Origin of the sequence: Anaerovibrio lipolyticus, assembly GCF_021531495.1 — a bacterium.
Lineage (GTDB): Bacteria > Bacillota > Negativicutes > Selenomonadales > Selenomonadaceae > Anaerovibrio.
Genome location: NZ_JADYTY010000017.1, coordinates 1 through 46291 on the forward strand (window position 1 = coordinate 1; position 46291 = coordinate 46291).

A 46291-nucleotide genomic window follows, 5' to 3' on the forward strand; every position below is an offset into this window, starting at 1 on the left:
GGTATATCGATGTGCCTCGCTTCTTAACGAATTTAAGCCATGAAAAGATGAACATCGTGAAACTTTTCATGTGCTTAAATGAGTTTAGCAGCGTGAGGCACATCAATATAGCGCGAGCGTGCCTGTAAGGGTATATGCCATGCCTCAGTAAAGAGTATATGTATGCCATTATGCAAATAAGTCTTTTACTCTGCAAATCAGAATTTCCTCCATTAAAATATTATAGCGCAAGCACAGCATACTACGCTATTTGACTAAAATAAACAAACATTTTATTCTTGTGTTAAATAGATATTTGGGTTATAATAAGAACATAACATATAAAATGCGTTGTAATAATACAAAAGGAGGGGTAAATTTATGGATGCATTGCTGTTATCGCGATGGCAGTTTGCCATTACCACCGTATATCATTTTCTATTTGTTCCAATTACGCTGGGATTATCCATCTTCGTGGCGTTGCTGGAAACATGTTATGTTCGTACGAAACGGCCTGTTTGGAAGGAAACTAGTCGCAAGCTGGTACGCTTTTTTGGCACTCTTTTCATTATTAATTTCTCTATGGGTGTAGTAACTGGTATTGTGCAGGAATTTCATTTTGGCATGAACTGGTCAGAATATGCTCGCTTCATGGGAGATATTTTTGGCGCTCCGCTGGCTTTGGAAGCACTGACAGCATTTTTTCTGGAATCTACCTTTATTGGTATTTGGATTTTTGGCTGGGATAAGCTGTCCGAAAAAGCCCATTGTATCTGTATTTGGATAGTGGCGTTTGCCAGCAACCTTTCGGCATTTTGGATTCTAGTGGCCAATTCCTTTATGCAGCATCCAGTAGGATATGCTATTAGCAACGGTCGGGCAGAAATGACAGATTTTCTGGCTTTAATTACCAATCCCTATGTTATAGGCGAATATTCACATACTCTGTTTTCGGCTATTGTAACAGCAGGCTTCCTTGTAATAACTGTTTCAGCCTGGAAGATTCTTCATGACGAGGTTTCCCGTCAGGCCTTTACTCAAACCCTGAAAGCTGGTGGCATCTTTATGCTATTAGGTCTGTTTGCAGCTATGGGCAGTGGTCATATGCATGCCCAGTATCTGGCCCAGGCCAATCCTATGAAGTTATCTTCCTTTGAAGCACTCTGGGAAACCGAGGATCCTGCTCCTTTTGCCATTATAGCTGATATCAACGAAGTAGAGCATAAGAACGATATGGAGATAACCATTCCAGCTATGTTTTCCATGATGCTGTACAATGAGCCATCAGGGGCTGTAACTGGTATTAATCAGCTGCAGGAGGAATATGCTGCCCAGTACGGTCCTGGGGAATATCGCCCTGATGTGACAGGCATGTTCTGGAGCTTCCGTATTATGATTGGCTTAGGTGGACTTATGTTGCTCTTAGCATTTGTGGCGGCCTACCTGGGTTGGAAGAAGTGTCCTATGAATTTTCCTATATTTTTGAAGCTTTTGCCGTGGCTGCTGCCACTGCCATTTATCGCTAACAGCGTTGGCTGGTATATTGCAGAAGGTGGACGTCAGCCTTGGATTGTCTTTGGTCTCCAAAAAACTAGCGAGGCTGTTTCGCCAAATCTGACCAGTTCTGATGTGTGGTTGACCATGGTAGGCTTTACCCTTATCTATCTGGTTTTGGCTATAGCAGCCCTTTGGATTGCTGTGGGCTTTATAAAGAAAACCCACATTGCCTTTGACGAAGGGAGGAAAGCATGATGGACCTCACTGTTATTTGGTTTATTCTAATAGTTGTACTCTTTACAGGCTTCTTTATTCTGGAAGGCTTTGATTATGGTGTGGGAGGGCTTATGCCTTTCCTATCTGATGATACCAAGGAACGGGGGGAGATTCTTCGTACTATTACCCCGGTGTGGGATGGTAATGAGGTATGGATGATTACTGCCGGTGGTGCCATGTTTGCTGCTTTTCCTCATGTTTATGCTACCATGTTCTCAGCCTTTTATTTGGCTTTGTTTCTGATGCTGGTGGCACTGATTTTGAGAGGTGTAGCCTTTGATCTGCGAGGTCGTCATGAATCTGTTGGCTGGCAGAAATTTTGGGATAGAGCTATTTGCTTCGGCAGTGTTGTTCCTGCCTTTCTTTGGGGTGTAGCGGTTACGGATTTGATTGCGGGCATACCCATCAATGAAAAAATGATTTATACAGGGGGCTTCTTTGACCTGTTAAGCCCATATTCTATTGTAGGGGGACTGGCTTTCCTGTTCGTTTTCCTCTATCATGGTGCTTCCTTCCTTACCTTGCGTCTAGCTAGAGAAAAGCTGATTGGACGTTGCCAGAGCATGGCTATGAAGGTTGGCGGTTTAGCCACTATTTTCTTTGTGGCTTGCATGGGATTGACTATGCAGTATACAGATTTGTTTACCAAGCCTGTGGCGGCTGTGGCACTTTGTGGTGCAGCTGTATTTTTCCTTGTAGCCCTTGGCAGCATGAAAAAAGGCAATGGCAAGGCTAGCTTTTGCCTGAGTACCTTGGCTATAGCAGCTACTACAGTAGCTTTCTTTGCAGGACTTTTCCCAAGATTGATGGTTTCCAGCCTCAATCCTGCCTATAGTCTGACCATTACCAATGCTTCCTCCAGCCCATATACTCTGTCTATTATGACGGTGGCAGCTGGTATATTTGTACCTATTGTTCTGATTTATCAGGCATGGAGTTATCATATTTTCCGTAAGCGTGTTACTCCTAAGGACGCTGAAGAACATTATTGATACAACGAGATATGAAAAAATGCTTCTTCTTCCAGACAATGGTTCACAACAAAGCCATTCTTGCTGGCTATGCCCTGTGTGAAACGGGGCGGGCCATGCTGATTGCAGCGGCTGCCTTTTGGGCAGCTACAGTAGTGGATGATGTATTTTTGCAGGAAATGGCACCAAGTGAAACGGCACCAGTTTTATTGATGGCAGCACCGGCTTTGCTGGTGCTGTTTCTTGTGCTTATTTTTTTGTATTTACTAGGCTTTCTGCTGAATTATCAGCAACAGGAGCTTTCTTATAGGGCTCGCAGCTTAGTAAGGGAAAAGCTTCATGAAAAAATTTTGTCTTCTATAAGTATAAAGGGGCAGGCAGGGGGCGAATTCATACAGATGAATAATCTCCTGCCTCTGGCTCTGGAGCAGGTAGATGCATTGGATTTATGGTTTACCAAAGTTCTGCCGGTAATTTTTGGGTTGGCTATTCACCTGCCCATTTTACTGATTATTTCGGCTGGGACCGATCCGATGACTGGATTGCTGATGCTGATTACTCTGCCTATTGCCCCTTTTCTTCTTTATCTTATAGGCCGTGTAAGCCGTGATGCCAGCAAAAAAGAATGGCAGAAGCTAACGGAGCTTTCTGCTGGTTTTGCAGAGCTTTTGCACACCTTGCCTACTGTTAAGCTTTTCCGTCAGGAGAGGAGATTGACAGAGACGGTGGCCAGCCTTAGTGAGAATTTTGCTCAGTCTGCCTTGCTGGTGCTGCAAATTACCTTTATTTCAGCTTTTGCCTTGGAGTTGATAACCACTCTCTCCATAGCCATTGTGGCTGTGAGTATAGGTTTGCGGTTGTTATATGGGCAGCTGACATTTTTTACGGCCTTTTTTGTCCTGCTGGTGCTACCGGAATTCTATCAGCCATTGCGACAGGCAGGAACAGCTTTTCATGGAGGTATGACTGCTTATACGGCGGAAACGTCCCTGGCAGAATTTTTGCATTCCAGGGAGGTTAAGGCAGAGGCCAATCTATCAAATGATTTGACTCAGGAGATGGGAGTAATAATAGGCCAGCATATAAGCTTTGGTTACGGAGCAGGATCTCTGCCGATATTGCAGGATAAGAGCTTTGTGGTACCTGCACAGCAAATTACCGTAATCCGGGGAAGCAGCGGCAGCGGCAAAACAACTCTTTTGCGACTTTGTGGAGGATTACTTTCCCCTACGAAAGGTATCTTAAGAAAGTCTAGGGTTCCTTTAAGCTACGTGCCTCAGGAGCCTCATCTATTCAATGGCACGTTGGCAGAAAATATTACCTTGGTATTTGCGGCTGATTCCTATAGTGCAGAGGAGCAGGCCAAAATACGTCAAGCCTTGGAGAAAGTTCAATTGCTTGCTTGGGCAGAGCAGCTGCCTCAGGGCATGATGACTCTTTTGGGAGAAGGAGGACAGAATTTGTCTCAGGGGCAGCGAAAACGTTTGGGCTTGGCCAGAGCCATTTATCAGCAACGGGATTTGGTTTTGATGGATGAGCCTACGGCAGCCCTTGATTCCGCTACCAGAGCTGAAATCATAAAGGTACTGTGGGAGCTGGCTCAAGGGAGAACCCTGCTTTTGGTTAGCCATGATGAGGATTTGCTGGCTCTAGCGGATAATATTATTTTGCTAGAGCCAGTGGAACAAAATTTAGAGGTGCAGATTGAAACTGAAGAGGAGGTGGTTTTATGAGATTGCTCCATTTACTGTCTCTGGTATCTCCTTGGGCATTACTGCTGGCAAGCCTGGTAAGCCTTGGGGCGGCAGCGGCAGGTATTTGCTTGTTGGGCTCCTCTGCTTGGCTGATTGCCTCTGCGGCTTTATTGCCTCCTCTTTCCGCCTTGGCATTAGGTATCACCGGTGTTCGTGCCTGTGGTATTTTTCGCGCCGTATTTCGTTATGGAGAAAGGTATATTTCTCACCGCCTTGCTTTTCATGGCCTAACTAAGATACGTGTAAGTCTTTACAAAAAAGCTGCTCTGCTGCTGCCCCTGCGGGGAGGTGTGGCCAAACAGGGAGAATTGCTGCATGATTTGTTGACTGGAGCTGATGAGCTAAGGGACTTTTTTGTGCGGGGGATGCTGCCGCCGGTGACAGCAGGTATTTTGACGGTTTGTATTACTTATTGGTTAGCTAGGCATACGGATTTATTTTGGCTTCTGCCCTTATTATTTATTTTACGCTTAGAAATTCCTTTCCTTATTTGGCAAAAAAGTCATCCTGATAGCAGACAGCTGGATGGTGCTTATCGCAGTGCCTTAATGGATATGGGAGCTGGGCTGGATGAATTGTATTTGGCAGGCTCAGCTTCGGCCCGTGGTATTCTCAGACAGGCGGCAGAAGAGAAGCTGCAGGGGGATAAAAAAGCTCGCCTCGTTAATGATAAAGGGGATACCTTGCTCAATATATTGGATGCTTTTGTAGTGATATTGCTTATGGCCAGTATGATTCCCGCTGTGGCATTAGGCGATCTTTCAGGTATTGATTTTGCAGTATATTTTTTGGTATTACAGACCCTTTTGCTTGAATTTCGCATGTTACCAGAAGCTATGCGTCAGATACAGTGCAGTAATAGGGCAGCTTGTTCCCTTTGGACTTCCCGGGAACAACAGGCAAATGGGGGGCAACGGGAGCAATTGACAGCTCATAAGCAATCATGTTCGCCAGAGCAAAAACAGGCTTTACTTTGGGTTGAGGATTTGTGCTTTTCCTATGGGCAGGGGCAGAATCTCCTATCTCATATTTCCTTTTCTATACAGCAGGGGCAGCATACAGCCATTGTTGGTGCCAGTGGCTCAGGCAAAACCACGCTGACACAGCTTTTATTAGGCGTTTGGCCACCTGATAAGGGCGGTATTTATTGGCAGGGCAAATCCTATCTGGCTATGGATGTGGAAAATATTCGAAAAAATATCAGTGCCATGCCTCAGGGCAGTGTACTTTTTGCTAAATCCATTCGGGAAAACTTCCGTATTTTATGTCCGGATATTGAGGAATCAGATATGTGGCAGGCCTTGCAGGATGCTCAGCTGGACACCGTTGTTAAATCCATGGCTCAGGGACTTGATACTCCCTTGGGACAGGATGCCTGTGATTTATCCGGGGGACAGCGGAGTTGTTTGCTTACAGCCCTTGCCATAGCAGGCACAGCGCCTTTGATTATATTGGATGAGCCTACCTGTGGATTGGATAAGCAAAGAGCTTTAAAGCTGATGGAATCCCTTTGGCACCGGATGAAAGCAAGGGAGCAAACCTTGGTGGTTATCACTCATGAGGAAGAACTAACTAAGAAATTTTCTCAGGTTATTCATCTTTAATCTTTGGGTGAAATAGTGTAAAATAATATCATTGAATGATGATATAAAGGAGTGCATTACATGTACTATATTTTAAAGATGCTTAGCTGGCTGGCCTGTAGATTCCCTATGAAAGCCTGTTTGAAGCTGGGAAATTTCTTAGGCAAGCTGACCTGGTTGGTGGTGCCAGAAAAGCGAAAAAAAATGGCCCGAGAAAATATTATTCGCTGTTTGCAGGTGGATGAGCAGGAGGCAGAGCGGATTGCCAAAGCCTCGTGGGTGCAGTTTGGCCCTATGATTATGGAGGTTCTGCGTTATCCAGATCTGATAAAGAATGGCAAAATGTATCAGCATGTGTCCATTGAGGGGCTGGAGTATCTGCTGGATGCGGTGCGGGCCGGCAAGGGGGGCATTATTGCCACCAATCACAGCGATAGCTGGGAAATTATGGGAGCGGCCTTGGCTCAATATGGTGTGCCTTTAGTGGGGGTGGCCATGAAGCAGAAGAATAGCCAGGCCAACCGGTTTATTTTGGAATATAGAGAAATGTCCGGTATGCATATTACCTACAAATCTGATGGGCGGGATATGCTGAAGATGATTAAAGATGGCTGGATGATTGGTTTGATTATGGACCAGGATCCTAGCTTGAAATACGGTATTATTCTGGATTTCTTTGGCCGGAAAACCAATTGTGTTACAGGGCCAGCCACTTTGGCAAGGATACAGAATGCCCCTATTTTTCCGGGACAGATTCAGCATCGGCCAGATGGGGGGCACCATATAACCATTTTCCCTCCAATTTATGTGGAAAGAACCAAGGATAAGCAGGAGGATATACGCCGTACCATGCAACAGCTATTGAATATTCTGGAGCAGCAGATACGGAACCATCCAGAGGACTGGTTCTGGCTCCACGACCGCTGGAAATCCGTTAGAAGCATTGGCTTGGATTAACGGCAGACAATTGAATATAAAATCAAGCCTCAAAAATTATGATTTTTGGGGCATTTTTTTGCATTTTACTAAAATCCCTGCTTTGATTATTGCTAAGAAAAATAAGTTGTCTTGGGAGCAGAGGATAGGTTGTGGGAAAATCTGTACATTTTGTCATAAATATGCTAGTATTAATATGTTGAGTTAGGTTTTCGGATGTTTTGATAAGTGAGGGATGGATTTGGCATTTCAGACAACAATTGCTGCGCCGGTAAGCTATACTGGTGTAGGGCTCCATTCCGGCAAGGATGTAACCATGAAGCTGCAGCCGGCAGAGGCTGATACAGGCATTGTCTTTACCAGAGTGGATTTGCCGGGACAGCCACAGGTGGAGGCCAAGGCAGAGAATGTAACCTCCACTCTGCGAGCTACAACTATCGAGGACAATGGCATCAAGATGTTTACCATCGAGCATGTTATGTCAGCTCTCCACGGAGCCGGTATTGACAATGTGGAAATCTGCATTAATGCAGAGGAGCCTCCGGTGGCAGATGGCAGCAGCCGAGAGTTCTTCCAACTGCTGCAAAAGGCAGGTATTCGTCAGCTGGATAGAGAGCGTCAGGAGATTGTTATAGATCAGCTTTATAGAGTAGATGATGGAGACAAATTTGTCTTGGCTCTGCCCTATGATGGCTTTCGGGTAAGTTTTACCTCTATTAATCCTCATCCTTTGATTGGGATACAGTATGGCGATTATGAGATTACTGAGGAAAATTACCTGAAGGAGATTGCTCCTGCCAGAACTATTGCCTATGAAAAAGAGGTAGAGGCTCTCCACAAGATGGGCTTGGGGCTAGGCGGTACCCTGGAAAACGTTATTGTTTATAATGATGAGGGTTGGATGAACCCATTGATTTATCCAGATGAGCTGGTAAGGCACAAAATCCTTGATTTGGTAGGGGATTTGCGCCTGGCAGGCATAGTTAAGGGCCACTTTGTGGCTGTAAAGTCAGGTCATGCACTGAATACAACCATGTCCAAGCTGCTTAAGGCAAAGCTGGGCAAATAATACATAAAATATGAAGAGAAGAGGTTTTTTTATATGGTATTGGAAATTGACGAAATAAAGAAGATTCTGCCCCATCGTGCTCCATTTTTGCTGGTAGATAGAATTATCGAAATTGATCCATTCAAATCTGCTGTAGGCATCAAGAATGTAACCTATAATGAGCCACAGTTCCACGGACATTTCCCTCACAAGGCTATTATGCCAGGTGTTTTGATTTTGGAGGCTATGGCTCAGGTTGGCGGTATTGCCATGCTTTATCCAGAGGAAAACCGTGGTAAGATTGCTCTGTTTGGTGGCATGGACAATATTAAATTCAAAAAGATGGTAGTGCCTGGCGATCAGATGATTATGAAAGCTAATCTTTTGAAGGTACATGGTGATTATGGCAAGCTTCATGCAGAATCCTATGTGGATGATGTGCTGGCAGCACAGGCTGATTTTACCTTTGCCCTGCAGAGACCAGAGTAAATGTTGTTCATAGTAGGCTGATTAATAAAGAAAATTGAAGAAATTCTTAGTATTTCTCGAAAAACAGTCGAATATAAGGAAATATAGCATACAACATATATGGTTTGTGCTGTGATTGTATACATGATAGTAGGTGTACTGACGATAGGTTTTTCGGGGGTACTAAAGGAGTTGTAATAAATGGCGGATAACTTTGATGTTACTGCAAAGATACATAATTTTGCGGTTGTTCATCCAAACGCAAAGATCGGTAAAAATGTGGAAATTGGTCCTTTTACCGTAATTGGCGAAAATGTAGAAATTGATGAAGGTACTATTGTTGGCCCAAGTGTGGTTATTACCGGCTGGACCAAGATAGGCAAGGATTGTCATATTTTCCAGGGAGCTTCCATTGGTGAGGAACCACAGGATTTGAAGTTTGCCGGGGAAAAGAGCTATACTGTTATTGGCAATCGCACCAAGATTCATGAATTCTGTACTATTCACAGAGCTACCGGCGAGGGAGAAGTTACCAAAATCGGTGATGACTGTCTGCTGATGGCTTATGTTCATGTGGCTCATAACTGTATTTTGGGCAACAATGTTATCATGGCCAATGCTGCTATGGTGGCAGGTCATGTGGTGGTAGAGGATAGAGCTATTATTGGCGGCAAGGCTGGTGTGCACCAGTTTGTCCGGGTAGGCAAGCAGTCCATGATCAGCGGTATGTCCCGCAATATTCACGATGTAGTGCCATATACTATTGTAGATGGCTTCCCAGCTAGAGCCTGCGGATTGAACAGTGTGGGTATTGCCAGAGCAGGTATTGCTCCTGCCAACCGTCGTCAGATTAAGCTGGCCTATCGTTTGCTCTATCGTTCCGGACTGAGATTGAAGGATGCTATTTCTGCTATTGAGCAGGAGGTGGAGTCCTGTCCGGAAGTTGAGCATATGCTGCAGTTCCTGCGGAATGCAGATAGAGGTATTTGCCGTCCTGCTGGTCATGTAGGTGATAAGAAGCAGGAGGATAAGTCTTCAGAGGCTGAAGAAGTAGAAGAATCTGAGGATTGATTTAGTTAGACAAAATTCGCTGGAGGCTGATTGTTTTTATGAAAAAAATAGGATTGCTGGCAGGTGTAGGCAGGCTTCCAGTGGAGTGTGCCAAGGCTGCGGCAGCCTTGGGCTATGAGGTTTATGCTGTAGGTCTTATTCCTGGTGTAGATCCAGAGCTGAAGGAATGTACTGCTGACTATACGGAGATTAGTGTAGCCAAGCTGCAGACAATTATTGATTATATGAAGGCCAAGGAGGTAACAGAGATTACCCTGTTGGGCAAGGTTACTAAGGAGCTTTTGTACAGTGGGGATCATGCTGCACCAGATATGCGGATGCTGGCTTTGATGTTTACTTTGCCAGACCGGAAGGACGATACTCTGATGTTGGCCTTTGTCAAGGAGTTGGCCAAGGATGGCTTAGAGGTTTTTGATCAGACTGCTCTTATTCGCAGCCTGATGCCAGCACCGGGAGTCCTTACCAAACGGGAGCCAACGCCACAGGAACAGCAGGACATGGAATTTGGCATGAAAATGGCTAGAGAAATCGGCCGTTTGGATGTGGGCCAGACTGTTGTGGTAAAGCAGCAGGCTGTAATGGCCTTGGAGGCTATTGAGGGTACTGATGCCTGCATTCGTCGTGGCGGAGAGCTGGCTAGAGGCGGTGCGGTAGTAGCCAAAACAGCCAAGCCAAATCAGGATTTGCGGTTTGATGTACCGGCTGTAGGCATGAAAACTATGGAAATCATGGTGGAGGTAGGTGCTTCTGCCCTGGTTATTGAGGCTGGCCGAACTCTGTTGGTGGAAAAGGACAAGGTGATAGCATTGGCTGAGGCTCATGATATTACTATTGTGGCAATGGAATAAGGGACTTGGGACGCGGCGGATGCAGCTTTGTATTCTCGCGTCTTTTGTGTGTTTTTTTGAGGGATTGTATGAAGATTATGTTGTCAGCCGGAGAGGCCTCCGGAGATCTCCACGGAGAAGGATTGGCTAAGGCCATTCATCAGCTAAAGCCAGAGGCAGAGCTTATCGGCTTTGGCGGCCCTAAAATGGCAGAAGCTGGTGTCCGCCTATGTGCAGATATGCGGGAATATAGTATAATGGGAGTATGGGAGGTTATCAAAAATCTATCCAGGATTTTTGATCTGCTGAAAAAGCTAACAAATTTTATGGCGGAGGAAAAGCCTGATTTGTTGGTACTCATTGACTATCCGGATTTCAATTGGCGTTTGGCTGCCAAGGCTCGCAAAATGGGGATACCGGTTTTTTCTTACATTCCCCCCTCTGCCTGGGCTTGGCGCAAAGGCAGAGCCAAAAAATGTGCCGCCTTGGCTAATGAGCTGGCAGCAATCTTTCCCTTTGAATTGCCTGTATATCAGGCGGCAGGGGCAAATATAAGCTTTCAGGGAAATCCCCTAATTGATATGGTAAAATCTACCATGACTGTGTCAGAGGCCAGAGAATATTTTCAGGTGCCTGCTGATGGAGAGCCGGTATTGCTTTTGCCAGGCAGTAGAAAGCAGGAGATTCAGGGCCTGTTTCCTACTATGCTGGAGGCAGCAGAGCTTCTGGCTAAGGAGCGTCCCCAGTTAAGGTTTTATGTGCCGGTGGCCTCCGGTATAGATGAAGGGGTATTGGCTGCTATGGCGGCGGAACACACTGTGGACATTCATTTTACCCATGACAAAAACTACGATTTGATGAATATTGGCAGCTTTGCTATTGCCACCTCTGGTACGGTGGTATTGGAAGCAGCTATTATGGGATTGCCCTGTGTGGCTTTGTACCGCATGGCTCCCCTTAGCTACGCTATTGGCAAAATGCTGGTGAAGATAGATAATTTTACCCTGCCTAATATATTGGCTGGCAGGGCTGTACAGCAGGAGCTGCTGCAGGATCAGGTTACTGGCTCCAAGGTATATGAGGCTGCGCGCCGTTTCTATGCAGAATCTGGCTACAAGGAGCAGGTATTGCAGGGGTTGCAGGAGGCTGTGGCCAAGCTAGGTGCTCCTGGAGCAACAGCCAGAGTAGCTCAGCGCATTGTGGCAGCTGCAGAAAAGTACAGCAGGACGGAGGACATTAGATGAAGAATTACATGCGATTGTTAGCATATATCAAGCCTTATACCAGACGGCTGGCTTTGGCTGTGGTGTGCATCATTATGGCAGCAGGAGCCAATCTGTATTTGCCTTGGATTATTAAGGATATGATTGATGATGTTCTGATGTCCAAGGATATGGTAATGCTGAACTTGATTGCTGCCGGTATTCTGGTAGTAATGTTTACTCGTGGTGTATTTTATTACGGCCAAAGCTATTTGGTTTCCTATGTAGGCCAGCGGGTAATCATAGATGTTCGCAGCGTGTTGTTCCGCAAGTTCCAGCGGATGCCTCTGTCCTATTATGATAAGCAGCAGACTGGTACGGTAATGAGCTATATTACCAACGATGTAGCGGTAATGCAGAGCGCTATTGTGGACAATCTTATTGAGCTGGTAACTGAGGGATCTATTCTCATTGGTTCTCTGGCCATGATGATTTATCTGGATTGGAAGCTTAGCCTGCTGACCTTGATGACTATTCCTCTGGTTGGTTTTGCCATGAAGATATTTGGTCGGAAGCTGAAGCGTTCCAGTACCGTCATTCAGGAGCGGGTGGCGGAGATTACTTCCCTGTTGCAGGAAAGCATTTCTGCTATTCGAGTGGTAAAGTCCTTTGTGCGGGAATCTTACGAGATTAAGCGCTTTGAGGAGCAGAACTGGCGTAATTTCCAGGCTGCTATGAAGAATGTTAAGCTAAGCAGTCTGCTGACTCCAACTGTGGAATTTTTAGCAGCTATTGCCGTTACCTTTATTGTCTGGTTTGGTGGCTATGAGGTTGTAAACGAAGTTATTACTGCCGGTGAGCTGGTAGCTTTTCTAACCTATGCTGTCAACTTGGCCAACCCTGTTAAGCGCTTGTCCAGAGTATATGCAGCTATTCAGAAGGCTATGGCTGCAGCAGAGCGTGTTTTTGATATTATGGATTTGGACGAAAAGATTACCGATGTGCCAGGTGCCAAGCCACTGCCTCCTATTAAGGGCAAGGTGGAGTTCAAGGACATTACTTTCTCCTACAAGGAAGGTCAGCCTGCTCTTCAGCATATATCCTTGAAGGCGGAGCCTGGACAGATGATAGCTTTGGTAGGTCCTAGCGGTAGTGGCAAATCTACTATTGCTAATCTGATTCCTCGCTTCTATGATGTGGATTCCGGTGTAATTACCATTGATGATCATGATATTCGGCAGGTAACAGCAGATTCCCTGCGGGAGCAGATCGGTCTGGTGCCCCAGGAAACCATGTTGTTCAGCACATCGGTAATGGAAAATATCCGTTATGGCCGTTTGGAGGCTACTGATGAAGAGGTTATTGAAGCTGCCAAGGCCGCCAATGCGGAGGAATTTATCAAGGAGCTGCCAGAGGGATACGATACCAAGCTAGGAGAGCGTGGTTTGAATCTTTCTGGTGGTCAGCGTCAGCGTCTGGCTATTGCCAGAGCAATTCTCAAGAATCCAAGAGTTTTGATTTTGGACGAGGCTACCTCTGCACTGGATACTGAAAGTGAAAAGATTGTGCAGGATGCCTTGGATAATCTGATGGTGGGCAGAACCTCCTTTGTAATTGCCCATCGTCTTTCTACTATATTTAATGCAGATCAGATTTTTGTAGTGGAAAATGGACATCTGCGGGAGCATGGTACACATGAGGAGCTGTTAGCGGCAGGTGGCTTGTACAGCAATCTGTACAACATTCAGTTCCGTCAGAACCAAGAAGGATAAGGAGACGCTTTTATGCGACTATTATATAATGTAGCAGCAGTATTGGTGGTTATCTTGATGATACCGGCTTTCTGCCTGCGGGCCATTAGAGAAAAGGGCTTTGTTAATAGAATAAAGCAGCAGCTGGGATTTTTGCCTAAGCATGCCCTTGATAAGGTTGCCCGTAAAAATTGTATATGGGTTCATGCGGCTTCAGTAGGAGAGATTGTGGCGGCCAGCCCCCTTATTAAGGAATTTCGTCGGGAATTTCCCAATACCCCTATTTTGGTATCTGTTTTTACCAATAGCGGTTACGAAATGGCCAATCGGATTATAAAGGATGCAGATAGCATCATTCATTTTCCTTTCGATTTGCCTTGGCTTTCTGCCCATTTGCTTTACAAGGTGCGTCCAAGGGTATTTATGCCTGTGGAAACGGAGCTTTGGCCAAATTTCCTTCAGGCTGCCAAAAAGCTGGACATTCCAGTTATGATGGTAAATGGCCGTATTAGTGAAAAAAGCGTATCCAGATATCGTTATCTGCACAGTATTTGGTATGATATGCTGGATACCATCAAATATTTTGCCATGCAGTCCTCTGTAGATGCAGAGAATATTCTCCGTCTAGGGGCAAGCAAGGATTTGGTTACTGTTACTGGCAATACCAAATTTGACCAGACCTATACCAATGTCAGCCCTGAGGAAAAGCAGCAGCTGATTAAGGAACTGGGGCTGGAGGACAATGATGGTATTTTTTTGGCTGGCTCCACCCATAAGGGGGAGGAGGAGCAGGTATTGGCCGCCTTTGGAGAAATCCGCAAGACTCATCCCAAGGCGCGCCTGGTAATTGCTCCTAGAGCTGTGCTGCGTACAGGCACCATTCAAGATATGTGCCAGCAGCGGGGCTTTACCTCTGCCACTAGAACCCAGCTGCAGGAAAAGCCAGCTCAGGGACATGATGTGGTTCTCCTCAATACCATTGGAGAGCTGGGAAAGGTATATAGCATTGGCGATGTTATTTTCGTAGGAGGAAGCTTAATACCTCATGGCGGTCACAATATTTTGGAGCCGGCAGCTCATGGCAAGGCTATTATTGTGGGCCCCAACATGTTTAATTTCAAGGATACCCATATTCTTTTCTCCAACCGCAAGGCGGTGGTTACGGTAAAGGATCAGGAAGAGCTGGTCAAGGCAGCCTCGGAGCTTTTTGTCAATGTGGCAGAACGGAGACGCATGGAGCAGGAAACCCTGAAAATCTGTGAGGAAAATCGCGGTGCGGCTCGTAGAACAGCGGTGATACTTCACGATTTGCTGAATCGCTGTGAGGCCAAGGACAAGATAAAGGCTATAGATAAGCTGGAGAATTTCCAGACCTATTTTATGCAGCTGATACATTGCAAGGAGCCAAAGGGCTTAGGCCTAAAGGCTATGGTAGCATTTTTGCATGGCTGTGCTTATATTTATGGCTTTTTGCTGAATATTAAGCTAAGCTGTTACAAAAGCGGTTTATTTACCAAGAAAAAGCTGTCTTGTTATGTAATCAGCCTAGGCAATATTACCGTGGGAGGCACCGGCAAAACCCCTACAGCTCAGAGATTGGCGAAAGCTATTCGGGATATGGGCTACAAGGTGGTTATTCTCAATCGAGGCTATCGTGCCAAATGGCAGGGAGAAATAGGTGTTGTCTCTGATGGACATGAGCTGAAGATGGATGCAGCTACGGCTGGGGATGAGGCCTTTATGCTGGCCAAGCATTTGCCTAATGTGCCTGTGCTGATTGGCCCTGAGAGAGCCAAAACCGGCCAGTATGCAGTAGAACATTTTGGGGCTCAGGTGGCTATTCTGGATGATGGCTATCAGCATTGGCAGTTGAAGCGAAATTTGGATGTAGTGCTGATAGATGCAGTAAATGTCTTTGGCAATGGACATATTTTGCCACGAGGCACCCTGCGGGAGCCATTATCCCATCTTAGCAGAGCCGATGTGTGCCTTTTAACCAAGGTGGATCAGGCGGAGCCAGGCTCCATTGCTTATATCCGCAAAAAAATTGATGAATACGGCCAGAACCCTGTGGTTGTGGAAAGTATTCACCAGCCTCAGGCATGTATTGAGCTGGGGGAATGGGTAAAGAATATTGCCAGCGAGGGTTCCCCTATAGATATTATCAAGGGCAAAAAGATTATTGCCTTATCAGCTATCGGCAATCCTGCTTCCTTTGAGCAGACCTTGTGTAACTCTGGAGCAGAGGTAATTGAAAGCTTCCGCTTCCCAGATCATCACGAATACACTTTGGAAGAAATTCAGGATGCTATGGATCAGGCCATTCGTGAGGGGGCTGAAGCCATTGCAACCACTGAGAAGGATGCTGTAAAGCTGCCCCATCTGCCAGAGCGGGAGGGCAATCTGCCTATCTATGTTATTACTGTAGAGGTGGTAATGCAGGATGAGGGCAAGCAGATTGACCAGCTCTTAAAGCAGCGTATAGATGATTTTTTCAGGAGGTCAGAACAGAAATGAATACATTATGTGTAATTCCTGCCAGATATGCTTCCACCAGATTGCCTGGCAAGCCTCTGGCTGATATAGCAGGCAAGCCGATGATAGTCAGAGTATATGAGCAGGCCTCCAAGGCCAAACGATTGTCTGGGGTTATTGCTGCTGTAGATGATGAGAGAGTCTACGAAGCATTGACAGCTCATGGTGGAAAGGCTATGATGACAGCCAAAGACCATCCTACCGGTACTGACAGACTGGCCGAGGTGGCAGCAGCTCACCCGGAGGCAGAGCTGATTATCAATGTACAGGGCGATGAGCCACTAATTGAGCCAGCCTTGATTGATGCACTAGCAGCAGCTTTTGATGATGATCCAGAGCTGCAGATGGCCACTGTGAAATCACCTATGACTGATGTGGAGGAAATGAAGAATCCTAACAATGTAAAGGTGGTTACTGATAAGAAGGGCTATGCTTTATATTTTTCTCGTTCCTTGTTGCCATATCCAAGGGAAAATACTGGTGCTGTAGTGTATAAGCATATTGGTATTTATGCCTACAAGCGGGATTTCCTGTTGAATTATGCCAAGATGGCACCTACCCGGCTGGAGCAGACAGAATCTCTGGAACAGCTGCGGGCCTTGGAAAACGGCTACAAAATCAAGGTAATTGCTACAGATTTTCATTTCGTAGGTGTGGATACTCCTGAGGATTTGGTAGAAGTAAATAGATTGTATCAGGAACGGCTTTAATGCTGAGGAAGGGTGGTATATTATGAATACTGTACAGGTAGGAAATTTTTCAATAGGTAATGGACAGCCTTTGGCTCTTTTGGCAGGCCCATGTGTTTTGGAGGGCTTGGATAGATGTCTGCTGATCGGCAGAACCATCAAGGAGATTACTGGGCGTTTGGGTATTCCTTATGTATTCAAGGCTTCCTTTGACAAGGCCAATCGCTCCTCCTTTAATGGCTTCCGTGGTCCAGGCCTGAAAAAGGGCTTGGAAATGCTGCAGACCATTAAGGATGAACTGCAGGTACCAATTGTCACAGATGTACATACTGAGGAGCAGATTGAGCCTGTAGCCAAGGTGGCAGATATTATTCAGATTCCGGCTTTCCTCTGCCGTCAGACCGACCTTCTTTATGCAGCAGCTCAGAGCGGTGCTGTGGTTAATGTAAAGAAAGGCCAGTTTATGGCCCCTGGAGATATGCGGAATGTGGTAGATAAGCTCCATGAAGGTGGTTGCTCTCAGATTCTTCTCACCGAGAGAGGTGCTTCCTTCGGTTACAATAATCTGGTTGTGGATATGAGAACCTTCCCTATTATGCGTTCCTTTGGCTATCCAGTAGTATTTGATGGCACCCATAGCGTACAGCTGCCAGGTGGTGCAGGAACCTGCTCTGCTGGTAACAGAGAGTTTGTGCCTAATCTGGTACGGGCTGCTGTTGGTGCTGGGGTGGATGCCCTCTTTATGGAGGTTCATGACAATCCAGAGGAGGCTCTTTGTGATGGGCCAAATATGGTTTATCTGGACAAGCTGGAGGATTTGCTAAAGGATGCTCTGGCTATTCACGAAGTTGTTCGCAAGCATTTGCAATAATTACCAATTAGAGGGGACATATATGATTAAGGATTCAGCCATTGAAACTTTGAAGATAGAAGCGGCTTCTGTTACCAAGTTGATTGAGCGTATAGATGACGAATTTGTGGCTGCCGTAAATTGCATTTTGGATTGTCATGCCAGAGTGGTCGTAACCGGCATGGGTAAGTCTGGCCACATAGGCAGAAAGATTGCTGCCAGCTTGGCCAGCACAGGTACCCCGGCTTTCTTTATGCATCCAGCAGAGGCTTTTCATGGGGATTTGGGTATGGTTACTGCGGATGATGTGGTTATTGCTATATCCAATAGCGGTGAAAGCACAGAGGTGGTAAATATTCTGCCTATTATCAAGCGCATTGGTGCTAAGATTATTGCCATGTGCGGCCGCAGGGAGTCTGCTTTGGGGCGCAATGCAGATTATTTTGTGAATATTGCTGTGGAGCGGGAGGCTTGTCCTTTGGGCTTAGCACCAACTGCCAGTACTACTGCCACCTTGGCTATGGGGGATGCCATTACTGTGGCTCTTTTAGAGGCTCGTAACTTTACCAAGCAGGATTTTGCCCTGTTCCATCCAGGTGGCTCCTTGGGCAGAAAGCTGCTGCTGACTGTAGAGAATGTTATGCATAGCGGCGAGGATAACCCAATTATCCACTGTGGTCATACAGCCCAGGAAGCCTTGTTTATGATGACGGACAAGGGGCTGGGAGCTACTTCTGTTGTGGATGAAAATGGCAAATTTATCGGCTTGGTAACTGATGGAGATATTCGTCGTGGCTTGGCCAAGGGCAGTCAGTTCCTGAACGAGGCTGTAGAAAATATGATGACCAAGGCACCTCAGACCATTACCAAGGACAAGCTGGCCGCAGAGGCTCTTTCCGTTATGGAGAAGCACAAGCCTAGACCTATTACGGTGTTGCCGGTTATTGATGAAGCAGGCCAGCCTATTGGTATTGTTCATTTGACTGATTTGTTGAGACAGGGAGTTGTCTAAAATGGAATTTAGAGCAGATGCATTGGAAAGAGCCGCTAGGATTCGCATGGTAGTAATGGATGTAGATGGCACCATGACCGATGGCCGTATCTATATTGGGCCGGAAGGGGAAGCCATTAAGGAATTTTCTGTGAAGGACGGCATGGGTATAACCATGCTCCATAAAGCCGGTGTTAAAACTGCCATTATTACGGGCCGTAAGTCTGAAATCGTAGAGCATCGAGCTGCCGAGCTAAAGATTGACAGCGTATGGCAAGGCATTAAGGATAAGCGGGAAGCCTGGCAAAAAATTAAGGAAGAAACTGGTCTAACCAATAGGGAAATTGCTTATGTGGGGGATGATTTAAATGATTTGTCCCTGCTGATACAGGCAGGCTTGGCTTGCTGTGCTGGCGATGCTCAGCCTGAAGTAAAGAAAATTTCCCATGTGATTTCTGGCCGTGATGGGGGCAATGGCGTTGTCCGGGATATTGCAGAGTTGATTCTTAAGACACAGGGCAAGTGGCAGCAGCTGGTGGATGCCTTTGCAGGTAATAAATCAGTACCTAATTATGCCCAATAAGGCTTTCAGCCCCAATTCAGATGTTTTGTTTAGAATAAGTCTTATGACTAAAAGTCCGAAATGGGATAATTCTAATATATCCTATTGTTGCGGAGGAGTATAATGGTATATAATTTACTTATGCTGATGAGCTGGATTGTATGCAGAATGCCTCATAGCTGGCTAATGGTATTGGGCAAGGGCTTAGGGGTGTTGTACTACAAGTTTATAAAGAAACAGCGAAATTTAGCAATAAAGCAAATGAAGGAATCCCTGCAGATTTCCCAGCAGGAGGCTGAGAAGCTGGTACGGCTTTCCTTTATCAATATGGGGCGGAATTTTATGGAGGTTCTCTATATGCCGGCCCTGAACAAGAAGAATTTTTCCAAATACATAGAGATAGATCATTTGGAGATTATGGAGCAGGCCTTGGCTGAAAAGCGGGGAGTGGTAGTGCTGACTGGCCATGTAGGGAATTGGGAGTGGCTTTCTGCTTCCTTTACCATGAATGATATGCCGGTAACAGCTATTGCCAAGCCTCAGCCTAATATGGATTATACCCACGCCTTAGATGAGCTGCGCTCCAAAATCAATGTGGAGATTTTTTCCCGAGGCACCAGTGAGCTTTTGTCAGCAGCCAAGGCTCTGAAAAAGGGTAAGATACTTGGTTTTTTGGCAGATCAGGATGCAGGACCGGGAGGTGCTTTTATTGAGTTTTTGGGTAAGACAGCCTCTACTCCTATGGGAGCCGCCGTATTTGCCAAGAAATTCAATTCCCCAGTGGTGCCAGCCTTTATTATCCGTCAGCCAGATGGCCATCATCGGGTAGAAATTGGCGAGATACTTCGCTATGAGGATACAGGAGATTCCGACAAGGATTTGTATAATCTTACCTACAAGATGACCAAGATTTTGGAGAAGAAGATACTGGATAATCCAACTCAATGGCTTTGGTTCCAAAAACGTTGGAACACCAAGCCAGAGCAGCAGAAAATCAAGCATCATACTGTAAAGACAGAGGTAGTACAGAATGACCAAAACGCATAAAATTCTCATAGGCATTGTGGTGGCAGCCTTGGCAGCCCTATGCTATTGGACGGTTAATACCGTCCCTCAGCCTGCCGACGATGCCTCGCCTTTGGAGAAGCGGGTTATGACCTACAACGGCAATACCATTACTGAGGAAAAGGATGGTAGAAAGTTGTGGGAGCTGACAGCTGAATCAATGGAGGTGGATATTGACACCCAGGATGCCAGTATTACAAATATGGATGCCAAATTCTACACAGAGGATGGACGCACCCTTCATGTTACAGCCCCCAAGGCAAATTACAAGGCCAAGGACAAATTCCTGACCGTAGAGGGCGGTATTAAGGGTGATAGCACCGATGGTGCCCATCTTAGAGCAGATAGGCTGGAATGGAAGGCCAAGGAAAATCAACTGGCCCTGATTGGCAATGCAGAGCTGCAGAGGGATTCTGATGCAGTAAAGGCCAAGGGGGATAGAATTGAATCCTTGGATGGCTTCAACAAATTCAAGATTATTGGTCATGCCCATTTGGAAAAGGGGAATAAATAATGTTTTATAAAAGAACTTTAGCCAAGGCTTTGGCTATGGCAGCCTTGTCTGGTATAATTGCCACAGGTACTATCTTTGCTGCCGGAGAGCCTACCTCTCTGGATGCAGATAGTGTAGAATACGATATGGCCACCGGTGTGGTAACAGCCACCGGAGATGTATTGATGGTCCAGGGGGATCTAAAGGTAACAGGCCAGCAGGCTCAGTACAACTCCAAAACCAAGGAAGGCAGCGTGGAGGGCAATGTAATTGCTGTCCAGTCTGCCAAGAATATGCGGGTAACAGCTCAGAAGGTTACCAGCGATGCCCAGCAGCATATGGTGGCTACTGGTAATGTATATGGTACAATGGAGGATAAGACCTTTAGCGGGCCTATTGTGGAATATTTCCAGCCACAGGATTATGTGCTGATTCGTCAGGGAGGCACTATTACCTCCAAGGATGGTGTGTTTACGGCTGACGAAATGGAAGGCTATCTCAAGGAGGAACATCTTATTGGCCGAGGGAATGTTCATGTAGTAAGCCAGCCTAATGATATGGAGGCTGTAGGCGATTTGTTGAATTACTACGGATTGGAGCAGGGCAAAGCTGTGCTGACAGGCAATGCCTGGGCGGTACAGTACAATAACACCCTGAAAAGCAATCAGCTGACTATTTTGTTGGCCAAGGATGGACAGGCAAAGGTTACTGAGTAACATTTCAGAGAAAAATATGCTGTTATAGTCTAGGCTCAGTCAAAGGCTATAACAATAATCAGAATTTTGGGGGAATTGCCAGGTGCATATTCAAGTAAAAAATTTAGTAAAGACCTTCAAGCATCGCAACGTGGTGGATGGTGTTTCCTTGCGTGTGGACAAGGGTGAAATTGTGGGGCTTTTAGGAGCCAATGGCGCCGGCAAGACCACTACCTTCTACATGATTGTAGGCTTGGAGAAGCCTACCTCTGGTCAGGTAATGCTGTCTGACATAGATATTGGCAAAATGCCTATGTACAAAAGAGCCCGGCTGGGCATCAGCTATTTGGCACAGGAGGCTTCTATCTTCCGCAATCTTACGGTAGAAGAAAATATTATGTCCATTTTGGAATATGTGGAGGAAATGGATGCAGCGGCCAAGAAAAAGAAGCTGGATGATCTCTTAGAGGAATTCCATGTCAGCCATGTAAGGGAGCGATTAGGCTCAGAACTATCTGGTGGTGAACGTCGGCGGGTGGAGATTGCCCGTTGTCTGGCTTTGGAGCCAAAGTTCATTTTGCTGGATGAGCCTTTTGCCGGTGTAGATCCAATTGCTGTAGCAGATATTCAGGGCATTATCAGCTATCTGCGGGAGCGGGGCATGGGCATATTGATAACAGACCACAATGTTGTAGAAACATTGCGTATTGTAGATAGAGCCTATATAATGAATGCAGGAAAGATTTTGGTTGAGGGTGATGTTGACACAGTGCTCAACGATCCAATGGCCATTAAATATTATATTGGTAACAATACTAAGCTATAGGGGAAGATTAAATGCGGATTCATATTTTGGACAAATATATATTCAAAGAGGTCTTTAAGACCTTTATTTTTGGTATCTGTGCTTTTTCAGCAGTGTTTATTGGTTCAGGTACCTTGTTCCGCATCGCCCAGTACATTACAGAATATGGTGCTTCGGTGCCCTCTGTACTAAAGATTTTTGTGCTGAGCCTGCCAGGGGTTATTATCTGGACTTTTCCTATGTCCATGCTGCTGGCCAGTCTGTTGACCATAGGCCGGCTTTCTGGCAATAGCGAGATAACAGCTATGAAATCCTGCGGTATCAGCTTCTATAGAATCGCTTTTCCTGCCATTGTTTTAGGAGCTTGTGTTAGTATTTTTGCTGTTTTGTTTAATGAATATGTTGTTCCTTGGTCCAATCAAGCCTATAGCAATGTATTGGAGTATGAGATAAAGGGAAATTTGTCCCCGCAGTCCCAGGAGCATATCATCATTAAGGAAATCAAGGAGGGCAAAATCCAGAAGCTGGTTTATGCCCGTCAGTTTGTGGCTGATACCAATACCATGGAAGGGATTGCCATGCAGTCCTTTGAAAACGGTGAGCTGAGGCATGTAGAAAATGCTGAATATGCTGAGTGGAAGGATAATATGTGGACCATGCATAATGGCATGATTTATGATGTTGCCAATGGTCAGAATCAGCATACCATGAAGTTTGATACTCAGGTATTGCCGATAAATGAAAGTCCGAAGCAGATTGTGCAGAGTCAGAAAAAGCCTGAGCAGATGACCATGAAGGAACTGGGAGAACAGATTAGCATTATGAAGTCCCAGTATGTAAATACCAACAAGCTGGAAACAGAGCTGCATCAGCGTGTAACTATACCTATGGCCAGCCTTATTTTTACCTTGGTAGGTGTGCCATTGGGTATGCAGCCAAATCGTAACAGTTCATCTATGGGCTTTGTGATGAGTATTATTATTATCTTTATATACTATAGCCTTATGACGATGGCAGGCGCCATTGCCCAGGGAGGAATTTTTAATCCTATGCTGGCGGTTTGGCTGCCAAATATTATCGGCCTTTTGGCAGGCGGTTATCTTATGCGCCGTATGTCCAAATAGAATGTGTTTTTTTGACAGAGAAGAGAGAAAAGAGGTGGCTCTAAGGTGTATGGCGTGGTATTGATACTGGTTCTAATAATCACAGGAGGAGCCATCGCTTTTATCGGTGATAGAATTGGTTCCAAGGTTGGCAAAAAGAAAATGACCATCCTGGGATTGCGGCCTAAGCATACATCCATATTGGTAACAATTGTGACAGGTATTCTGATTACAACCACTACTCTGGGAGTTATGACTATTATGTCCAAAAATGTGCGGACAGCTCTTTTTGGCATGGAAAAGTTGAATCAGAATATGCAGCAGGCCAGAAATGATTTGGCAGAGGCTTCGGCTCAACTGGCTATGGCTAAGGCGGAGCAGGACAAGATAAAAAGCGAGCTGGGAGCCACCAAACAGGAACTGGTGGGCCTACAACAGCAAAAGGAACAGCTGGAGGAACGCAGCAATGAGCTGCAAAGCCTTAATGGTCATTTGGAAAATGCCAATCAGTTGTTAACAGCCAATAATCAGGAATTGGTAGCTAAAAGCGATAAACTTACCAGAATAAATGATATTCTGGAGGAGGGCAATGAGCGGTTGAGCAAGAATAATTCTGAGCTTTATCAGATTAATAGAGAGCTGACCACTGGCATTAAGATAATGCGGGAGGGCTCTATTGCTTTTCAGGCTGGAGAGGCTCTAGCCAGCGGTGTAATCAAGGGGAAAAGCTCCTTGGATGATATACACACAGATTTAGCTAGACTTTTGGAGATGGCTAGATATACGGTGAGCCGCAAGCTGGGAGGGGATATTGCCGACCGGAACAAGGATGTTTGGATTTATCAGCCGGAATTTGATGAGGCAGCTAAATATATTTCCTCTCACGAGGGAGAATATGTAGTACGGATTGTGGCTGCTGGAAATTTGATTCAGGGAGAGGCGGTAGCCACCAACCTGAAAATATTCCAGAACAAGACTGTTTACACAGATGGTCAGTTAATTACAGATCAAAATATTACCTTTAATCCAGACAGTACAGCAGAGCTGCAAAGCGTACTAACCAATTTCCTTAGCAAGGTAAATCACCAGGCCAAGGATGATGGCATGGTGCCGGATACGCTGAATGGCTCTGTAGGAGTTATAGACTCTCAACAGATATACAATATTATGAATCAGTTGCAGCATAGTAATGGCAAGGCTATTATCTCTGCCTTTGCCGATGGAATCACAGATATTGTAGGTCCTCTCCGTATTAAGCTGAAACTTTTGGGGACAGGAGCACTGCCATGAATAGGAATGAGAAATTAGTCTGCGGTTTGGACCCAGGCCGTGATAAATGCGGTTTGGCGGTGGTGGATAGTCAGGGAAGCTGTCTATACCACGAAATTGTTGCTACGGTCCAGCTAGAGGAGCAGCTGAAACAATTACAGGGCAAATATGGCTTTTCTACTTTGGTTATGGGCAATGGCACCACCAGCAAGGAGGCCGGGGCAAGAGCTGGTCAGAGTCTGCCAGAGGTTAAGCTGCAGGTGGTAGATGAATATAGAACCACCGATGAGGCCAAGGAAGAGTACTGGCGCATCTATCCTCCCAAGGGATGGAGACGGCTGATACCTCATGGTATGCTGATACCACCAAAGCCGGTGGATGATTTGGCAGCCCTGATACTGGCCCGTCGTTATGTAAAGGCAAAGCAGTAGAATGTATATATAGGGGGTTATTTTATGGCAGAGCCACAAAAGCGGCCTGAATGGAATGAATATTTTCTGGATATTGCCAAGGCTGTAGGTCGGCGTTCCACCTGTTTGCGCCGTCGCTATGGAGCTATTATTGTCAAGGACAAGATTATTATAAGCACAGGTTACAATGGCGCCCCTAGAGGGGAGGACAATTGCATTGATACAGGTATGTGTGAGCGGGAAAGACTCCATGTGCCCAAGGGACAGAATTATGAATTATGTGTAGCTGTTCATGCAGAGCAGAATGCTATTATCAATGCAGATCCCAATAAAATGCAAGGAGCAACAGCCTATATTGTAGGCTACAATGCTGATGGCACACTGGCTTCAGGCAAGCCCTGCCTTCTGTGTCGTCGTATGTTGCGGAATGCAATGTTGAAGAAAGTTATTTATCTGGAAACAGATGGCTCAGTAGTGGAAACTACTCCGGAGGAGATTCGGTGATTTTTATTGACAGTTATAGCCAGCTGGGGTAAAATTGGTGTTTGAGAAAGTGGGTGAATGTTCATGCCAAATTATATTTGGGCATTTTTGATAGCACTGTTTGTAGCCCTGATTGCTACTCCTGCAGTAATTGTGCTGGCAGCTAAAACCGGTGCCATGGATGCCCCGGATGCTCGTAAGGTTCATAAGGGGCCTATGCCTCGAATCGGCGGTTTGGCAATCTATTGTGGCTTTATGGCTGCAATTCTGGCCATGTTAAATTTTGCAGAGCTGACTCAGGAGGTAGCCAACGGCGTTATCGGCTTATTGCTGGGAGGTACCTTGATTGTAATTATTGGCTTGATTGATGATTACAAAAATCTGCCAGCTAAGGTAAAGCTGTTGGGACAGATTCTGGCAGCCTGTGTGGTAGTTTATTTTGATGTGCGCATTGATGTAATTACAGATCCTTTTGGAGATTATCTATATCTGGAATATCTGGCTGCGCCAGCAACAGTTTTCTGGATTGTAGGCCTAACCAACACCGTAAACCTTATTGATGGCTTGGATGGTCTGGCTGCTGGTGTGTCCACTATTGCCTCCATTACCATTATGCTGGTGGCTCTCCAGGAGGATGTTATGATTGTGGCCCTGTTTACGGCAGCCTTGGCTGGTGCGGCTCTGGGCTTCCTGCGCTACAATTTTAATCCAGCCAAGATTTTTATGGGTGATACAGGCAGTATGTTCTTAGGCTTTATATTGGCGGGAATTTCTGTTATTGGTGCGGTTAAGTGCACTGCTACCATTGCCCTGATTGTTCCTATTCTAGCCTTGGGCTTGCCTATTATGGATACAACCTTTGCCATTATCCGCCGTTATAGAGGCGGTGTGCCTATCTTCAAGCCAGACAAGGGACATCTTCACCATCGTTTGTTGGATTTGGGCTTTAGTCAGAGACAGGCAGTATTGTTAATGTATGTAATCAGTGCCTTGCTGGGACTGAGTGCGGTAGCTCTCAATGAGGTTTCAGGTGGTATGTCCATTGTGATTGTGGTATGTGTACTGCTAGTGGTATTTTTGGGAGCAAGAAAGCTGGGCATCTTCCGGCTTAAGACGAATTAATTCTGTAGAGAGGGGTTTATGATGGCTAAAAAGATTAAGGTCATGACTGTATTTGGCACCCGTCCTGAGGCAATCAAGATGGCGCCTGTAGTGCTGGAGCTAGCAAAGCATCCTGACAAGATTGTACCGGTAGTAACAGTAACTGCTCAGCATAGAGAGATGCTGGATCAGGTACTGAACCTGTTTGACATCAAGCCAGATCACGATTTGGACATTATGGCAGCAGGTCAGACCTTGTTTGATATTACCAGTCGTGCCATGATGGGCTTGGATAAGGTATTGCAGGAGGAAAAGCCAGATATTGTTCTGGTACATGGTGATACCACCACTACCTTTGCTGGGGCATTGGCCTCCTACTATCATCAGACTTCCGTAGGCCATGTAGAGGCAGGCCTGAGAACCTACAATAAATATTCACCTTTCCCAGAGGAAATGAACCGCAAGCTGACAGGCTCCATTGCAGATTTGCATTTTGCACCGACTGAGACTTCTCAGCACAATCTGCTGTCTGAGGCTGTAGATGGGGAAAAGATTTTTGTTACCGGCAACACTGTTATTGATGCCCTCCACAAGACTGTTAATGAAGATTTCCAGTTTGAGGACCAGGTGCTGCAGGGGATTGACTTCAAGAACAAGAGAATTATATTAGTTACCACTCACCGCCGCGAGAATCTGGGTGAACCAATGCGCCATGTATATCAGGCTCTCCGTCATCTGATTGAGGAGTTTGAGGATGTGGAGATTGTTTTCCCTGTACACAAGAATCCAAAGGTTCGTGAGGTAGTTAATCAGGAGCTGGGTGGATTGGCTAAGGTACATCTGGTGGACCCACTGGACTATGAGCCATTTGCCAACCTGATGCATCGCTCTCATTTGATTCTCACCGATTCCGGTGGCGTACAGGAGGAAGCTCCAGCATTGGGTAAGCCTGTACTGGTACTGAGAGACACTACAGAGCGTCCAGAGGCCGTAGAAGCCGGCACTGTGAAGCTTATTGGCACAGATAAGGATGTAGTGTACAAAGAGGCCAAGGAGCTTCTCACCAATCAGCAGGAATACAGTCGTATGTCTGAGGCCTGCAATCCATATGGCGATGGCAAAGCCTCCCAGAGAATCATCCAGGCAATCCTCTATCATTATGGACTGTCTGAAGAAAAACCAGAGCCATTCAAGGCAAAATAAAATAGATAATATTGGAAGTACCTGTATAGAAAATGTGCAGGTACTTTTTGTTGTATATTTTAGATAAAGGGTTCATAGAAAACTTTTGTATCTTCGCATGTTTCAGTCAAAGTTCACATGAAATCGCCCATTTTTGAACGGCATTGGAAATTTTTTTGAGGAATTCTTACTATGGGTAAATTTTTACCCATCACTTATGCTATAATGATTTTGCAAGATGAAAAGAGGCATAGCGAGTAACTCAGGGGAGGTATGCCAATGAATGTGTACGCCGGGGACAACAAGAAGATGCTCAATATGCTGATATTGGAGGTACTGAAGGAGTATACGGATGCCGAGCACCGTTTGACTCAGCAGGAAATCATCGACCTGCTCAAGCTGAACTACGGCGCAGAGTGCGACCGCCGCTCCATTCGCAACAATATCCGCTCCCTCAAAGATATGGGCTACGAGATTGCCACGGAGCGGGGATGCTATCTGGCAGAGCGTGATTTCGATGATGCGGAGCTTCGGATGTTGATTGACAGCGTTCTCTTCTCCAAAAACCTATCAGGAACGCAAGCAAAACGGCTTATCGAAAAGCTAAAAGGTTTCGGCAACCGCTATTTTCACGCCAAGGTGTCCCATGTATCAAATTTGCCAGAACTTTTCCACTCGGACAACAAGCAAGTCATGCTGGCTTTGGATGTGCTGAATGATGCCATCGAGGAAAAGCGGAAAGTCAGCTTCATCTACAATCGCTATGGCACGGACTTCAAACTACACCCAAGGCGGAACGAGCCGTACATTGTGAATCCCTACCAGATGGTAGCCAACAACGGGAGTTACTATCTTATCGGCAATTACGACAAATATGATGACCTATCACACTACCGCATTGACCGCATCACATCCATCACCATGCTTTCCGAGCCGGTAAAGTCGAAAAAAGAAGTCCGGGAGTTTTCCAAAGGTTGGAGCCTTCCCAAGCACATGGCAGAGCATATCTATATGTACAGCGGAGACAGCGTGACGGTGAAATTTATAGCAGATACAGACTTGATGGACGAACTGATTGACTGGTTTGGAAGGGATATCCGCATCAAGGAAGAATCTGAAAACAAGATGTTGGTGACACTCAAATGCAATGAACGAGCGATGAAATATTGGGCACTCCAATATGGAGGGCACATAGAAATCAAAGAGCCGCAAAGTTTGCGTGAGACCGTCAAGGTTGCTATTTTAGATATGGCTAAAAAATATACCGATTGATTAAGGGGGTAATAGACATGATTCCGAGCATTTGGCTTTTTTCAGGTGACAGGGAAAATGTTCGCTATTGATTAGGAGAGGCGAAAAAGAAGAACATCATCGTTGTTGGCGTAAATCCTGGTATGTAGATGCCGGGTGAAAAGCAAATCACGACACGCAATGCTGTCAAAGTAATTTATAAAACCATAGGGAACAAATGCACGTGGTATTATTATGACAAACTTACGCATAAGAATAATCCAAAACATCCGCGTAGCGCACAATATGACAAATCATACGGAAAGTTGGAAAATTTCTCAGTGTCTGATTATTTGACTGCAAAAGGATATTGATATTCGCGAAGGGAGCAATCATCATGTACGGAGCGATTTTAGGCGACATCATCGGCTCGCCTTACGAGTTTGACCGGGGAGCGAAAATCAAGGCGTTTCCATTGTTCATTGAAAAATCTCGTTTCACCGATGATACGGTGATGACTATTGCTGTGGCAGATGCCCTGCTTTATGCGGGAAAAGACGCTACGGAGGACAAAATCTGCGCTGCAGTGACCTCCTCTATGCAGCATTGGGGCAGGAAATATCCTAAAGCAGGGTACGGAGGAAAATTCCGTGAGTGGCTCAAAGAGAACGAGCCTACGCCATACGGCAGTTTCGGCAACGGCTCGGCCATGCGGGTAGCTGCTGTGGGGTGGCTTTACGATTCTATAGAGCGCACGAGAGAAATTGCCCGATGGACGGCAGATGTTACTCACAATCACGCCGAGGGTATCAAGGGAGCAGAATCGGTGGCAAGTGCTATCTATCTTGCTCGGACGGGAGAACCCAAAGCGGCTATCAAAAAGTACATCGAGGGCGAGTTTGGCTATAACCTCTCTCGCAACTTGAGGGAAATTCGCCCTGCCTGCCACATGGATGTGACTTGCCAAGGTTCGGTGCCGGAGGCTATTATCGCTTTCTTGGAAAGTACAGATTTTGAAGATACCGTGCGAAAAGCCGTGTCCATCGGCGGCGATGCAGATACCATCGCTTGCATAGCCGGAAGTATTGCCGAGGCGTATTACGGGCTTACTCCGACGCTGGAAGAAGAGTGCCTAAATCGCATACCGAATAAAATGAAAGATGTCATAAAACGCTTTGACCGTGCAAGAGGCAAGGCAGTACAGGGCGAACCCATCATCGAAGCTGCGCTTCTTCGCTATCATCGGGAAAGTTCCCCGGAAAATGAAACAGCGGTGCTTAATGCGATTTATATGCGCATGAAAGACAACGGTTATTTCCTTCTTCCGCCAAGCGAAGTACGAGGATTTGATGAATGTGTCGCAAAGGGCGATTATGATGGCGAAATAAGCATCGAAGCCTATACTTCGGACAGGGAACTTTTCATGGGACTGGACGAAGAAGATGACAAAGCTACTTACACCACGGAAGTGAAAATTTACGATTTACTCTCCTTCATCGCTAAGGCAACTGATGCGGAATCGGGTATTGACATCAACTATGACAAGACATTCTATCTGAATCGCGACATGGCAAAGTCGATTTTGGCAAAGAATGAAGCGGAAATCTGTCATACAAAGGGAATGTATATCCCTATGCCGGATGATATTCCACTTTCGCCCAAGGACTTGTCGCAAAAATTCATCTCTGGGGTCAGATTTTGCTTCATGTGCGCCTATGATGCCTATACCAACTACTGCGAACTATATCATCGCAACGGTAAAATATACCGTTATGATATTTCCGGCGATAACAAGCAGGTGGAAAAAATCTGCCGAGTATTTCCTGCACTCAAGAAATTTAACGAGAGCAACGATCAAAACGATAAACTTGGCGAATGGGAATGGAACTACTACGAAATGGGAGCCTGGGTCTTTGCTCATGCCGAAGTGATAGATGCGTATAAAATGCGCACGGGACACACCGACTATTTGACTTGGAGTCCTGATAATGCTTATATGACAATAAGAGATTTATTGGAGGAGGAAGATACGATGTTTGAGCCTATGAAGATTGATACCGATGCCCTACGTAAAATGAGCGATTATCATCATGACCGTGAGGGGATTCCTGCCGGATGGATTTATTTGGGCAACGATAATGAACGGTATGTGCTTGGGAAGCCCGGAGAGCGCAATATTCTCGTATTGGGCGTAAACCCTAGCACGGCAAAGCCGGGGGATGATGACCCCACCATCAGGAATGTACGCAGAATTGCGAAGAATAAGGGATTTGACGGTTGGATTATGATGAATCTTCACCCACAGAGGACTCCCCATCCCGAGGAGATGGAAGAGAAAGCCGTGTGGAGTGAAAACAATCCAAGGGCTGTAGAGGCTGTGATGAACGAGTTTCGAGTTTGCGCGATATGGTGTGCATGGGGAAATATGATTGATATGCCCGGCAAAAAGTTTTTATATGGTGCGCTTGCCCGTGTATATGACGTGATTGGCGAATATGTCGAGTGGTACAGTTACGGCAATTTGACCAAGGACGGCAACCCTCGTCACCCGCTTTATATGCCGCTTACTCATGAATTTCAGGAGTTCGATGTGCGTGGGTATTTGCGGAGAAAAGGTATGTAATGCGAGGAGGAGGAATCTCTATGACGGGCAAAGATAAGGCAGCTAAAAAAAATACAAGTATGTTTGACAAAGATGGATTTTGCGCTTTTCTTATATTAATTGTAGGAGGGGAGAGGTGGTATGATTATTAGTGTAAGTAGAAGGACGGATATACCTGCTTTTTATAGTGAATGGTTTATGAAGCGGTTACAGGATGGTTATCTCATGGTTCGCAATCCCATGAACTATCATCAGATTAGCAAAATAAGTTTGTCCCCTGAATTGGTGGATTGTCTGGTTTTTTGGACAAAAAATCCCTTGCCTATGTTGAAATATTTGGATAATCTTGCTCAGAAATATGAATTTTATTTTCAATATACACTCAATGGTTATGAGAGGGATATTGAGGAAAATGTACCGGATATGGCTCAGAGAGTGTTAACGTTTCAACGACTATCAAAGAAAATTGGTGCTAAGAGGGTAATATGGCGTTACGACCCTATATTGCTTACAGATAAATATTCTGTAGAATGGCATCTGGAAGCATTTTCAATGCTGGCAGAGAAGATGTCGTCCTATGTAGAATCATGTGTATTTAGTTTTTTAGATATGTATCCAAAGATTGGCAGAAATACGTCAGCAGCAGGGATTCGTCCCTGCTGTGATGAGGATATGAAAAAAATAGCCGCAGGTTTTGCAGATATTGCTAGTAAATATGATTTGAAGTTGCGTACCTGTGCAGAAAAGGTGGATTTGTCTGCCTATGGTATTGAGCATAATTGTTGTATTGATTCGGAGTTGATAGGCAGACTTACTGGTTATGAAATTTTGGCTGGTAAAGATAAAAATCAACGACAGGAATGTGGCTGTGTGGAGAGTATAGATATAGGACAATACAATACTTGTAGTCATGGCTGTAAGTATTGTTATGCCAATTTCAATGCCAAAAGTGTTGCAACCTTTAGGGCGCAACATAATCCAGAATCACCATTACTAATAGGGGAATTATCTTCAACAGATAAAATAACAGAAAGAAAAATGAAATCGCTGCGGGGGAAAGTCTTGAATCAAGAACAATTAAGTTTGTTCTAGTCTAAATAAGCTTTTGGTAGATTTTTTCGTAGTAATATCGTAAATGATTTTGCGCCATATATATTAATTTATTAATATATATGGCGCAAAAATATAAAATAATTATGATAATAACTTTGAACCTATAATAAATACATGTTATAATCTGCTTATAGGATGGAGTCAACATCTTCATCAAAGTAAGATTTACAATACTTTGTTGATGTAAAAGCATGTTCTCACAGGTTGTTTCCATTATGCTTATAGAGTATAATTATTATTGGGGGTAGGGGTATGGGCGAAAAGGATATTACACAGAAAAATTTTGAAGCATACAATGATGTTGTAGCAGATATTGTGAATGGTAGCCTATTCAATGGGGAAGAGACTATCAAAGCTGAAAGTCTTATTGATGCACAGCCATTTTCACAATACAAGGCTGATAAAGGAATAGTTCATGAGCAGGAGCGAGATGTTGCTAAGTATTGCATGGATATGAACTGCAATATTCGTCTTGCGTTGATTGGTTTTGAGAATCGGATTGCTATTGATCCAGATATGCCACTAAGAGTTATTGGCTATGATGGGGCATCTTATCGTGATGAGCTAAATCAAGATAAAATTGCATTAAATGGTGATGGTAATCAGACTTCTCATATTCGTAATAGGCGATATCCTGTTGTAACATTGATTTTATATTTTGGTAAAAGACCATGGAAAAAGCCATTGTGCTTATATGATGTATTGGATATACCAGATAAATTAAAACCATTTGTTAATGACTATAAAATTAACTTGGTAGATGTTCCAAGGTTGACAACTGAGCAGGTGGAGAATTACAAAGGTGATTTTCAAATAATTGCTGACTATTTTGTTCAGATTACTAACGGAAAAGAATATGTGCCAAGTTCTAAGAGAATTCAGCACGTAGACAGTATGCTCAAGCTTATATCTGTGTTGACTAATGATAAACGTTATGTAGAGTGTATGGAAAGTAAAGATATGGAAATGGAGGGAGTCAGTATGTGTGAGGTATTGGATAGAGTAGAAGCCCGTGGGGAAGCCCGCGGAGAAGCTCGTGGAGAAGCTCGTGGAATCATGAAGAATAGGACAGAGATGATTCAGAATATGTTGAAAGAAAATATTAGTGTAGATGTGATAGCCAAGGTGGCTAAAATTACTGTTGAGCAGGTAATTGCCATAGGCAAAAAAACAGCAGTCCTGTAAAGTAAACATAAATATTAACTCGTTCTCTGAGGCGGATAGCCTTGAGAACGAGTTTTTTATGTGTATATATTATAACATCATATATAATAATTCAAAAATTTACTGTGGACAAATTTCCTATCCATTAGGCATATGCTATGGGCTGGTATTGTCTATCTCCTGGGAAAATGTTAAAATAATCAGATAGTAATTTGCTAGTTAGATTTGAGGATAGAGTGTATGCGTAGAATTTTTATCAAGGCCAAATTGGCAGATAAATTGGTTATAGATGGCAGTGATGGCTTTCATCTGAGCCGGGTTATGCGGGCCAAGCTAGGGGACCATATTGTGGTGGCTGATGATGTGGGCCAGGTGGGAGAATACGAAATTACTGGTTTTGGTACTGGGGGCGCAGAAGATGGCGGACTGGGCAAGGTTCAATTGGCTGAAGCTCAGCTTCATGGCGCCAATGGGGCTGTGGTGGAGCTGTCCCTGGTGGAAAGGCTGGAGGAGTGGACAGAATCTCCTATAGAGCTGGTATTGGCTCAGTGCCTTCCCAAGGGGGATAAGCTGGAGCTGATTACCCAGAAGGCTACGGAGCTGGGGGTTAATAGAATTGTACCTCTGGTTAGTGAGAATTGCGTAGTAAAATATGATGCCAAAAAGTCCAAGGCTCGTCAGGAACGGTGGCAAAAAATCGCCAATGAGGCAGGGAAACAGTGCGGCCGTACCATTCTGCCGGTGGTGGAGCCTATTCAGAACTTGAAGCAATGGCTGACAGAGATGGCAAATGAGGCTCAGAAGTCAGAAAAGAAAATTTGCCTATGCATGTGCTATGAAAATGAAGAACAGCAGGGTATCAAGGAGTTCTTGCAGGCTCACAGGTCTGAGGAGTCTTTTATTTTTATTGTAGGGCCAGAGGGCGGCTTTTCTTTGGCAGAGGCTCATTTGGCACAGGAGCTGGGCATTGCCTCAGTTAGTCTGGGAACTCGGATTTTGCGGGCAGAAACAGCAGCTATTGCCGCTGCGGCTATTATACAGTACGAAAACGGAGATTTAGGAGGAAGATAATTTGTCTAGTGTAGCATTTGTTACTTTGGGCTGCAAGGTCAATCAGTTTGAAACCGAGGTTATGGAGGGCTTGTTCAAGGAAGCAGGCTATGAGATTCTTCCTCATGAAGCAAAGGCAGATATTTATGTTATCAACACCTGCTCTGTTACCAGCCTAGGGGATAAAAAATCCCGCCAGTTGATTCGCAGGGTACAGCGGCAGAATCCTGAGGCTATTATTGCTGTTACTGGCTGCTATGCTCAGATTGCTCCGGAGCAAATCAAGGCCATTGAGGGAGTTAGAGTGGTGTTGGGCACCGCCAATCGTTCCCGCATTGTGGAATATGTAGAGCAAGCCATAGCAGGCAATGGCAGGATTATTGATGGTGTAACAGATATTATGAAGGTGCGGGAGTTTGAGGATATTCCTATTTTGGATATGCCTACCCGCACTAGAGCCTTTCTAAAGATTCAGGAGGGCTGTAATAATTTCTGCAGCTATTGTATTATTCCTTATACCAGAGGACCTTTGCGTTCAAGACCTTTGGATAGTATTCGTCGGGAGGCGGAGAAGCTGCTGGCTAATGGTTTCAAGGAAATAGTTTTTACCGGTATTCATTTGGGGGCCTATGGACGGGATTTCAAGGATGGTACGGATTTGGCTGATGCAGCTAGAGCTGTGCTGGACTTGCCCGGTCTGCGAAGATTGCGGGTTGGCTCCTTGGAATCCATCGAGCTATCTCCAGAGCTTTTGGAGCTTTTGCGGGAGCATCCCCGGTTTAGTCATCATCTTCATTTGCCTTTGCAGGCAGGCTCTGATTATGTGTTGGAAAAAATGAACCGTCATTATAATAGAGAGGAATTTGCTCAGTTGTTGGCACAGGTAAGGCAGGCTGTGCCGGGAGTAGCTGTTTCTACAGATATAATAGTTGGTTTTCCTGGGGAAACAGAGGAAATGTTTGCTGAAAGTCTGGCGTACATCCGCAGTCTGCGTTTTGCAAGGATGCATGTATTCCCATATTCTCCTCGTACTGGTACTCCAGCGGCCTCTATGCCTAATCAGGTGCCAGATCCGGTGAAAAAGGATAGGGTTCATCGCTTGCAAAAGCTGGGGGAGGAAATGTCTGAGGCTTTCTGTAGCGAGTATTTGGGTACAACCCAGCAGGTATTATTTGAAACCTGCCATGAGGGCCAGTCCAATGGGCTGACGGATACCTATATCAGGGTATATACTGATGACAAGGTGGAATTAGGAGAAATTTATCATGTTTCCCTGCAAAGATTGTACAAAGACGGGGTTTATGGTAAAATAGTTAGTGCAGTTCAAATTTGATTGATAAAAGCGGGGAGGTGTACAAAGATGGCAGATTGTATTTTTTGCAAGATTGCAGCCAAGGAGATTCCTTCTACAGTAGTATATGAGGATGAGCAGGTATTGGCCTTTAAGGATTTGGAGCCACAGGCACCTTTTCACGCTTTAGTAATTCCTAAAAAGCATGTGGAGAGTGTTGGTGCTCTGACTGCTGCTGACAAGGAGTTGGCAGGTCATATTCTCTGTGAGGTTATTCCTCAGATTGCCAAGGAAAACAAGCTGGATAAGGGCTTCCGTGTGGTGGCCAATACTGGCGACGAGGGCGGTCAGACCGTAAAGCATTTGCATTTCCATGTGCTGGGCGGTCGTTCCATGCAGTGGCCTCCAGGCTGATGTAGACAAGGTCATAGGCTATTGAGAATGCTTAGCAAAAATATTACTATATGATTTGACATTATATAGGATATTTTGTTATACTATTAAGGTGTAGTTGTAAAATACACTCCCAAGTCAATTGGAGGGGGGGAAAAATAGATGGCAAACGAGATTAAGGTTGGTAAGAACGAGACCATTGATAGCGCACTGCGTAGATTCAAGCGTATGAGCCAGAAGGCTGGTACTTTGGCAGAGGTTAGAAAGCGCGAGCACTATGAGAAGCCAAGTGTACGCCGTAAGAAGAAGTCTGAGGCAGCCCGCAAGCGCAAGTTCCGTGCATAAGACACGACTCATAACTAAGCATAATAAAACCACAGTTATTCGTAGCTGTGGTTTTTTGCTGTATACGTTTTTGGGAAAATTATTAAAGTGTGGTAAAGATAAGGTGAGCTTGGCCTTCAATGGCGTACTCTCCCATATTGGCTGGCAGGAATACGCTTTGGCCGGCTTCCATAGGAAGCTTTTCTCCCTGGTAAGTCAGCACCAGATTTCCCTCTAATACAGTGAAGGTGTGGAAGCTTTCGGTATCTGCTTTGAGATGGTTGGCGCCAGATAGTTCAATGCTGTAGGTGTTGAAATATTCACAGCTGACCAACAGCTCTGCGGTGCAATCAGAGGAAAGTGCTGCCTGCTGACGCTTATCCACCAGTGGCAGAGGCTTCAGACTGCACACCTCAGTGCCTTGCTGTACATGGAGCTGACGAGGTTTGCCGTCATTGCCTACACGGCCATAGTCGTAAAGGCGATAGGTGGTGTTGGAATTTTCCTGTACCTCTGCCAGCAGGATGCCCTTGCCGATGGCGTGAATGGTGCCGGCTGGAATAAAGAAAACATCGCCTTTTTTTACTGGTGCATGATGACAGATTTCGGTAATAGTGCCATTCTTCAAGCTGTCAGCCAGTTCCTGACGGGTGATTTCTTTTTCTACGCCATAGAGCAGCTCAGCACCAGGTTCGGCATCAATAACATACCACATTTCGGTTTTGCCCAGCTCCCCTTCGTTTTTCAGGGCATAGGCGTCATCTGGATGCACCTGTACGGACAGATTATCCTTGGCATCAATGAGCTTAATCATAATAGGAAAATTCTTGCAGTCCTTGCCTTTGGTACCCAACAATGCCATGCCCTTGTTCTCCAGATATTGCTCCAGAGTTTCGCCTTTGGCTGGGCCATTGGCAATAACACTAGGCCCGGCAGGATGACAGGAAAGCTCCCAGCTTTCAGCCAGCTTGTCAGCGGTAGATACCTTGTTATATTTTTCTCTTAGACGGGTGCCACCCCAAATATAGTCCTTGACTGGAGCCTGCATAAGTAATGGATAAAGCATAAAATACATCCTTTCTTTATGATTTCTTGCGGGTTAATATCAACAAAAGTATAGTTTTATTATAGAAAAAATATAACTTTTTGTCAAAGCAAGAATTAAAATATGTAAGAAGCTTTGCGTTGTTGCAGAAACAATTTGAAATACATTGATGTTTACGAGCACAGAGATGTTTGCAAATAAATTTGATAAGAATTATCAAATGGCCAAATAAGCAGAAGAATAAGCATTGTTTTTGAAAAAATGTCATTATTTAAACGAAATAAATTGACTGTATATGCATGGTTAAGTAAAATTAATACAAATGAACAAATGCCAAATATAGAAAATGGTAAATTTCTCATAATAAATGTTTATGAAATATGAAAACTGTGCTATAATGAGTCAAGGTTGTGAAAACAACTGCAATTGATTCTTATTTTTTACAACGGTATCAGCTTAGATATCAGGCTAAAGAATGGGAATATCGTAGTATTTTCTGTCAGAGGGGGAGGACAAATATGACAGGGATAATTTTGGCCAGCCATGGTGGGCTGGCAGAGGGTGTAAAGCAGTCCGCCGGCATGGTTTTTGGGCCACAGGAGGATCTGGTGGCAGTAACACTGTTGCCAGAGGACGGCCCAGATAGCTTCCGTGCCAAGCTGGAAGCTGCTGTAAACACTCTTTCCAACAAGGAGGAGGTTTTATTCCTGGTAGATTTACTGGGAGGCACTCCTTTCAATCAGTCCAGTGCCGTACTGAAAGGGCATGAGGACAAATGGGCAATTGTAACAGGCCTGAGCCTGCCAATGTTGATTGGTGCTTTGGGTGAGCGCATGGGTGACGAGAATATGCCAGCTCACGAAATTGCCAAGAACATTATTGCTCCATCCAGAGAGGCTGTTAGCGTAATGCCTGAGTCTCTGGAGCCAGCACCTGTACAGGCTGCTGCTACTGCTGCTGCACCTACAGGGGCAATTCCACCGGGAACTGTTCTGGGAGACGGTCATATCAAATATGTACTGGCTCGCGTAGATTCCCGTCTGCTTCATGGCCAGGTAGCAACTGCTTGGACCAAGAGCGTTAAGCCAGATCGTATTATCGTTGTATCTGACGCTGTATCCAAGGATGAACTGCGCAAGGGTTTGATTACCAAGGCGGCTCCTCCAGGGGTAAAGGCGCATGTAATTCCTTTGAAGAAGCTTATTGAGGTGGAGAAGGATCCCCGTTTTGGTGCTACCAAGGCAATGCTTCTTTTTGAGAATCCAGAGGATGCTCTGACCGTTATCAAGGGCGGTGTCAATATTAAGACTCTGAATATCGGTTCCATGGCTCATTCCGTGGGCAAGGTGCTGGTAAACAAGGTTATTTCCATGGGCAAGGAAGATGTAGCTACCTTTAAGGAGCTGAAGCAGCTGGGCATCAAGTTTGATGTGCGTAAAGTTCCAGCTGATGGCCAGGATAACCTTGATGCTCTCCTGCAGAAGGCAGAAGCTGAGCTGAAATAATATTTACTTATAAAGGTTTATCTAAATATTGATTTGGAGGTTATATTATGGGTACTTTTACCATAATTGGTATTATAATAGTAGCGCTCCTGGCTGGTATGGAGAGCGTACTTGATCAGTTTGAATTCCATCAGCCAATACTGGCCTGCACACTGGTTGGTATTGTAGCTGGTGACCCGGTTCCATGTATTATTCTGGGTGGTACTTTGCAGATGATTGCTCTGGGCTGGGCTAACATTGGCGCTGCTGTAGCACCTGATGCTGCCTTTGCTTCTGTAGCATCTGCTATCATTTTGGTACAAGGCGGCCAGGGTGTTGCCGGTGTACCTACTGCTATTGGTATTGCAATTCCTCTGGCAGTTGCTGGTTTGTTCACCACCATGATTGTTCGTACTCTTTCTGTACCTATCGTACATTTGATGGATGGTGCAGCTGAGAAGGGCAACTTTGGTGCTATGGAGTTCTGGCAGGTTGCTGCAGTAATTATGCAGGGCTTGCGTATTGCCATCCCATCTGTAGCTTTGTGCTTTGTTCCTGCTGATGTTGTACAGGCAGGTCTGCAGTCCATTCCTGATTGGCTCACCACTGGTATGGCCATCGGCGGCGGCATGGTTGTTGCTGTAGGTTATGCCATGGTTATCAATATGATTGCTAACAAAGAAACTTGGGCATTCCTTATCCTGGGCTTCTGCGTAGCTGCTTTGACTGAAATCACCCTTATTTCCCTTGGCGCTATTGCCATGGCTATTGTATTCATCTATCTCCACCTGCTGAACAACGGCGGTGGCGGTGGAAACGGCGGTAACGGCGGTTCCAACGATCCTATAGGTGATATTTTGGATGATTATTGATTAGAAAGTGGTGATTGACATGGCAGATAATAAGAATACTTTAAGTAAGTCTGATCGTTTGAAGGTTTGCCTGCGTTCCCAGTTTTTACAGGCATCCTGGAACTATGAGCGTATGCAGAACGGCGGTTATGCCTTTTTGATGATTCCAGCTATCAAGAAGCTGTACAAGGAAAAGACTGAGCAGATTGCTGCATTGAAGCGTCATATGGAGTTCTTTAACACTCATCCATATGTGGCTGCCCCTATTATCGGTGTAAACCTGGCCTTGGAGCAGGAGAGAGCTAATGGTGCTCCTGTAGATGATGCTGCTATTCAGGGTGTTAAGGTTGGTATGATGGGCCCTCTGGCTGGTATTGGTGACCCTGTATTCTGGTTCACTCTCCGTCCTATTCTGGGTGCAATGTGTGCATCTATTGCTATGGACGGCAATATGCTTGGCCCTATTTTGTTCTTCCTTCTGTGGAATGTAATTCGTCTGGGCTTCCTGTGGTACACTCAGGAGTTCGGTTACAAAGTTGGTGGCCGGATTACCGAGAATATGTCTGGCAAGCTCTTGGAGAATATTACCCGCGGTGCTTCTATCTTGGGTATGTTTGTCCTGGGTGCTCTGGTTCAACGGTGGGTTAGCATAAAATTTGCGCCTGTGGTTTCCAGCATTCAGCTTTCCAAGGGTGCATATATTGAGTGGGATCAGCTGCCTGCAGGGGGCGAAGGCATCAAGATGGCCTTCCAGCAGGTTGCTTCCGGTATGTCCTTGGAGCCAATCAAGGTTACTACCTTGCAGAATAACTTGGATGCTTTGATTCCAGGTTTGACTCCACTGCTGCTGACTCTCCTGTGCATGTGGTTGCTGAAGAAGGGCGTATCCCCAATCATTATCATCATCGCTCTGTTTGCCGTAGGTATTGTAGGCCATCTCATTGGTCTCCTCTAATCTACAGCATTAGCGGATAAATTCAATCTCACTAAAACCTGAATAAATAAAGGGCCTACTCCATTTTGGGAGCAGGCCCTTTTCGGGTGTAATAGAATGGAAGAATATGAGTAATTGACAAGCAAAAATTGTACTACTCTGGGCATTTTGCTCCGCCTGGGACAGAGCGCGAATCTGTACCCGCATACCTTCGGAAATGGCGTAGCCAGAGGCGATTTTACCTAGCTGGGATTGAGTCTTTTTGGTATTTTCATCTCGTAGTTAGTGGGTTTACTGGTCAGCTAGGAAGCTGATATCAGCCTGTTTGCGGGATTTTTCCGCGGCCTCTGCCACCTGTAGAGAAATATTTAGATATAAATCCCTGCCGGCAAAATCCTTGTTAGCCAGCATGGCAGCAAAAGCTGCAAATTCGTGACTAAGGCGGTGAGGATATTGGTTTAGGGCATATTCTTGAATGTTGTCCTCGCCACGGATTTGACAAGCAATTTTCTCTAGCTGATTGGGAGCGGTTTCTACCTTTAGCCAGCCCTTTTCTCCTTGAATAAGACAGGTGCTGGGACTGTCAGAGTCCTTGGCCCCAATGGCCAGAGCCTGAAATTCAGGATAGCTCATTAGCACTACACCGGAGGTATCAATGCCGTTAAAGCCCTTGCGAGCCTGATAAATAAGGTTATTAGGGGCACCAAAGAGGCCAATAATCAAATTCAGATTATAAATATTTATATCGTACAAAGCTCCGCCAGAAAGCTGGGGATCAAAAGCTGGCAGCACTGTACCTTCTAAATATTTGTCATAGCGGCTGGAATACTGGGAGTAATTGGCCTGTACCATGCGGATCTGGCCAAGCTTTGGCAGCAGCTCCTGCAGTTTGTGGAAATTTGGCATATGAAGCAGGGAAACAGCCTCCCAGAGAAACAGGTTCTTTTCCTTGGCCAGGTGAACCAGCTCCTGCACCTCTCTAAGATTAGAGCCAAAGGGCTTTTCTACAATAACATTATGTCCAGCCAGCAAGGCCTTTTTGGCGTACTCATAATGAGCACTGTTTACCAGGGCAATATATGCTGTGTCTATATCGGCCTGTCCAAGAAAGGCTTCATAATCAGTATAGACTTGGGGAATATTATTCTCCTGTGCCAAGGTCTGCCCCTTGGCCTCACTGTGGGGGCGTACCCAGATAGCCTGTATCTCTATGGTATTAATAGGTTTTAGAGCTATTAACACATCCTTGACAATGCCACCGGAGCCAACAATGCCTAGTTTCATATCTATCATCCTTTGCAATGGGAGAGTATTTTCCCTTCATTATTCAAGAAAAATGTTGCCTTATTCTGAACATAGACAAAATTATTCAATACCATGATAGCATAGAAATCTGAAAAAATTTTGGATAGGAGAGGAATTTTATCTTTGCATAAAAAATCCCTGCATACTTTGATTGCCTAGAAAGCTAGGTTAATCAGTATGCAGGGAATATGAATATTATACAGTCGCTCTAAGAGTCTTATTTCATAAGTTCTGCCATATTTGGTACATTCAAATATTTGGCAATCTCATCGTTAGTAGGGTACTTGCCCTCCATGACAATTTCTCCGTCCAGCAAAATCAAAGGAAGTGCATTAGCACCTTTTTCTCTTACGAAATTAACAACCTTTTCATTCTCCATGAACTTCTGACGATCATCTGGCTGAACATATCTATTAATGTCATACAGGTTAGTCTGCAAAACCTTGACAACCTTATCAATACGAACGATTTCCTGATCTGCACTCAAACCACACATACCATCAGCTGCACAAAGTTCTGGCTCAAAGATTTCCAACTTTTTCATAAATAACAACCCCTTTCAGATAACATATAAACGTCTAATTGACGACTCACCCTAATCTTATTATACTTAATTTAAAATAAAATGTCAATGAAAATAATTATCTTTTAATAAAATTTATTTTACATTATTTTATATCTAGTAATTCTGCTAAAAGCTCACTAAATTCCTTTTTGCCATAGATAAATTTCCGTTCATCTTCCTCGTTTATAATACAGCAGGGAACACCTTTTAAATCGTATTTATCCTTTAGGTCAGCGAAATGTGCATAGTCAAAAATTTCTACACTGATATTATCATTGAGAGAAGCCATTCGCTGCATGGCCTGTACAACCACTGGACAATTATGGCAGGACAAGGTAACAATAATTTTGATAGCCTTTTTAGAGGTAATAGTCTTGGCCTTTTTCTCCGCTTCAACATCAATTACCTTGCCGGGACCAGCGATATTGTAGAGAGCTGCAATAAAGGAGTTAAACTCCTGACCGTTTGGCAATGCGTGATAGATAATGCCTGCTGCTCTGCCATCATGGAAAAATAATTCCATTCCTGGAATATCCGCTGCTTCCTTCAAGCTGATTGCAATCTTATCCGTTAAAGCAGCTAATTCCGAAGAAAACTTTTGCAAATCTTTTCCTAAATCACTTTGGTCATAGTGGGTCACAATCCTTACGGGATGCTCAAATCTGGCAAAAACCTGTGCCAGCTGGGGATGGAAGGACTGGGGGATAAAGCTTTCTCCAATCATAAAATCACCTCGCAATCATTACAACAAGCCAACCAAATCAATACTAGGCTTCAGTGTTTCATCTCCTGGCTGCCATTTCGCAGGACAGACCTCATCTCCATGCTTTGCAACGAACTGCAAAGCCTCGACCTTGCGCAGCAGCTCGTCAGCATTACGTCCTACATTGCCAGCATTTACCTCATATGCGGCAACCCTGCCCTTAGGGTTGATGATAAATGTACCCCGTTCTGCCATGCCATCGGCTTCAATATATACATCCAGATCTCTGGCCAAAGCAGCCGTAGGGTCAGCCAACATAGGATAAGTAATCCTGCCTACTTTAGTGGAATTCTCATGCCATGCTTTGTGGACAAAATGAGTATCACAGGAGACACTGTAAATTTCACAGCCAATGTTTTGAAATTTTTCATAAAGATTAGCTAAATCCTCTAATTCGGTAGGACATATAAAAGTAAAATCAGCAGGATAGAAAAATAATACTGACCATTTGTCTAGCAAATCAGCCTTGGTAATGGTTTTGAATTTGCCTTTCTCAGCCCCAGCAGCTTTGATAAAGGCCTGTGCGGAAAAATCTGCAATTTCTTTGTTTATTAGTGACATAATCATACCTCCGAGTAAATATATTTAGATTGCATATTATCAAGCAATAAAATTAATCATTTGATAACATTTTCCATATTTATATATTCTTCACAAAATACTAAAATCCTGCTTTGAGGGGAAAATTATGAGAAAATTACAAAAACTAAAAGAGGATTTTTGATATTTGTGTAGAATAGTTATTATAAGGAAATAATTTTATTTTAGGAGGGGTTACTATGAATAATCAGGCGATGTTTAAACTTAGCTATGGTCTTTTTGTCTTGACAGCAAGGGATGGCGAGAAGGACAATGGTTGTATTATCAACACGGCTATTCAGGCGGCATCTACGCCTAATCAGTTGAGTATATGTGTCAACAAGACAAACTATACCCATGATATGATTGTCAAAACTGGAATTTTTACCGTATCGATTCTCAATCAAAAGGCTTCCTTTGATATCTTTAAACGTTTTGGTTTTGCCAGTGGCAGGGATGTTGATAAGTTTGCAGATTATGATGAATGTAAGCGCGGCGAAAATCGTGTTTACTATATAACCGAGAATACTAATGCCTATATCTCCGTAAAGGTGTCCAAAACTGAGGATTTGGGTTCTCATACTATGTTCGTGGGCGAGATTACCGATATGGAAATTCTCGGTGAGGAACCATCTGTGACCTACGCATATTATTTCCAGCATATTAAGCCAAAACCAGAAGCATCTGCTTCACCTTCAGGCAAAACAGTATGGCGTTGCAAGATCTGCGGCTATGAGTACGAAGGGGAGGAAATTCCTGAAGATTATATCTGTCCTATTTGCAAGCATCCCGCTTCTGATTTTGAGAAAGTTCTGTGATATTTAGATGGCCTTGCACATCATCTGATGGGCGAGGCTGTCTTTTTGCATTTTTTTCTGCTAGAATTTTAGCTTAGGAGGTTGGTGTTTATGAAAAATATAAAGGAAGTTTTGCAGGCAGGCCACCAGTGGATGGAAGAGTATATGCAGTCTTTTTACTGTGAGGATAAAGATATTATGTTTGGTATCCAGATGAAGGAAAAGCATACTGGCTATGTTACGACCAATGCCAGACAACTGGCTCTGCATTTGCAATTGTCTTCTCATGATGTGAATTTGGCAGAGCTGATAGGCTTACTCCATGATGTGGGCAGGTTCCGTCAGTGGCAATTATATAAGACCTTTGTGGATGCCAAATCTGAGGATCATGCTGACTTGGGAGTAAAGGTGATTCAGGAGCTGCCTTTTTATGATTTGCTGGGGCAGGAAGAAAAGGATTTGGTGCTTTTTGCCATCAAGAATCATAATAAAAAGGAAATTGCTCCAGCACCGGATAAAAGGCATTTGCTCTTTGCTAAAATCATTCGGGATGCAGATAAACTGGATATTTTCCGGGTGTTGGCTCCCTATCTTACGGCTAATCCAGATGCCGAGGGCCAGTCTGCGGCTATTCGCAAATTTATGAAGGGGCCTAATGGAGATGCTACCGGGGAGATGGGGGTATTTGCTCCTGGGTTCTTGGAGAAATTTGTGCGAGGAGAGCAGGTGGATTATACTATGATTCGCACCAATGAAGATAGAAAGCTGGTGCGGTTGATGTGGGTATATGATGTGAATTATGCCTGGACTTTGCAGCGAATTCGGGATAAAGGATATATTGAGGCCATTATTGCCAATCTGCCAGATAGTGAGATGTTGCGTCAGGGTGTGGAGAGATTGCAGAAATATGTGAGTGCCAAATGTGCCACCCCAGATATTGCATAATTCTGATTTGCCGAATCGTTTATCTCTCCATAGAGTTGTAAATATAATTCGGTATGTCAAAATTTTTCGATATACAGCCTGCGGTCATAACGACTTTTGCTCTGTCCGACTTAATGGCCCTACCTGGGGATTTATCTTAACGCAGTAATACCGCTTATCGCTGAGCCAATTCACAGAGGCCGTATTGGTAGAGAGTGCCACCGGGGCCACTTTTGCTGCGCAAAAGCAGGAGTCTCCCGACGCAAAAGTGTCATGCCCCT

Annotated in this window: 44 protein-coding genes; 39 read left to right on the top strand and 5 right to left on the bottom strand. The window is 44.8% G+C overall.

What is annotated here, in order from left to right; genetic code table 11:
- Positions 1-360 precede the first annotated feature (360 nt).
- The 34 genes from I6E26_RS07045 to rpsU all read left to right on the top strand — a co-directional run bounded on the left by I6E26_RS07045 (position 361) and on the right by rpsU (position 36784).
- Positions 361-1731 (top strand): cytochrome ubiquinol oxidase subunit I, encoded by a 1371-nt coding sequence (locus tag I6E26_RS07045; protein ID WP_235321145.1) that lies wholly within the window; start codon positions 361-363, stop codon positions 1729-1731.
- Positions 1731-2744: a cytochrome d ubiquinol oxidase subunit II gene (cydB, locus tag I6E26_RS07050; RefSeq protein ID WP_235321186.1), complete on the top strand. Its 1014-nt coding sequence runs from the start codon at positions 1731-1733 to the stop codon at positions 2742-2744. The genes I6E26_RS07045 and cydB overlap by 1 nt, the downstream gene beginning before the upstream one ends.
- Positions 2741-4456, top strand: coding sequence for an ABC transporter ATP-binding protein/permease (locus I6E26_RS07055; protein ID WP_235321146.1), 1716 nt, complete (start codon positions 2741-2743; stop codon positions 4454-4456). The genes cydB and I6E26_RS07055 overlap by 4 nt, the downstream gene beginning before the upstream one ends.
- Entirely contained in the window at positions 4453-6081 is a 1629-nt protein-coding gene (locus I6E26_RS07060; RefSeq protein ID WP_235321147.1) for an amino acid ABC transporter ATP-binding/permease protein, read from the top strand. The genes I6E26_RS07055 and I6E26_RS07060 overlap by 4 nt, the downstream gene beginning before the upstream one ends.
- A gap of 60 nt (positions 6082-6141) precedes the next feature.
- Entirely contained in the window at positions 6142-7017 is an 876-nt protein-coding gene (locus I6E26_RS07065) for a lysophospholipid acyltransferase family protein (RefSeq protein ID WP_235321148.1), read from the top strand.
- 214 nt (positions 7018-7231) lie between these two features.
- The gene (gene lpxC / locus I6E26_RS07070) at positions 7232-8065 is read left to right on the top strand and encodes a UDP-3-O-acyl-N-acetylglucosamine deacetylase (protein ID WP_419179914.1); all 834 of its coding nucleotides are present in this window, start codon (positions 7232-7234) and stop codon (positions 8063-8065) included.
- A 33-nt stretch (positions 8066-8098) separates the two neighbouring features.
- The gene (gene fabZ / locus I6E26_RS07075) at positions 8099-8533 is read left to right on the top strand and encodes a 3-hydroxyacyl-ACP dehydratase FabZ (RefSeq protein ID WP_235321150.1); all 435 of its coding nucleotides are present in this window, start codon (positions 8099-8101) and stop codon (positions 8531-8533) included.
- A 180-nt stretch (positions 8534-8713) separates the two neighbouring features.
- Entirely contained in the window at positions 8714-9583 is an 870-nt protein-coding gene (gene lpxA / locus I6E26_RS07080; RefSeq protein WP_235321151.1) for an acyl-ACP--UDP-N-acetylglucosamine O-acyltransferase, read from the top strand.
- A gap of 38 nt (positions 9584-9621) precedes the next feature.
- A complete protein-coding gene (locus I6E26_RS07085) occupies positions 9622-10431 on the top strand; it encodes an LpxI family protein (protein ID WP_235321152.1) in 810 nt (269 codons plus the stop codon).
- 68 nt (positions 10432-10499) lie between these two features.
- Positions 10500-11654, top strand: coding sequence for a lipid-A-disaccharide synthase (lpxB, locus tag I6E26_RS07090; RefSeq protein WP_235321153.1), 1155 nt, complete (start codon positions 10500-10502; stop codon positions 11652-11654).
- Positions 11651-13384, top strand: a complete 1734-nt coding sequence (gene msbA, locus I6E26_RS07095; RefSeq protein WP_235321154.1) for a lipid A export permease/ATP-binding protein MsbA — start codon at positions 11651-11653, stop codon at positions 13382-13384. The genes lpxB and msbA overlap by 4 nt, the downstream gene beginning before the upstream one ends.
- Before the next feature lie 12 nt (positions 13385-13396).
- Positions 13397-15880, top strand: coding sequence for a tetraacyldisaccharide 4'-kinase (gene lpxK / locus I6E26_RS07100; RefSeq protein WP_235321155.1), 2484 nt, complete (start codon positions 13397-13399; stop codon positions 15878-15880).
- The gene (gene kdsB / locus I6E26_RS07105; RefSeq protein WP_235321156.1) at positions 15877-16608 is read left to right on the top strand and encodes a 3-deoxy-manno-octulosonate cytidylyltransferase; all 732 of its coding nucleotides are present in this window, start codon (positions 15877-15879) and stop codon (positions 16606-16608) included. The genes lpxK and kdsB overlap by 4 nt, the downstream gene beginning before the upstream one ends.
- 22 nt (positions 16609-16630) lie before the next feature.
- Positions 16631-17458, top strand: a complete 828-nt coding sequence (kdsA, locus tag I6E26_RS07110; RefSeq protein ID WP_235321157.1) for a 3-deoxy-8-phosphooctulonate synthase — start codon at positions 16631-16633, stop codon at positions 17456-17458.
- A 22-nt stretch (positions 17459-17480) separates the two neighbouring features.
- Positions 17481-18449 (top strand): KpsF/GutQ family sugar-phosphate isomerase, encoded by a 969-nt coding sequence (locus I6E26_RS07115; protein ID WP_235321158.1) that lies wholly within the window; start codon positions 17481-17483, stop codon positions 18447-18449.
- 1 nt (position 18450) lies between these two features.
- Positions 18451-19011, top strand: a complete 561-nt coding sequence (locus tag I6E26_RS07120; protein ID WP_235321159.1) for a KdsC family phosphatase — start codon at positions 18451-18453, stop codon at positions 19009-19011.
- Positions 19012-19113: 102 nt separating this feature from the next.
- Positions 19114-20037, top strand: coding sequence for a lysophospholipid acyltransferase family protein (locus I6E26_RS07125; protein ID WP_235321160.1), 924 nt, complete (start codon positions 19114-19116; stop codon positions 20035-20037).
- On the top strand, positions 20021-20569 hold the full coding sequence (gene lptC / locus I6E26_RS07130; RefSeq protein WP_235321161.1) for an LPS export ABC transporter periplasmic protein LptC: 549 nt from the start codon (positions 20021-20023) through the stop codon (positions 20567-20569). The genes I6E26_RS07125 and lptC overlap by 17 nt, the downstream gene beginning before the upstream one ends.
- Positions 20569-21264 carry an LptA/OstA family protein gene (locus I6E26_RS07135; RefSeq protein WP_235321162.1) on the top strand — a complete coding sequence of 232 codons (696 nt, stop codon included), beginning with the start codon at positions 20569-20571 and terminating at the stop codon, positions 21262-21264. Before lptC ends, I6E26_RS07135 begins: the two co-directional genes overlap by 1 nt.
- Positions 21265-21346: 82 nt before the next feature.
- On the top strand, positions 21347-22069 hold the full coding sequence (gene lptB, locus I6E26_RS07140; RefSeq protein ID WP_235321163.1) for an LPS export ABC transporter ATP-binding protein: 723 nt from the start codon (positions 21347-21349) through the stop codon (positions 22067-22069).
- An 11-nt stretch (positions 22070-22080) separates the two neighbouring features.
- Entirely contained in the window at positions 22081-23172 is a 1092-nt protein-coding gene (locus tag I6E26_RS07145; protein WP_235321164.1) for an LptF/LptG family permease, read from the top strand.
- A gap of 45 nt (positions 23173-23217) precedes the next feature.
- Entirely contained in the window at positions 23218-24441 is a 1224-nt protein-coding gene (locus tag I6E26_RS07150; RefSeq protein ID WP_235321165.1) for a DUF3084 domain-containing protein, read from the top strand.
- A complete protein-coding gene (locus I6E26_RS07155; protein WP_235321166.1) occupies positions 24438-24851 on the top strand; it encodes a pre-16S rRNA-processing nuclease YqgF in 414 nt (137 codons plus the stop codon). The genes I6E26_RS07150 and I6E26_RS07155 overlap by 4 nt, the downstream gene beginning before the upstream one ends.
- Before the next feature lie 24 nt (positions 24852-24875).
- Complete coding sequence (locus tag I6E26_RS07160; protein ID WP_235321167.1) at positions 24876-25334, top strand: deoxycytidylate deaminase; 459 nt, start codon at positions 24876-24878, stop codon at positions 25332-25334.
- Between the two features lie 63 nt (positions 25335-25397).
- Positions 25398-26435: a glycosyltransferase family 4 protein gene (locus I6E26_RS07165; RefSeq protein WP_235321168.1), complete on the top strand. Its 1038-nt coding sequence runs from the start codon at positions 25398-25400 to the stop codon at positions 26433-26435.
- 18 nt (positions 26436-26453) lie between these two features.
- Positions 26454-27617: a non-hydrolyzing UDP-N-acetylglucosamine 2-epimerase gene (gene wecB / locus I6E26_RS07170; RefSeq protein WP_235321169.1), complete on the top strand. Its 1164-nt coding sequence runs from the start codon at positions 26454-26456 to the stop codon at positions 27615-27617.
- A 258-nt stretch (positions 27618-27875) separates the two neighbouring features.
- Positions 27876-28868, top strand: coding sequence for a helix-turn-helix transcriptional regulator (locus I6E26_RS07175; RefSeq protein ID WP_419179915.1), 993 nt, complete (start codon positions 27876-27878; stop codon positions 28866-28868).
- A 355-nt stretch (positions 28869-29223) separates the two neighbouring features.
- Positions 29224-31449: an ADP-ribosylglycohydrolase family protein gene (locus tag I6E26_RS07180; RefSeq protein WP_235321171.1), complete on the top strand. Its 2226-nt coding sequence runs from the start codon at positions 29224-29226 to the stop codon at positions 31447-31449.
- A gap of 120 nt (positions 31450-31569) precedes the next feature.
- Entirely contained in the window at positions 31570-32520 is a 951-nt protein-coding gene (locus tag I6E26_RS07185; RefSeq protein ID WP_235321172.1) for a DUF1848 domain-containing protein, read from the top strand.
- Between the two features lie 273 nt (positions 32521-32793).
- Positions 32794-33726 (top strand): Rpn family recombination-promoting nuclease/putative transposase, encoded by a 933-nt coding sequence (locus I6E26_RS07190; RefSeq protein WP_235321173.1) that lies wholly within the window; start codon positions 32794-32796, stop codon positions 33724-33726.
- A 219-nt stretch (positions 33727-33945) separates the two neighbouring features.
- Positions 33946-34776 carry an RsmE family RNA methyltransferase gene (locus I6E26_RS07195; protein WP_235321174.1) on the top strand — a complete coding sequence of 277 codons (831 nt, stop codon included), beginning with the start codon at positions 33946-33948 and terminating at the stop codon, positions 34774-34776.
- A gap of 1 nt (position 34777) precedes the next feature.
- Entirely contained in the window at positions 34778-36088 is a 1311-nt protein-coding gene (mtaB, locus tag I6E26_RS07200) for a tRNA (N(6)-L-threonylcarbamoyladenosine(37)-C(2))-methylthiotransferase MtaB (RefSeq protein WP_235321175.1), read from the top strand.
- A gap of 27 nt (positions 36089-36115) precedes the next feature.
- Entirely contained in the window at positions 36116-36460 is a 345-nt protein-coding gene (locus I6E26_RS07205) for a histidine triad nucleotide-binding protein (RefSeq protein ID WP_235321176.1), read from the top strand.
- A gap of 141 nt (positions 36461-36601) precedes the next feature.
- Positions 36602-36784: a 30S ribosomal protein S21 gene (gene rpsU / locus I6E26_RS07210; protein ID WP_154406975.1), complete on the top strand. Its 183-nt coding sequence runs from the start codon at positions 36602-36604 to the stop codon at positions 36782-36784.
- A gap of 82 nt (positions 36785-36866) precedes the next feature.
- Here rpsU and I6E26_RS07215 read toward each other — a convergent pair whose 3' ends face one another.
- Entirely contained in the window at positions 36867-37829 is a 963-nt protein-coding gene (locus tag I6E26_RS07215; protein WP_235321177.1) for a type I phosphomannose isomerase catalytic subunit, read from the bottom strand.
- A 497-nt stretch (positions 37830-38326) separates the two neighbouring features.
- Here I6E26_RS07215 and I6E26_RS07220 point away from each other — a divergent pair, with 497 nt between their 5' ends.
- The 3 genes from I6E26_RS07220 to I6E26_RS07230 are packed head-to-tail and all read left to right on the top strand — an operon-like array spanning position 38327 to position 41098.
- Positions 38327-39313, top strand: coding sequence for a PTS sugar transporter subunit IIB (locus I6E26_RS07220; RefSeq protein WP_235321178.1), 987 nt, complete (start codon positions 38327-38329; stop codon positions 39311-39313).
- 47 nt (positions 39314-39360) lie between these two features.
- On the top strand, positions 39361-40164 hold the full coding sequence (locus I6E26_RS07225) for a PTS mannose/fructose/sorbose transporter subunit IIC (protein WP_235321179.1): 804 nt from the start codon (positions 39361-39363) through the stop codon (positions 40162-40164).
- A gap of 19 nt (positions 40165-40183) precedes the next feature.
- Entirely contained in the window at positions 40184-41098 is a 915-nt protein-coding gene (locus I6E26_RS07230; RefSeq protein WP_235321180.1) for a PTS system mannose/fructose/sorbose family transporter subunit IID, read from the top strand.
- Between the two features lie 270 nt (positions 41099-41368).
- Here the strand turns inward: I6E26_RS07230 and I6E26_RS07235 are convergent, their stop codons facing one another.
- The 4 genes from I6E26_RS07235 to ahpC all read right to left on the bottom strand — a co-directional run bounded on the left by I6E26_RS07235 (position 41369) and on the right by ahpC (position 44271).
- Positions 41369-42361, bottom strand: a complete 993-nt coding sequence (locus I6E26_RS07235; RefSeq protein ID WP_235321181.1) for a Gfo/Idh/MocA family protein — start codon at positions 42359-42361, stop codon at positions 41369-41371.
- 238 nt (positions 42362-42599) lie between these two features.
- Entirely contained in the window at positions 42600-42926 is a 327-nt protein-coding gene (arsD, locus tag I6E26_RS07240; RefSeq protein ID WP_235321182.1) for an arsenite efflux transporter metallochaperone ArsD, read from the bottom strand.
- A gap of 124 nt (positions 42927-43050) precedes the next feature.
- Complete coding sequence (locus tag I6E26_RS07245; protein WP_235321183.1) at positions 43051-43671, bottom strand: thioredoxin family protein; 621 nt, start codon at positions 43669-43671, stop codon at positions 43051-43053.
- Positions 43672-43689: 18 nt separating this feature from the next.
- Positions 43690-44271: an alkyl hydroperoxide reductase subunit C gene (ahpC, locus tag I6E26_RS07250; RefSeq protein ID WP_235321184.1), complete on the bottom strand. Its 582-nt coding sequence runs from the start codon at positions 44269-44271 to the stop codon at positions 43690-43692.
- Positions 44272-44489: 218 nt separating this feature from the next.
- Here ahpC and I6E26_RS07255 point away from each other — a divergent pair, with 218 nt between their 5' ends.
- Positions 44490-45107 (top strand): flavin reductase family protein, encoded by a 618-nt coding sequence (locus I6E26_RS07255; RefSeq protein ID WP_235321185.1) that lies wholly within the window; start codon positions 44490-44492, stop codon positions 45105-45107.
- Between the two features lie 90 nt (positions 45108-45197).
- Positions 45198-46031, top strand: coding sequence for an HD domain-containing protein (locus tag I6E26_RS07260; RefSeq protein WP_268824842.1), 834 nt, complete (start codon positions 45198-45200; stop codon positions 46029-46031).
- The last annotated feature ends 260 nt before the right edge of the window (positions 46032-46291 follow it).

Excerpts from the sequence above, each read along its gene's own strand:
- I6E26_RS07045 (WP_235321145.1), top strand. The coding sequence starts at position 361 with ATGGATGCATTGCTGTTATCGCGATGGCAGTTTGCCATTACCACCGTA.
- cydB (WP_235321186.1), top strand. The coding sequence starts at position 1,731 with ATGGACCTCACTGTTATTTGGTTTATTCTAATAGTTGTACTCTTTACA.
- I6E26_RS07060 (WP_235321147.1), top strand. The coding sequence starts at position 4,453 with ATGAGATTGCTCCATTTACTGTCTCTGGTATCTCCTTGGGCATTACTG.
- I6E26_RS07065 (WP_235321148.1), top strand. The coding sequence starts at position 6,142 with ATGTACTATATTTTAAAGATGCTTAGCTGGCTGGCCTGTAGATTCCCT.
- lpxC (WP_419179914.1), top strand. The coding sequence starts at position 7,232 with ATGGATTTGGCATTTCAGACAACAATTGCTGCGCCGGTAAGCTATACT.
- fabZ (WP_235321150.1), top strand. The coding sequence starts at position 8,099 with ATGGTATTGGAAATTGACGAAATAAAGAAGATTCTGCCCCATCGTGCT.
- lpxA (WP_235321151.1), top strand. The coding sequence starts at position 8,714 with ATGGCGGATAACTTTGATGTTACTGCAAAGATACATAATTTTGCGGTT.
- I6E26_RS07085 (WP_235321152.1), top strand. The coding sequence starts at position 9,622 with ATGAAAAAAATAGGATTGCTGGCAGGTGTAGGCAGGCTTCCAGTGGAG.
- lpxB (WP_235321153.1), top strand. The coding sequence starts at position 10,500 with ATGAAGATTATGTTGTCAGCCGGAGAGGCCTCCGGAGATCTCCACGGA.
- msbA (WP_235321154.1), top strand. The coding sequence starts at position 11,651 with ATGAAGAATTACATGCGATTGTTAGCATATATCAAGCCTTATACCAGA.
- lpxK (WP_235321155.1), top strand. The coding sequence starts at position 13,397 with ATGCGACTATTATATAATGTAGCAGCAGTATTGGTGGTTATCTTGATG.
- kdsB (WP_235321156.1), top strand. The coding sequence starts at position 15,877 with ATGAATACATTATGTGTAATTCCTGCCAGATATGCTTCCACCAGATTG.
- kdsA (WP_235321157.1), top strand. The coding sequence starts at position 16,631 with ATGAATACTGTACAGGTAGGAAATTTTTCAATAGGTAATGGACAGCCT.
- I6E26_RS07115 (WP_235321158.1), top strand. The coding sequence starts at position 17,481 with ATGATTAAGGATTCAGCCATTGAAACTTTGAAGATAGAAGCGGCTTCT.
- I6E26_RS07120 (WP_235321159.1), top strand. The coding sequence starts at position 18,451 with ATGGAATTTAGAGCAGATGCATTGGAAAGAGCCGCTAGGATTCGCATG.
- I6E26_RS07125 (WP_235321160.1), top strand. The coding sequence starts at position 19,114 with ATGGTATATAATTTACTTATGCTGATGAGCTGGATTGTATGCAGAATG.
- lptC (WP_235321161.1), top strand. The coding sequence starts at position 20,021 with ATGACCAAAACGCATAAAATTCTCATAGGCATTGTGGTGGCAGCCTTG.
- I6E26_RS07135 (WP_235321162.1), top strand. The coding sequence starts at position 20,569 with ATGTTTTATAAAAGAACTTTAGCCAAGGCTTTGGCTATGGCAGCCTTG.
- I6E26_RS07145 (WP_235321164.1), top strand. The coding sequence starts at position 22,081 with ATGCGGATTCATATTTTGGACAAATATATATTCAAAGAGGTCTTTAAG.
- I6E26_RS07155 (WP_235321166.1), top strand. The coding sequence starts at position 24,438 with ATGAATAGGAATGAGAAATTAGTCTGCGGTTTGGACCCAGGCCGTGAT.
- I6E26_RS07160 (WP_235321167.1), top strand. The coding sequence starts at position 24,876 with ATGGCAGAGCCACAAAAGCGGCCTGAATGGAATGAATATTTTCTGGAT.
- I6E26_RS07165 (WP_235321168.1), top strand. The coding sequence starts at position 25,398 with ATGCCAAATTATATTTGGGCATTTTTGATAGCACTGTTTGTAGCCCTG.
- wecB (WP_235321169.1), top strand. The coding sequence starts at position 26,454 with ATGATGGCTAAAAAGATTAAGGTCATGACTGTATTTGGCACCCGTCCT.
- I6E26_RS07175 (WP_419179915.1), top strand. The coding sequence starts at position 27,876 with ATGAATGTGTACGCCGGGGACAACAAGAAGATGCTCAATATGCTGATA.
- I6E26_RS07180 (WP_235321171.1), top strand. The coding sequence starts at position 29,224 with ATGTACGGAGCGATTTTAGGCGACATCATCGGCTCGCCTTACGAGTTT.
- I6E26_RS07185 (WP_235321172.1), top strand. The coding sequence starts at position 31,570 with ATGATTATTAGTGTAAGTAGAAGGACGGATATACCTGCTTTTTATAGT.
- I6E26_RS07190 (WP_235321173.1), top strand. The coding sequence starts at position 32,794 with ATGGGCGAAAAGGATATTACACAGAAAAATTTTGAAGCATACAATGAT.
- I6E26_RS07195 (WP_235321174.1), top strand. The coding sequence starts at position 33,946 with ATGCGTAGAATTTTTATCAAGGCCAAATTGGCAGATAAATTGGTTATA.
- I6E26_RS07205 (WP_235321176.1), top strand. The coding sequence starts at position 36,116 with ATGGCAGATTGTATTTTTTGCAAGATTGCAGCCAAGGAGATTCCTTCT.
- rpsU (WP_154406975.1), top strand. The coding sequence starts at position 36,602 with ATGGCAAACGAGATTAAGGTTGGTAAGAACGAGACCATTGATAGCGCA.
- I6E26_RS07215 (WP_235321177.1), bottom strand. The coding sequence starts at position 37,829 with ATGCTTTATCCATTACTTATGCAGGCTCCAGTCAAGGACTATATTTGG.
- I6E26_RS07220 (WP_235321178.1), top strand. The coding sequence starts at position 38,327 with ATGACAGGGATAATTTTGGCCAGCCATGGTGGGCTGGCAGAGGGTGTA.
- I6E26_RS07225 (WP_235321179.1), top strand. The coding sequence starts at position 39,361 with ATGGGTACTTTTACCATAATTGGTATTATAATAGTAGCGCTCCTGGCT.
- I6E26_RS07230 (WP_235321180.1), top strand. The coding sequence starts at position 40,184 with ATGGCAGATAATAAGAATACTTTAAGTAAGTCTGATCGTTTGAAGGTT.
- I6E26_RS07235 (WP_235321181.1), bottom strand. The coding sequence starts at position 42,361 with ATGAAACTAGGCATTGTTGGCTCCGGTGGCATTGTCAAGGATGTGTTA.
- arsD (WP_235321182.1), bottom strand. The coding sequence starts at position 42,926 with ATGAAAAAGTTGGAAATCTTTGAGCCAGAACTTTGTGCAGCTGATGGT.
- I6E26_RS07245 (WP_235321183.1), bottom strand. The coding sequence starts at position 43,671 with ATGATTGGAGAAAGCTTTATCCCCCAGTCCTTCCATCCCCAGCTGGCA.
- ahpC (WP_235321184.1), bottom strand. The coding sequence starts at position 44,271 with ATGTCACTAATAAACAAAGAAATTGCAGATTTTTCCGCACAGGCCTTT.
- I6E26_RS07255 (WP_235321185.1), top strand. The coding sequence starts at position 44,490 with ATGAATAATCAGGCGATGTTTAAACTTAGCTATGGTCTTTTTGTCTTG.
- I6E26_RS07260 (WP_268824842.1), top strand. The coding sequence starts at position 45,198 with ATGAAAAATATAAAGGAAGTTTTGCAGGCAGGCCACCAGTGGATGGAA.